47 protein-coding genes and 7 tRNA genes (1 of these 54 running past the window's edge) are annotated in these 57,671 nt (G+C 47.3%); 34 read left to right on the top strand and 20 right to left on the bottom strand.

Translation table 11 applies throughout. The features are described 5' to 3' along the window. Positions 1 to 20, top strand: the final stretch of a protein-coding gene (gene tldD / locus FCU94_RS11770) for a metalloprotease TldD (protein ID WP_176288727.1). 1,426 nt of this gene lie to the left of the window's left edge; the window shows 20 of its 1,446 coding nt (coding positions 1,427-1,446); its start codon lies off the left edge, out of view; it ends in the stop codon at positions 18 to 20. A gap of 268 nt (positions 21 to 288) precedes the next feature. Here the strand turns inward: tldD and arcA are convergent, their stop codons facing one another. After that, complete coding sequence (gene arcA, locus FCU94_RS11765) at positions 289 to 1,509, bottom strand: arginine deiminase (protein WP_176288726.1); 1,221 nt, start codon at positions 1,507 to 1,509, stop codon at positions 289 to 291. A gap of 565 nt (positions 1,510 to 2,074) precedes the next feature. Between arcA and rraB the strand changes: the two genes are divergently transcribed. Both rraB and FCU94_RS11755 read left to right on the top strand, forming a co-directional pair. Further along, on the top strand, positions 2,075 to 2,488 hold the full coding sequence (gene rraB / locus FCU94_RS11760; RefSeq protein WP_176288725.1) for a ribonuclease E inhibitor RraB: 414 nt from the start codon (positions 2,075 to 2,077) through the stop codon (positions 2,486 to 2,488). Positions 2,489 to 2,624: 136 nt separating this feature from the next. Continuing rightward, entirely contained in the window at positions 2,625 to 3,425 is an 801-nt protein-coding gene (locus FCU94_RS11755) for a glycosyl hydrolase 2 galactose-binding domain-containing protein (protein ID WP_176288724.1), read from the top strand. On the opposite strand, the gene FCU94_RS11750 is transcribed toward FCU94_RS11755, so the two are convergent. The 5 genes from FCU94_RS11750 to argR all read right to left on the bottom strand — a co-directional run bounded on the left by FCU94_RS11750 (position 3,413) and on the right by argR (position 9,056). After that, positions 3,413 to 3,814, bottom strand: a complete 402-nt coding sequence (locus FCU94_RS11750) for a DUF2061 domain-containing protein (protein WP_176288723.1) — start codon at positions 3,812 to 3,814, stop codon at positions 3,413 to 3,415. The two genes, FCU94_RS11755 and FCU94_RS11750, sit on opposite strands and share 13 nt — an antisense overlap. Positions 3,815 to 3,958: 144 nt before the next feature. After that, positions 3,959 to 4,396 carry a universal stress protein gene (locus tag FCU94_RS11745; protein WP_176288822.1) on the bottom strand — a complete coding sequence of 146 codons (438 nt, stop codon included), beginning with the start codon at positions 4,394 to 4,396 and terminating at the stop codon, positions 3,959 to 3,961. Between the two features lie 99 nt (positions 4,397 to 4,495). Beyond that, positions 4,496 to 7,075, bottom strand: a complete 2,580-nt coding sequence (locus FCU94_RS11740; protein ID WP_176288722.1) for a TRAP transporter permease — start codon at positions 7,073 to 7,075, stop codon at positions 4,496 to 4,498. A gap of 211 nt (positions 7,076 to 7,286) precedes the next feature. After that, complete coding sequence (locus FCU94_RS11735; RefSeq protein WP_176288721.1) at positions 7,287 to 8,255, bottom strand: TAXI family TRAP transporter solute-binding subunit; 969 nt, start codon at positions 8,253 to 8,255, stop codon at positions 7,287 to 7,289. A gap of 330 nt (positions 8,256 to 8,585) precedes the next feature. Further along, entirely contained in the window at positions 8,586 to 9,056 is a 471-nt protein-coding gene (argR, locus tag FCU94_RS11730) for a transcriptional regulator ArgR (protein ID WP_176288821.1), read from the bottom strand. A 333-nt stretch (positions 9,057 to 9,389) separates the two neighbouring features. Here argR and mdh point away from each other — a divergent pair, with 333 nt between their 5' ends. Together mdh and FCU94_RS11720 are read left to right on the top strand one after the other, a co-directional pair. Next, positions 9,390 to 10,325 carry a malate dehydrogenase gene (gene mdh, locus FCU94_RS11725; protein WP_176288720.1) on the top strand — a complete coding sequence of 312 codons (936 nt, stop codon included), beginning with the start codon at positions 9,390 to 9,392 and terminating at the stop codon, positions 10,323 to 10,325. A 96-nt stretch (positions 10,326 to 10,421) separates the two neighbouring features. After that, positions 10,422 to 10,613, top strand: coding sequence for a hypothetical protein (locus FCU94_RS11720; protein WP_176288719.1), 192 nt, complete (start codon positions 10,422 to 10,424; stop codon positions 10,611 to 10,613). A gap of 63 nt (positions 10,614 to 10,676) precedes the next feature. Here FCU94_RS11720 and FCU94_RS11715 read toward each other — a convergent pair whose 3' ends face one another. From FCU94_RS11715 to FCU94_RS11695, 5 genes are all read right to left on the bottom strand, one after another. Continuing rightward, a complete protein-coding gene (locus tag FCU94_RS11715) occupies positions 10,677 to 11,066 on the bottom strand; it encodes a RidA family protein (RefSeq protein WP_176288718.1) in 390 nt (129 codons plus the stop codon). 119 nt (positions 11,067 to 11,185) lie between these two features. Next, on the bottom strand, positions 11,186 to 11,647 hold the full coding sequence (pyrI, locus tag FCU94_RS11710) for an aspartate carbamoyltransferase regulatory subunit (protein ID WP_176288717.1): 462 nt from the start codon (positions 11,645 to 11,647) through the stop codon (positions 11,186 to 11,188). A 15-nt stretch (positions 11,648 to 11,662) separates the two neighbouring features. Next, positions 11,663 to 12,592: an aspartate carbamoyltransferase gene (gene pyrB, locus FCU94_RS11705; protein WP_176288716.1), complete on the bottom strand. Its 930-nt coding sequence runs from the start codon at positions 12,590 to 12,592 to the stop codon at positions 11,663 to 11,665. A 251-nt stretch (positions 12,593 to 12,843) separates the two neighbouring features. Continuing rightward, on the bottom strand, positions 12,844 to 13,848 hold the full coding sequence (gene argF, locus FCU94_RS11700) for an ornithine carbamoyltransferase (protein ID WP_176288715.1): 1,005 nt from the start codon (positions 13,846 to 13,848) through the stop codon (positions 12,844 to 12,846). Positions 13,849 to 13,966: 118 nt separating this feature from the next. Beyond that, on the bottom strand, positions 13,967 to 15,343 hold the full coding sequence (locus tag FCU94_RS11695; RefSeq protein WP_176288714.1) for a PhoH family protein: 1,377 nt from the start codon (positions 15,341 to 15,343) through the stop codon (positions 13,967 to 13,969). Positions 15,344 to 15,806: 463 nt separating this feature from the next. Here FCU94_RS11695 and rapA point away from each other — a divergent pair, with 463 nt between their 5' ends. From rapA to FCU94_RS11680, 3 genes are read left to right on the top strand one after another with little or no spacing between them, the layout of a single operon-like run. Further along, positions 15,807 to 18,713 (top strand): RNA polymerase-associated protein RapA, encoded by a 2,907-nt coding sequence (gene rapA, locus FCU94_RS11690; RefSeq protein ID WP_176288713.1) that lies wholly within the window; start codon positions 15,807 to 15,809, stop codon positions 18,711 to 18,713. Between the two features lie 60 nt (positions 18,714 to 18,773). Then, positions 18,774 to 19,511, top strand: coding sequence for a bifunctional tRNA pseudouridine(32) synthase/23S rRNA pseudouridine(746) synthase RluA (rluA, locus tag FCU94_RS11685; RefSeq protein ID WP_176288712.1), 738 nt, complete (start codon positions 18,774 to 18,776; stop codon positions 19,509 to 19,511). Between the two features lie 31 nt (positions 19,512 to 19,542). After that, positions 19,543 to 20,505, top strand: a complete 963-nt coding sequence (locus tag FCU94_RS11680) for a D-2-hydroxyacid dehydrogenase (protein WP_176288711.1) — start codon at positions 19,543 to 19,545, stop codon at positions 20,503 to 20,505. A gap of 18 nt (positions 20,506 to 20,523) precedes the next feature. Here the strand turns inward: FCU94_RS11680 and FCU94_RS11675 are convergent, their stop codons facing one another. The 4 genes from FCU94_RS11675 to pepA form a co-directional block, all read right to left on the bottom strand. Continuing rightward, on the bottom strand, positions 20,524 to 21,249 hold the full coding sequence (locus FCU94_RS11675; protein WP_176288710.1) for a substrate-binding periplasmic protein: 726 nt from the start codon (positions 21,247 to 21,249) through the stop codon (positions 20,524 to 20,526). Positions 21,250 to 21,381: 132 nt separating this feature from the next. Further along, entirely contained in the window at positions 21,382 to 24,240 is a 2,859-nt protein-coding gene (locus tag FCU94_RS11670; RefSeq protein WP_176288709.1) for a valine--tRNA ligase, read from the bottom strand. Positions 24,241 to 24,476: 236 nt separating this feature from the next. Then, the gene (locus FCU94_RS11665; protein WP_176288708.1) at positions 24,477 to 24,926 is read right to left on the bottom strand and encodes a DNA polymerase III subunit chi; all 450 of its coding nucleotides are present in this window, start codon (positions 24,924 to 24,926) and stop codon (positions 24,477 to 24,479) included. 56 nt (positions 24,927 to 24,982) lie between these two features. Further along, complete coding sequence (gene pepA / locus FCU94_RS11660) at positions 24,983 to 26,491, bottom strand: leucyl aminopeptidase (RefSeq protein WP_176288707.1); 1,509 nt, start codon at positions 26,489 to 26,491, stop codon at positions 24,983 to 24,985. Between the two features lie 190 nt (positions 26,492 to 26,681). On the opposite strand from pepA, the gene lptF reads away from it, so the two are divergent. Together lptF and lptG are read left to right on the top strand one after the other, a co-directional pair. Next, positions 26,682 to 27,785 carry an LPS export ABC transporter permease LptF gene (gene lptF, locus FCU94_RS11655; protein ID WP_176288706.1) on the top strand — a complete coding sequence of 368 codons (1,104 nt, stop codon included), beginning with the start codon at positions 26,682 to 26,684 and terminating at the stop codon, positions 27,783 to 27,785. A gap of 3 nt (positions 27,786 to 27,788) precedes the next feature. Continuing rightward, entirely contained in the window at positions 27,789 to 28,859 is a 1,071-nt protein-coding gene (gene lptG, locus FCU94_RS11650) for an LPS export ABC transporter permease LptG (RefSeq protein ID WP_176288705.1), read from the top strand. A gap of 48 nt (positions 28,860 to 28,907) precedes the next feature. On the opposite strand, the gene mutS is transcribed toward lptG, so the two are convergent. Both mutS and FCU94_RS11640 read right to left on the bottom strand, forming a co-directional pair. Further along, the gene (gene mutS, locus FCU94_RS11645) at positions 28,908 to 31,469 is read right to left on the bottom strand and encodes a DNA mismatch repair protein MutS (RefSeq protein ID WP_176288704.1); all 2,562 of its coding nucleotides are present in this window, start codon (positions 31,467 to 31,469) and stop codon (positions 28,908 to 28,910) included. A gap of 94 nt (positions 31,470 to 31,563) precedes the next feature. Continuing rightward, entirely contained in the window at positions 31,564 to 33,090 is a 1,527-nt protein-coding gene (locus FCU94_RS11640) for a sensor domain-containing diguanylate cyclase (protein ID WP_176288703.1), read from the bottom strand. A 145-nt stretch (positions 33,091 to 33,235) separates the two neighbouring features. On the opposite strand from FCU94_RS11640, the gene FCU94_RS11635 reads away from it, so the two are divergent. The 20 genes from FCU94_RS11635 to luxS all read left to right on the top strand — a co-directional run bounded on the left by FCU94_RS11635 (position 33,236) and on the right by luxS (position 51,243). Continuing rightward, positions 33,236 to 33,709: a CinA family protein gene (locus FCU94_RS11635; protein ID WP_176288702.1), complete on the top strand. Its 474-nt coding sequence runs from the start codon at positions 33,236 to 33,238 to the stop codon at positions 33,707 to 33,709. Positions 33,710 to 33,904: 195 nt separating this feature from the next. Continuing rightward, entirely contained in the window at positions 33,905 to 34,951 is a 1,047-nt protein-coding gene (recA, locus tag FCU94_RS11630) for a recombinase RecA (RefSeq protein ID WP_038209499.1), read from the top strand. Between the two features lie 69 nt (positions 34,952 to 35,020). After that, a complete protein-coding gene (gene recX / locus FCU94_RS11625) occupies positions 35,021 to 35,485 on the top strand; it encodes a recombination regulator RecX (RefSeq protein ID WP_176288701.1) in 465 nt (154 codons plus the stop codon). A 141-nt stretch (positions 35,486 to 35,626) separates the two neighbouring features. Then, complete coding sequence (alaS, locus tag FCU94_RS11620; RefSeq protein ID WP_176288700.1) at positions 35,627 to 38,209, top strand: alanine--tRNA ligase; 2,583 nt, start codon at positions 35,627 to 35,629, stop codon at positions 38,207 to 38,209. 192 nt (positions 38,210 to 38,401) lie between these two features. After that, a complete protein-coding gene (locus FCU94_RS11615; RefSeq protein ID WP_176288699.1) occupies positions 38,402 to 39,589 on the top strand; it encodes an aspartate kinase in 1,188 nt (395 codons plus the stop codon). Between the two features lie 92 nt (positions 39,590 to 39,681). Continuing rightward, on the top strand, positions 39,682 to 39,879 hold the full coding sequence (gene csrA, locus FCU94_RS11610) for a carbon storage regulator CsrA (RefSeq protein WP_086585621.1): 198 nt from the start codon (positions 39,682 to 39,684) through the stop codon (positions 39,877 to 39,879). A gap of 183 nt (positions 39,880 to 40,062) precedes the next feature. Then, positions 40,063 to 40,155 (top strand) — tRNA-Ser (locus tag FCU94_RS11605). A gap of 73 nt (positions 40,156 to 40,228) precedes the next feature. After that, positions 40,229 to 40,305: transfer RNA gene (locus FCU94_RS11600), tRNA-Arg, on the top strand. Positions 40,306 to 40,329: 24 nt separating this feature from the next. Further along, a tRNA-Ser gene (locus tag FCU94_RS11595) sits at positions 40,330 to 40,422 on the top strand. Positions 40,423 to 40,495: 73 nt separating this feature from the next. Beyond that, positions 40,496 to 40,572 (top strand) — tRNA-Arg (locus FCU94_RS11590). 24 nt (positions 40,573 to 40,596) lie between these two features. Next, a tRNA-Ser gene (locus FCU94_RS11585) sits at positions 40,597 to 40,689 on the top strand. A gap of 96 nt (positions 40,690 to 40,785) precedes the next feature. Beyond that, positions 40,786 to 40,862, top strand: a tRNA-Arg gene (locus FCU94_RS11580). Positions 40,863 to 41,309: 447 nt separating this feature from the next. After that, positions 41,310 to 41,567 (top strand): oxaloacetate decarboxylase subunit gamma, encoded by a 258-nt coding sequence (locus tag FCU94_RS11575; RefSeq protein ID WP_176288698.1) that lies wholly within the window; start codon positions 41,310 to 41,312, stop codon positions 41,565 to 41,567. Positions 41,568 to 41,598: 31 nt separating this feature from the next. After that, on the top strand, positions 41,599 to 43,383 hold the full coding sequence (oadA, locus tag FCU94_RS11570; protein ID WP_176288697.1) for a sodium-extruding oxaloacetate decarboxylase subunit alpha: 1,785 nt from the start codon (positions 41,599 to 41,601) through the stop codon (positions 43,381 to 43,383). Between the two features lie 9 nt (positions 43,384 to 43,392). Then, positions 43,393 to 44,523, top strand: a complete 1,131-nt coding sequence (locus FCU94_RS11565; protein ID WP_176288696.1) for a sodium ion-translocating decarboxylase subunit beta — start codon at positions 43,393 to 43,395, stop codon at positions 44,521 to 44,523. A gap of 122 nt (positions 44,524 to 44,645) precedes the next feature. Beyond that, positions 44,646 to 45,596: an NADP-dependent oxidoreductase gene (locus tag FCU94_RS11560; RefSeq protein ID WP_176288695.1), complete on the top strand. Its 951-nt coding sequence runs from the start codon at positions 44,646 to 44,648 to the stop codon at positions 45,594 to 45,596. Continuing rightward, positions 45,590 to 46,051: a YqaA family protein gene (locus tag FCU94_RS11555; RefSeq protein ID WP_176288694.1), complete on the top strand. Its 462-nt coding sequence runs from the start codon at positions 45,590 to 45,592 to the stop codon at positions 46,049 to 46,051. The genes FCU94_RS11560 and FCU94_RS11555 overlap by 7 nt, the downstream gene beginning before the upstream one ends. Before the next feature lie 9 nt (positions 46,052 to 46,060). Next, on the top strand, positions 46,061 to 48,919 hold the full coding sequence (locus FCU94_RS11550) for a M16 family metallopeptidase (RefSeq protein ID WP_176288693.1): 2,859 nt from the start codon (positions 46,061 to 46,063) through the stop codon (positions 48,917 to 48,919). A 108-nt stretch (positions 48,920 to 49,027) separates the two neighbouring features. Further along, on the top strand, positions 49,028 to 50,596 hold the full coding sequence (gene gshA, locus FCU94_RS11545) for a glutamate--cysteine ligase (RefSeq protein WP_176288692.1): 1,569 nt from the start codon (positions 49,028 to 49,030) through the stop codon (positions 50,594 to 50,596). Between the two features lie 128 nt (positions 50,597 to 50,724). Beyond that, entirely contained in the window at positions 50,725 to 51,243 is a 519-nt protein-coding gene (luxS, locus tag FCU94_RS11540) for an S-ribosylhomocysteine lyase (protein ID WP_176288691.1), read from the top strand. A gap of 45 nt (positions 51,244 to 51,288) precedes the next feature. Here the strand turns inward: luxS and FCU94_RS11535 are convergent, their stop codons facing one another. After that, positions 51,289 to 51,765, bottom strand: a complete 477-nt coding sequence (locus tag FCU94_RS11535) for an RDD family protein (protein WP_176288690.1) — start codon at positions 51,763 to 51,765, stop codon at positions 51,289 to 51,291. 192 nt (positions 51,766 to 51,957) lie between these two features. Between FCU94_RS11535 and FCU94_RS11530 the strand changes: the two genes are divergently transcribed. Continuing rightward, a tRNA-Leu gene (locus FCU94_RS11530) sits at positions 51,958 to 52,042 on the top strand. A gap of 213 nt (positions 52,043 to 52,255) precedes the next feature. Further along, positions 52,256 to 52,951, top strand: a complete 696-nt coding sequence (locus FCU94_RS11525) for a VC0807 family protein (RefSeq protein WP_176288689.1) — start codon at positions 52,256 to 52,258, stop codon at positions 52,949 to 52,951. 44 nt (positions 52,952 to 52,995) lie between these two features. Here the strand turns inward: FCU94_RS11525 and ahpF are convergent, their stop codons facing one another. Next, positions 52,996 to 54,564 carry an alkyl hydroperoxide reductase subunit F gene (ahpF, locus tag FCU94_RS11520; RefSeq protein ID WP_176288688.1) on the bottom strand — a complete coding sequence of 523 codons (1,569 nt, stop codon included), beginning with the start codon at positions 54,562 to 54,564 and terminating at the stop codon, positions 52,996 to 52,998. Positions 54,565 to 54,710: 146 nt separating this feature from the next. Continuing rightward, positions 54,711 to 55,268 carry an alkyl hydroperoxide reductase subunit C gene (gene ahpC / locus FCU94_RS11515; protein WP_176288687.1) on the bottom strand — a complete coding sequence of 186 codons (558 nt, stop codon included), beginning with the start codon at positions 55,266 to 55,268 and terminating at the stop codon, positions 54,711 to 54,713. A gap of 227 nt (positions 55,269 to 55,495) precedes the next feature. On the opposite strand from ahpC, the gene FCU94_RS11510 reads away from it, so the two are divergent. Next, complete coding sequence (locus FCU94_RS11510; RefSeq protein WP_176288686.1) at positions 55,496 to 55,903, top strand: VOC family protein; 408 nt, start codon at positions 55,496 to 55,498, stop codon at positions 55,901 to 55,903. Positions 55,904 to 56,024: 121 nt separating this feature from the next. Beyond that, positions 56,025 to 57,287: an HD-GYP domain-containing protein gene (locus FCU94_RS11505; RefSeq protein ID WP_176288685.1), complete on the top strand. Its 1,263-nt coding sequence runs from the start codon at positions 56,025 to 56,027 to the stop codon at positions 57,285 to 57,287. Positions 57,288 to 57,671 lie beyond the last annotated feature (384 nt).

The raw sequence follows: 57,671 nt of genomic DNA, 5'->3' as shown, positions 1-57,671 counted from the left end.
CTGTCGGTGGTACGGAGTAAGCGAACAAGGCTTTGTTTCGAGAAGGATTTCGTCTTTCGAGCTTTTAGAAAGCTACGCTTCTAGAACCGAGAGCGGACTTCCTTCTTCGAGAGGAGGTCAAGTTGTCATTCCATAGAGTGACGAAGGAGCGAGTAGGAATCTGAAAAAGTTATCTACTCGCTAGAAGAGATCCCCAACTCGGCCGTACCTTCCTCTCGGGGATGACAGTGTAATTTCTTGAAAAAAAGGGTTAACAGTTCATGTTAACCCTTCCCATGTTTTCTCGCTTTATATTCCGTCGCGCTCAATCGGGCAACTCATACAGCGGGCACCGCCACGACCGCGGCCAAGTTCGTTGCCAGGGATGGTCAAAACTTCAATCCCGGCCTTGTCATATTTCTCATTGGTATAAACGTTGCGCTCGTAACCGATGACCACACCAGGTTTGACCGTGAGTACGTTGTTAGCATCATTCCACTGTTCGCGCTCTGCTTCGTAGCTATCGCCACCTGTGGTGATGATCTTTAAGTAATCCAGTTCAAGGGCTTGCTCGATGGAGTGGATAAAGCTAGGCACTTTTTCTACCTTCATCTCACCATCTTGTTTCGGAGTTAGTCGCCAAGTATTAAGATCTTTGCGCATAATTTCTGGATAGACAGAGAAGGTATCGACATCCATATGGGTCATGACGGTATCTAAGTGCATACAAGAGCGGTGTTTAGGTAGCTCAATCGCAATCACTTGTTTTGCCTGACCGTGTTTAAACAGTTTTGCGGCGAGGTTTTCCACACCTTGCGCCGTAGTGCGTTCAGACATGCCAATTAACACCGCCCCTTTACCGATCACCAGAACATCGCCCCCTTCAATATTGGCGTTATCGTAGTGAAGATCTTCGTCGCCGAAGTACTTGATAAAGTCTTGGCCTGCAAAGACTGGGTGCCAACGGTAGATCGCACGTAAGTGGTTGGTCTCGCGTTGACGCGCCGCTTTCATCATCGGATTGAGTGATACGCCACCATAAACCCAACAAGACGTATCACGGGTAAATAGGTGATTAGGTAAGGGTTCAATAACAAAATCGAGAGGACGATGCATATGTGGCAGCATCGACGCTGACTGTATGGGCAGCTCAGAGTAAGCCAATCCGCCGAGCAATACCGTCGCAAGGTGTTCGTTATCCATCTCGGCTAAGTAGTGACGCAAGTCTCTAGCAAATGTTGGCCCAAAGCGGAAGTCAGAAATTTGGGTTTCAAGTAGCCAAGTTTTGGCTTCCGCGACTGCTAACGTTTCGACTAGCAAGTCATGAAGTAGCAGAACCTCGACGCCTTGGTTGGTTAAAGTTTGGGCAAACTTATCGTGTTCTTCACCCGCTGCCTCTACGGCTAATACATCATCAAACAGTAGCTCGTGACAGTTAGAGGGAGTGAGGTGAGTGAGGGCGCGCTCCGGGCGGTTTAATAATACACGTCTTAACTGACCTACTTCTGAGCCTACATACAACTTACTCATTTTGTATCCTTACTTGTTTTTCCTGAGCGTATTTATGACAAGGTTGTTATAAAGATGCAAGTTCACTTTCTAGTTCTATGGTTTGCAATAATGACCAATAATGGTTAAAGATTTTGTAAATTGTCTTAATTTTGAATTAAGATGCTATTTTTGACTGCTTTCAAATCAGAGCTAATCTGCGTTGCTATTCGTCTCTCGAGAGGAGAGTGAATGCACGTTGCCGCGACAATCCAGCATAGCTATGCAGATAATGGCGACCAATAGTAAAATAGTGCACGTTTTATTCAGTTGGTTTGAAATCTCGGATATGCATGCTAACCAGATAAAAACGCATAAACAGTAGTGGTTAGCAGCAAGTAAACAATAGAGAGAATGTTCTGAAATCCGGCTTTGATAAAAAAATGTTAAATTTTATTGTTGTGAACTCGATCTCGCGAGAGACTGAGGTGTCGGGGCGATAAAGATCGGGTTCGGATCCTTTTTCAGGTAGTAATTTTGCTGGATCCATGCGATATTTCACCGCTGTTAGTTACGATCAATTTTGTCATTATCTGGAGCACGGCATATGTCTCAACAAGATGAATATCTATCGGTTGAAGAGTTAATTGAAGTTCAAAAAGAAGATACTCGCGATATCATTCAAGCTTTATTAGAAGATGGCAGTGATCCTGACGCTCTATATGACATTGAACATCACCTGTTTGCTGAAGATTTTAATACGTTAGAAAAAGCCGTTGTTGAAGCATTCAAGATGGGGTTCGAAGTACTCGAAGCTGAAGAAACAGAAGACGAAGATGGCAACAAACTGCTCTGTTGCGATGCGACTATGGAATCAAAACTTAACGCTGAAGCTATCGATGAGCAAGTAGAAAAATTAGTCCACCTGGCTGAAAAATATGACATTATTTATGATGGCTGGGGAACATACTACGAGGGTGAAGATGCACTTTATCCTGAAGAAGAGGATGACGAAGAGTAATTTTTGACTCCGTCTACCTGTCTTATAATACCAGCCATTTGGCTGGTATTTTTGTTTTGTTGCATTGCTTTACTATCTTTTAAACCGCGTCTGGCTTTATAATCGGCAAACTTTGATCTAGGACAAGTTTGATACTATGCAGCTCCCTCTTGCAGGCTTATGGCAACTCTCTCCACTGACGGATTTATCGATTCCTCAAGACGATATCACCTTTCCTGCGCCGTTGAGTCATGTGCTACCCGACACGCTGTCGGAGTCAGAAATTGCTCAGCAAGAGTGGCACTTGATGCATGATATTGAAGTTGACGAAGCGATGTTGGCGTTTGCTGCGGTTGACCTGATCATATCTGGCATCGACTATTACGCTGAAGTTAGGGTTAATGGGGTCGCGGTGTTTGATTGCGATCAGTCCCAGTCAGTATACAAAAAAGATATTCGCCCTTATTTACAGCTTGGAAGAAACCGCTTTGAAATCCTGTTTCTTGAACAAGACCAGGACTGCCTTCTTGAGGAGCAAGATGTCGCACTTTGTCCGCTGGATCAGAGCCCCTATCACCCCAGTGACTCTCGCATAGGAGTGTGGCAAGCCCCTTATCTGCAATTCATTCGCCATGTGCGACTAGAGCATGTGGCGACTGAGCAAATTTGGCATCATGGTGGTGGCTGTGAGTTTTTGGTTGATTTGCATTACACGACCTACGCGGCTGGATTGGTGTCGGCAGCGGTAAAATTCAACGGTATGACCTACCATTTACCCATCGATGTACGCGATAACCACGTGAGTGCGCTATTTCAAATTGAAGCGCCGATTTATGCAGATTGCCCTAATCCAAAAGCGGAAGATTTGTATTTGCTCGAAGTGACGCTCGACGATCAACGCCAACGATTCCACATTGGTCTCAGTAAAGATATGTGTGTTTCCCACTACCCACTGTAAGCGTGGCTGCACTGCCATTGATGCGTCGTGTCTTGCTTATGTAGCCATACTTTCTCATGGAAGTAGTAGGCAAAGGTATTAATGCTAGGTTCAATCGCTGCCATGATACCGCCTACAAACGCATCGCCAGTCATTAAGTAGACTACACCAAATGCAACACTAAAATGTACCACGGCGAAGCTGGTGGTTTTCGCCTTTGCTGAACGGGCCAAAGTTTGCAGAGCTTGGCTTTTTTGCCAGATACGTTCGTGAAAGTAAAAAGCGACGGTGTTCACTGAGGGTTCGATCATGGCGATCAAGCTACCAATGAGAAGATCACCCGTCAGTAGGTACGCCACGGTGAATGCAATCGTAAAATGGAGAGATGCGAATGTCAGTGTCTTTTTCATCTTGGTCGCTCATGTTGATTCTGATGAAAGACATTATTGATAATTATTCGCATTATATAAAATGAGTTGTACCGATTTGATTGATAGGTCGAGCCAATCAAAAAAGGCGCTCATTGAGCGCCTTACACAGTGAGACTCGCGTCGTTAGCCTTGGGGTTTCACCACCAGTACGTTGATAGGGGAATTATTGACGACTTTGCTGGCGACTGAACCGAGTACGACTTTATCTATCTTAGAACGCTTGTGACTTGGCATGACGATCAGGTCCGCCCCTAGCTTTTCTGCGTAGGTAAGAATGGTTGAGTAAGGTTTGCCTTCCGCAACGTGTACCTTGTAGACCACATCTTCGGCAATATGCTGCGCTGCAAACGCCTTCAACTGGCTTTCGACATCGGTTTTCATCTTCATCGCCGCATCTTTGGGGAAGTAAGTGGCGACCATCGACATATGAATACCGGGCAGAACATTAAGCAAATGCACTTCGGCATTGGAGTGCTTAGCGTGCCATACCGCCAACTCAACCGCTTTGTCTGAAAAGCCTTTGTCGTTTAAATCGACTGGAACGAGAATCTGTTTGTACATGGTCATATCTCTCTTCATCCGTCACCGTTTGTTCGGTCAACGGCGTGGATTGCATTCATAATATAAGTGTAGCCCTACCACGCGTGTAGGGCTGACTCTTTAAGCGCTCAGTTGTTCCTTACGAGCGCGTCGTTTCTGATTTAACGCTAATCCTATCAACAGCATCAGTGCTGGTAGGAATACCCACTCTTTCATTGGACGGTCAGCGTCGACAACCACAGAACGAATCTCCCAGTCGAAGTCGATACCAGATGACTCCGCAGGGCTGCCGAACTCGACCATGTCGACGATCATTCGTCCGTTGGCATTGTTGAGCATCAAGCCCATTGACGATATACGTTCATCCGCTGTTTCAGCTTGATCGTCAAACGGTAGACGGACGGTTTTAGAGATGTAATCGCCTTCTAGGTTTTCACCCGCGACGAGCAGCTCAATCTCTTCACCGACGTTTAGGCTTTCGGCAATTTGCGCGATCTCTGTGCCAGGGTGCTGAACTTTGGCCGGATAGATTTGATCCCACCAAAAGCCCGGACGGAAGAAGGTAAAGGTCAGAGCAAGCAGGAGTAACGTCTCCCACCATTTATTCTTAGTGAACCACCAACCTTGCGTTGCAGCGGAGAATATCAGCATTGCAATCACGGAAGATATGATCGTGAGCATTAAATGCCACCATGTGTCTATTCCCATCAACAATAATTGAGTGTTAAAAATAAACATGAATGGCAAAATGGCGGTTCGAATATCGTAAGTAAACCCTTGAATACCGGTGCGAATCGGGTCCGACTTCGCAATCGCTGCCGCGGCGAAGGCGGCTAAACCTACCGGGGGCGTGTCATCGGCAAGAATACCGAAGTAGAACACAAACAGGTGTACCGCGATCAATGGGATGATCAAACCACTTTGAGCGCCAAGAGTGACGATAACCGGAGCCATCAGAGTGGAGACAACAATGTAGTTCGCCGTGGTCGGTAACCCCATCCCCAAGATCAAGCTGATCACAGCCGTGAACAACAACATGAGAATGATATTACCGCCTGAAATGAACTCGACAAAGTCGGTCATCACAAGGCCAATGCCTGTTAATGTCACCACGCCAACAACCGTACCGGCTGCTGCCGTCGCTACACCAATACCGATCATGTTGCGCGCGCCCGAGACCAAGCTCTCTGCGAGATCCACAAAACCAGCTTTGGTGTGTTCTACCAGTGAGCCTTGCTTGGCAAGCAGAGCCATAAGTGGTCGCTGGGTAAGCAAGATAAAGATCATAAACACGGTTGCCCAAAAAGCAGACAAACCAGGAGAAAAACGCTCAACCGTCAGGCACCATACCAACACGACGATTGGCAATAAGTAGTGCAGGCCAGATTTGATCGTTGGACCTGGATCAGGCACTTCGGTCAACTCTGCATCAATTTCTATCGCGCCTTCTTTGGCGTATTTTGCCGAGATATTCACCAAGGCCACGTAAGTGAGTAGCAGAGCGACTGTGACGATCGGTGTTGCCGCTTCACCAAACACATCTTTGGTCCAGCCCACACCGTAGTACACTGCGCCACTGACCACGCATAAACCAAGGATCGTACCAGTGAACGAGAGTAAGCTCGCGATTAGGGTTGGATTGTGGCGGCGTGGCAAACCAGTCATGCCCGCTTTGCAGGCTTCAAGGTGAACGATGTAGATCAGAGCGATGTAAGAGATCAGCGCTGGTAAAATCGCCGCTTTAATCACCTCGACATATGAGATGCCGACATATTCAACCATTAAGAAAGCGGCCGCGCCCATAATCGGTGGTGTTAACTGGCCGTTGGTTGAGGCTGCCACTTCTACCGCTCCCGCTTTTGTGCCCGGGAAACCGACACGTTTCATCAATGGAATGGTAAAGGTACCAGTAGTCACTACGTTGGCGATGGATGAGCCAGACACTAAGCCTGATAGGCCAGAAGCAACCACAGCTGCTTTTGCTGGGCCACCACGCATGTGGCCAAGCAGTGAAAAGGCCACCTTAATAAAGTAAGCACCGGCTCCGGCGCGTTCTAACATAGCGCCAAATAGGACGAATAAGAATACAAAGGATGTCGACACTCCTAACGCAACCCCAAAGACCCCTTCGGTGGTCAGCCATAAGTGTGACATGGCTTTATTGATGCTTGCACCTTTATGCGCAATCACATCTGGCATGTACGGACCGCCGAATGTGTACAGTAGGAAGACGGCTGCTACTACCATCAGAGGTGGACCGAGCGCGCGGCGTGTTGCCTCGAGCAATAACACCATGCCGGTTACTGCGATCACGATATCCAATGACGTTGGCGCGCCTGAGCGTCCGGCAAGTTCAGTGTAGAAAATATAGATATAAGCCGCAGAGAAACTGCCCGCAAGCGCCAATAGCCAGTCAATCGCTGGGATATGGTCGCGAGGTGAGCTCTTCATCGCAGGATAAGCCGTAAACGCGAGGAATACTGCGAACATCAAGTGAATCGAGCGCGCTTCGGTGTCGTTAAGTACGCCAAAATTAAAAATAAACGGTAAAGGTGACGCGTACCAAAGTTGGAATAGTGACCAACATAGCGGCACAAACCACAAGATGCGACCTGCAAGCCCTGATGGGGCACGCGCACCTGTATCGGATTGAGCTACCATTTCTTGCACATCTTGAGACGGAGTTGTTGTCTTCGACATGTACTAAATCCTTATTATGAATGGTTCGTATACTTATGATTATTAGAACCTGTATTTAGCATCTTTCATTGTAGTGAAAAGATGAAATATTGCTCAGTTGTTTGCTATTAGAGATAAAGAGGTTGAGCTTTAAGAGGCAAAACTCAAAGTAGGGAATTGTTGTAAAAATTACCACCAAGGAGGGGGAGCCTCCTTGGTGACCAAAGAGTGGTTACTTAAGTAGACCAACCTCTTTGTAATATTTCTCTGCGCCAGGGTGCAAAGGAATCGATAGACCGGCTTTCACCATGTCTTCTTTCTTCAGGTTAGCGAACGCAGGGTGCAGACGTTTAAAGGTATCGAAGTTTTCGAATACCGACTTCGCTACGTTGTAAGCGACATTGTCTGACACGTTAGTCGTTGTCACCATAGTGGCTGCAACACCAAAGCTGTTTACGTCAGCGTCTGTACCGCGGTACATACCCGCTGGAACGGTGCTGTACGCGTAGTACGGGTTGTTTGCTACGATCTCGTCGATCTTAGCACCCGTTGCTGATACTAGCTTCGCATCACAAGATGTGGTTGCTTCTTTGATTGATCCATTTGGATGACCAACCACATAAACGAATGCGTCGATTTTGTTGTCACACAGAGCTTGAGAACGCTCAGAGCCTTTCAGTTCTGACGCAAGTTTAAAGTCGTCGTTGGTCCAGCCCATCGCTTCCATCACAACACCCATGGTTGCACGGTCACCTGAACCTGGGTTACCGATGTTGACGCGCTTGCCTTTTAAGTCGGCAACATTTTCGATACCCGCGTCACTGCGTGCGATGATGTTGAATGGTTCTGTGTGTAGAGAGAAGACTGCACGTAGTTCTTTGTACGGGCCTTGCTCAGCAAACTTACTTGTACCGTTGTAACCGTGGTACTGCCAATCGGACTGAACGATACCGAAATCTAACTCGCCAGCGCGGATTGTGTTGACGTTGTAGATTGAACCACCAGTAGATTCTACAGAACAACGGACATTGTGCTCTTTACGACCTTTGTTAACTAGCTTACAAATTGCACCACCAGTTGGGTAGTAAACACCTGTTACAGAACCGGTACCAATAGTGATGAACTCTTGAGCGTTAACTGCGCCAGCGCCCATAACGGCAGCTGCAATCGCACCAACTTTAATAAGTTTGTTCAATGCCATGAATTTCCCTTCCTTATTCATTATTAACCCTAAACAAGTGTAGTTGTTTGGGGAGTTTCCTCATGTTGGAAACGGCATCTTTTTCAATCCATATGTTGAAAAAGTGGCTGAATAATAGCAAAAAATTGGCACATAATTACACGGGTGTTAAAAAATATAGTCATTATGCCTAGATGAGATGGGAATGTGGCAGGATTGTTTTGATTGCAATTGCTATATTAATCAATTGCTTAGGTTTTATTTAGTTCGAAGGGGTGATTTTTTTAAGATGTGATCTGAATCACGCCGCTAAATTGACGGCGTGAATGTGAAGTTTTCACAGGGTGAGGCTCATCCTGTGTACTCGAAAAGGTCACACACCGAATCGAACAACTGCTCAGTGGTAATGGACAAAGTAGGGGTGATAAAGATGGTATCGTCACCCGCAACGACACCTAAGATGCCCTCTGCTTTACCGAGCGAATCGAGTAAGCGAGCAATTAACTGTGCAGCCCCTGGGCCGGTGTGGATCACCACCAATGCGTTGTTATGGTCGATATCAAGCACTAACTCACGCAGAGAACTCGACACTGTTGGTACGCCAAGCTCAGCAGGTAAGCAGTAGACCATCTCCATTTTGGCATTACGGGTACGAACCGCACCAAATTTGGTCAACATACGTGACACTTTGGACTGGTTGATATTTTCGAACCCTTCATTTTTAAGAGCTTCAACAATATCGCCTTGGGAACCAAAACGTTCCTCTTTTAATAAGGCTTTAAAAGCGCGAACGAGGTTATCTTGTTTTTCAGAATGGCGCATGGCTTCGTTTCTATGTTGGTGAGTATAAAAAGCAAGTGAATATTTTCGCATAGCTATGCATTTAGTGCCAATGCCAAGAGGCAAATCTGTCTAACGTATCACTGTAAACTGACACAAGATCACGGCAATAAAAATGACTTAACCCTTTGTCATTTAAGGTGAAGCCCAGCATAATGGCCGCCACTATCTAGCACGTTTTTATCGGATTGCGCAAGGTCGCAAAGCTGACGTTAATTGATTGTAATCAGCTTGTGATTGGTTTAGCTTGGGCTTAGCCGATTTTAAACCGCCCTACAAAACATATATAAGAGAATCTTCTCAAGGAGAACTACGATGAAAGTAGCTGTTATTGGTGCCGCTGGTGGCATCGGTCAAGCCCTAGCCCTTCTACTTAAAAACCGTCTTCCAGCGGGTTCAGATCTCGCTCTATACGACATTGCACCTGTGACTCCTGGTGTTGCCGCGGATCTTAGCCACATCCCAACCCCTGTTTCTATCAAAGGTTACGCCGGAGAAGATCCGACACCAGCTCTAGAAGGTGCAGATGTTGTATTGATTTCTGCAGGTGTCGCTCGCAAACCAGGTATGGATCGTGCGGATCTGTTCAACGTGAATGCGGGTATCGTGAAATCTCTTGCTCAACGCATCGCGGACGTTTGTCCTAAAGCAATGGTTGGCATCATTACTAACCCAGTAAACACGACAGTACCTATCGCCGCTGAAGTTCTTAAGCAGGCGGGTGTTTACGACAAGCGCCGTCTGTTCGGTGTGACTACGCTTGACGTTATTCGTTCTGAAACCTTCGTCGCAGGTCTAAAAGATAAAGATCCTGGTGAAGTGCGTGTACCTGTGATCGGTGGTCACTCTGGTGTGACTATTCTGCCTCTACTGTCTCAAGTTGAAGGTGTGGAGTTTACGGCTGAAGAAGTGGAAGCGCTCACTAAGCGTATCCAAAACGCGGGTACTGAAGTCGTTGAAGCCAAAGCGGGTGGCGGCAGTGCAACTCTGTCAATGGGTCAGGCGGCTTGTCGCTTTGGTCTTGCACTCGTCAAAGCGCTGCAAGGTGAAGAAGTGGTTGAGTACGCTTACGTTGAAGGTAACGGCGAGCACGCGCCATTCTTTGCCCAGCCAGTGAAGCTGGGTAAAGAGGGGGTAGAAGAAATCCTTAGCTACGGCGAACTGAGTGATTTCGAAAAATCAGCGCTAGATGGCATGCTTGAAACCCTGAATGGTGACATCCAGACGGGTGTTGACTTCGTAAACAAGTAAACCCTATTCAATGATTAAAAGCCGACTTTCGAGTCGGCTTTTTTGATCGCTTTTCATGCTTTCTCGTAATACTGATAGATGCAGAGGAGAGTGATAATGGACATCTGTCAGATCAAAAAGGGGATGCTGGTTGAGTGTCAGCAAGGGATTGGCAAAGTATTGGTGATCGATCGAACGACCAACTGCGTGTTGATCGAAGAGCAGTCTTCCCAACAGCAAATGGCGGTCGATGTACAAGATCTGGTAGACAACCCACAGCTCCATCAAGGCTGTGAGCAGTACGACTAATCTCAGTGGGAACAGACAAACAAAAAAGCGAGCCTCGGCTCGCTTTTCTCGATTAGCTAAGCACTATTTGCGAACCGCAATCGCTTCAATTTCGATGCCGACATCTTTTGGTAGACGTGCCACCTCAACACAAGATCGCGCAGGGTAGTTAGCCACTTGGTGCTCGTCAAAGAACTTGCCGTACACTTCATTCACCGTACCGAAATCATTCAGATCTTTGACGAATACGGTCATTTTCACGATATCAGAAACAGTAAGACCAGACGATTCCACAACGGCTTTGACGTTTTCTAGTGACTGGCGCGCTTGCTCTGCGATATCGGTAGATACTTCACCTGTAGCAGGGTTGACTGGGATTTGGCCTGAAGTCAGAACCATGTTGCCTAGGTCAACACCTTGTACATAGGGGCCAATTGCTGCTGGTGCAGACTCGGTATGCAGGACTTTAGTCATTGTTATGTTCCATTGTTTGGGTTTAGCTGAATTAAGATGTTTCAGTTTGCCGCGAATCATTTGGCGCGTAAAGTAAAAATCCCCGCCCAATCAGGCGGGGAGAGTCGCGGGCACAATGCTTAGCGCTCGGTAACGATTTCCCGTGAGAACACTTTTTCACAGTATTTACATTTAAGGCGAATATCTTGTTGCTTTTCAAATACCTTGAAGCTGGTTTCTACGGGTTCGTCGTGGCTGATGCAGTTGCTGTTAGGACACTCGAACACGTTGTTGATCTGCTCGGGTAACTCCAACGCCAGCTTTTTCACCACTTGGTAGTCTTCTATCTGATTGACCGTTGCATGTGGCGCATAAAGGGCGAGTTTGCTGGCTTGCTCTTCACTGATAAACACATTTTCAATTTTCAGTAGGTCTTTGTGGCCGAGCGCTGAAGAGGGGAGGTTTAGACCAACCGTGACGCGTTGCTGCGATTTATGCATCGAAAATAGCTTGAGCACTTTGATGCCAATTTGGGCTGGAATGTGGTCGATAACCGTGCCGTTTTTAATCGCTTCAACCTGCAATTGAGTTTCTTTTGTCATTGTTTTTTCTCCCTATTACAGTGTTTGATTAAGAACCAGTGCCAAAAGGGCTTCACGAGCGTACACGCCATTTTCTGCTTGCTGGAAATAGTAGGCATGCGGAGTGTTGTCGACGTCGACTGTAATTTCATCAACTCGTGGTAGTGGGTGAAGGACTTTCAGGTTCTCACGAGCGTCTTGTAGCAAGGCTCCGGTGAGAATGTAGGCCGATTTAATGTGGGCGTATTCTGATTCATCAAAGCGTTCTTTTTGTACTCGGGTCATGTATAGGATATCGAGTTCAGGGACCACGCTCTCCATATCGGTGTGTAGGCTGTATGCAATGCCAGCTTCATCGAGCTCTTCACAGATATAGTCAGGCATGGCTAGCGCTTCAGGCGCTATAAAGTAGAAGCGCACATTATTGAATTTGGCTAACGCTTGAGTCAGCGAGTGCACGGTACGGCCATATTTCAGATCGCCAACGAAGGCCACATTGAGGTTATCTAAGCGGCCCTGTGTTTCGGCGATAGAGAACAAGTCGAGTAACGTCTGGGTGGGGTGCTGGTTTGCCCCATCACCGGCATTGATCACAGGCACACCGTTTGAGAATTCAGACGCCAGACGAGCAGCGCCCTCTTGTGGATGACGCATTACGAATGCATCGACATAAGATGAGATGACTTGTACTGAATCGGCGAGCGTTTCCCCTTTCTTCGCTAAAGACGTGTTGCCACCATTATCAAAGCCGATCACGCTGCCGCCGATACGCTGAATCGCTGTTTCAAAAGAGAGGCGGGTGCGGGTTGATGGTTCAAAAAAACAGCTCGCAATCACCTTATTTTTGATCAGTTCAGGTCTTTGCTCTGCTTTCAGATCACCTGCCGTTTTGACAATCAACTCCAGCTCTGCGCGTGAGAGCTCCGGAATCGAGATAATGTGCTTGTTATAAAGCGTGTTTGTCATAATCATCTTCCCAGTCATGAATTTTAGGCAATAAAAAAGCCTCCCATTGAGGGAGGCTTTAAAAACAGGTGGAAACAGTGATATACCCAACCAGTAAGCGCATTGGCTTACCTAATGTAATACGCATTTTAGAGCACGAATTACGTGGCATCGAGTCACTACCTCCAGACAAATTGCCGAGCATTATACGCTGAAGTTTTGTTAACGCAAGCGATTACATCGAGCCTTTTTATGTCGACTGACGCGGCGTTTTAGCTACCCAGTGTGGCTACCATCACAGCTTTGATGGTGTGCATGCGATTCTCTGCTTGGTCAAACACGATCGATTGGTGTGACTCAAACACCTCGTCTGTCACTTCGAGGCCTTGCATGCCGTATTTTTCAGCCACTTGTTTACCAATGGTGGTGTCATCATTATGAAACGCTGGTAAGCAATGCATAAACTTGGCATGCGGGTTGGCGGTTTTGGCCATGACATCCATGTTGACCTGATACGGTGTCATCATGGCAACACGTTCATCCCATGCTTCAGGTGCTTCACCCATCGATACCCATACATCTGTGTAGAGGTAATCACAGCCTTTCACGCCTTCCTCGACATTCTCGGTTAGGGTGATGTTAGCGCCGGTCTGTTGCGCGATGGCTTGGCAGGTATCAACCAGCGCTTGCTGTGGCCAAAACGCTTTGGGCGCCACAAGGCGGATATCCATGCCCATTTTTGCTGCACCGACCATCAGTGAGTTGCCCATGTTATTGCGCGCATCGCCAAGGTAGGCGAACTTAATTTGGTGGAGCTGTTTGCCACGACCATGTTCAAGCATGGTCAGGAAATCAGCGAGAATTTGGGTTGGGTGAAACTCGTCAGTTAAGCCATTCCAAACCGGCACACCGGCATGCGCACCAAGCTCTTCAACGATCTCTTGCCCGAATCCACGGTACTCGATGCCATCATACATACGGCCCAGTACACGCGCGGTATCTTTCATCGACTCCTTGGCGCCAATTTGTGAGCCTGATGGCCCGATGTAAGAGACTTGAGCGCCTTGGTCAAAGGCGGCGACTTCAAATGCGCAACGCGTTCGGGTTGAGGCTTTCTCAAAGATCAAGGCGATGTTTTTACCGCTAAGTTTCTTTTGCTCACTGCCGGCATACTTGGCTTTTTTCAGATCCGCAGAGAGATCGAGCAAGAATTGAATCTCCTTGGGCGAGAAATCCAACAATTTGAGGAAGTTTCGGTTACGTAGATTAAAGGCCATACTCCAGTCCTTGAATGTTAATTCATCTTATGGAGTTAGTTAAACATATTCAACTGCTAATTGTGAATAGTTATTTTAAATAAGTGCCGAGATATGAATTATATCTCGGCAAAGGTGACTATAAATTCTCTTCCGCATATTCCGCTAGGCGGCTACGAACCACGCCGTTGAGGTGAATGTTGGCGCTGCCTTCGAAGTTTTTGAACCGCTCAACCATATAGGTTAAGCCCGATGTCACAGGGGTTAAGTAGTGCGAGTCAATCTGAGCTAAGTTACCAGAGCAGACGATCTTAGTGCCTTCACCACAGCGGGTTATGATGGTTTTGATCTGTGAAGCGGTGAGGTTTTGACACTCATCGAGCAGGACGAATGCGTTTTGGATCGAGCGACCGCGCATAAAGTTGATCGATTTGAATTGAATATTGGCTTTGTCGCAGATGTATTTGAGCGAGCCTTCCGTGCAGTGATCATTCTTATGTAGTGCTTCGAGGGTGTCGGTGACGGCGGCAAGCCAAGGCATCATTTTCTCTTCCTCGCTGCCGGGTAAGAAGCCAATAGCCTCGCCAATATCGGGCGTGTTTCGAGTGACAATGATCTTATCAAATATGCCTTTCTCGATGGTCTGCTCCAGCGCAGATGCGAGAGCAAGAAGAGTTTTACCACTACCGGCGGCGCCCGTTAAGATCACCAGATCGATATCGGGATCGAGTAGCGCATCTAGCGCCATACCTTGGTAAATATTTTTCGGCGTGATATCCCAAGCTCTTCGGTGCATCATGCGTTCTCTGCTGAGATCCTTGATGGTGATCTTGTCTTGTTCGATTTCCTCTACTCGGCCAGCAAAATCACTCTCTTCATCAATTACGTATTGATTAATGTAGGTAGGTTCGAATGGCTCGCGATCGAGAGTGTGATAAGTACGGCCTGCAAGGTTCTTGCTCTCCACTTGTTCGATATTACTCCAAAAATCCCCTTCAATTTGTTGGAAACCTTTTGTCAGGTATTGGACGTCATCGATCAATTGGTCTGTTCGGTAGTCTTCGACAAATCGAACTCCCGCACCTTTGGCCCGCAAACGCATGTTGATGTCTTTCGTCACCAAGATGACCTCACGAGGCGCTCGTTTGTTTTGCAAGTACAGGACGCCGTTGAGAATTCGGTTATCGCCTGCCTTGTCGGCAAAGGCTTTGACGGTCTCTTGCAGTTCAAAGTCGGCCAAGATGGCAATATGTCCAGTTGATTCGTGGTCTTTATTGATCGGGATGCCTTCTGAAATTTCATCAGGAGTGGCGTCTTTAAACATCGCCTCTAGGGCACGAATAGCGACACGTGCGTCGCGCGCGACATCGCGTTTACTGTCTTTGATTCGATCAAGCTCTTCCAGTACGGTCATTGGAATCACAACGTCGTGTTCTTTGAAAGAGTAGATGGCGAGGGGTTCGTGAAGAAGAATGTTGGTGTCGAGCACAAATAGCTTCCGGTCTGTATCACCCATAAGCGTCTCCTTGCCGCCTTGCGGCTTGCTTAGCCCCTCATACTCAAGTATGAAGTGGCTTGCTGCGGTCGCTTGCAATGATGTAGCCAGATCTCGGATGGTTTGACTACATAATGCAAACCTATGTTGATCGTCATCCTAGTGAATGCATCTCTTGTGCCAGCCAGAAAGTTGACACTCGATGAGGTCACTCACTCTAAAGTATAAGGTGGTTTCACCACGCTCTAGATTAGAAATGCCATTGATTTTTTACACTTTGATGTCATCTCCCACTCCGGTAAAAAAAAGTGGCTTTTTGCGGCCTTTGTACGTGACCAATATCACAGCTTCAAGTAAGATTAGCGGCCTTTTTTGACGCAACGACTGGCCCATATTTTCCGCGTCAGTTGCCTTTCAAGTTGCGTCAGAACAACTAAGATTTATAGACCCATTTTCGAATCAAAATAGATGAGGTAGTCGATTCATGACATTTGCTTTGGGCCAGCGCTGGATTAGCGATACAGAGAGTGACCTTGGTTTAGGAACCGTTGTGGCATTAGATGCTCGAACGGTAACACTCATGTTTGCCGCTTCTGAAGAGAACCGAGTTTACGCTCGCAACGATGCGCCGGTGACCCGTGTGACCTTTAACCTTGGTGATGTAATAGAGAGTCAAGAGGGTTGGTCGCTTTCCGTTGAGCAAGTGGTCGAAGATCAAGGGTTATACACCTATTTGGGCACCCGAGAAGACAACGGTGAAGAGGTTGCGCTACGGGAAATTATGCTCAGCAACCAGATCCGTTTTAACAAGCCCCAAGACAAGTTGTATGCGGGTCAGATCGACCGTATGGATAACTTTGTGCTCCGTTATCGTGCACTAATGAACCAATACGAACAACACAAAAGCCCAATGCGTGGCCTGTGTGGTATGCGTGCAGGTTTGATTCCTCATCAGCTGTACATCGCGCATGAGGTGGGGCGTCGTCACGCCCCTCGCGTACTTTTGGCTGATGAAGTTGGGCTAGGTAAAACCATTGAAGCAGGCATGATCATTCACCAACAGGTGTTGGCCGGTCGTGCGGAGCGGATCTTAATCGTTGTCCCAGAAACGCTGCAGCATCAATGGCTGGTGGAAATGATGCGTCGTTTCAATCTTCATTTCTCTATTTTTGACGAAGAGCGCTGCATCGAAGCGTTCGCCGATTCTGACAATCCGTTTGATACTCAGCAATATGTCCTCTGCTCTCTCGACTTCTTACGCAAGAGCCGCAAACGCTTTGAACAAGCGCTAGAAGGCGAGTGGGACTTACTGGTTGTTGATGAAGCGCATCACCTAGAGTGGAGCCCTGAAAAGCCAAGCCGTGAATACCAAGTGGTTGAAGGCTTAGCGGAGCGTACACCTGGCGTGTTGCTGCTTACTGCAACGCCAGAACAGCTGGGCCGTGAGAGTCACTTTGCCCGCCTACGTCTGCTCGATTCAGATCGTTTCTTTGATTACCAAGAGTTCGTTAAGGAAGAAGAGCAATATGCGCCCGTGGCCGATTCAGTCAGCGCACTATTCTCTGGTCAAAAGCTAGAGAACGATGCGAAAAACCAGATCACCGAACTGCTTTCTGAACAAGATGTTGAACCGTTATTTAGAATCATTGAGAGTGATTCAAGCGAGGAAGAGAAAGCGGCGGCGCGCCAGGAGCTGATCGACAACCTGATGGATCGTCACGGTACTGGGCGTGTTTTGTTCCGTAACACACGTGCCGCGATTAAGGGGTTCCCTAAACGCAATGTAAACTTACTACCGATGCCAATTCCTCAGCAGTACACCACATCAATGCGTGTCTCTGGCATGATCGGTGGCAAAATGAGTGCAGAAGCTCGCGCTGTGAAAAACTTATACCCGGAAGAAATCTTCCAAGAGTTTGAAGGTGAGGAGTCAAGCTGGTGGCAGTTTGATAGCCGAGTGAACTGGTTACTTGAGAAAATTACCGAAAAGCGTAGCGAGAAAATTTTGGTGATCGCTTCGCGCGCAAGTACCGCTTTGCAGCTTGAGCAAGCGTTGCGTGAGCGTGAAGGTATTCGTGCAACGGTATTTCATGAAGGGATGTCGATTCTTGAGCGCGATAAAGCAGCGGCTTACTTTGCGCAAGAAGAGGGCGGCGCTCAGGTGCTGATCTGTAGTGAGATTGGCTCTGAAGGTCGTAACTTCCAGTTTGCCAATCAACTGGTGATGTTCGATCTGCCGTTTAACCCAGACTTGCTCGAGCAACGTATTGGTCGTTTGGACCGAATTGGCCAAAATCGCGATATCGATATTCATGTTCCTTACCTGCAAGGCACTTCGCAGGCCATCCTAGCGCGTTGGTTCGATGAAGGTTTGAATGCGTTTGCTGAAACGTGTCCGACTGGTCGAACAGTGTACGACAAATACGCTGACCGCTTGATTGAAATGCTGGCTTCAGGCGATACAACAGAGCTTGATGAGGTGATTGCAGAATCTGCCGTGATGAACAAAGCGCTTAAAGCGCAGTTAGAGCAGGGTCGTGATCGCCTATTGGAAATGCATTCGAATGGCGGTGAAAAAGCGCAAGCGATAGTTGAGAACATCGCCTCAACGGATGGCGATACCAATCTAGTCACGTTTGCATTGAGCCTGTTTGATACGATTGGTTTAGATCAAGATGACAAAGGTGAGAATGCTCTGGTGGTAACGCCGTCTGAGCACATGTTGGTGCCAAGTTATCCAGGCTTGCCTTACGAAGGAGCTACGATCACCTTTGACCGAGAAACCGCATTATCTCGCGAAGATATGCACTTTATCAGTTGGGAGCACCCGATGATTCAAGGCGGGATTGATCTGCTTATGAGCGAGGGTGTGGGAACGGCTGCGGTATCTCTGTTGAAGAATAAGGCGTTGCCTGTGGGCACCATGTTGCTTGAGCTCGTCTATAAAGTGGATGCGCAGGCGCCGAAACGCAGCGGTATTGGTCGTTTTCTGCCGACCACGCCTATTCGTATCATGCTCGATGGTAAAGGGAATGACCTCTCTTCTCAGGTAGAGTTTGAAAGCTTCAACCGTCAGTTGAGCCCTGTTGGCCGCCATATTGCCACTAAGTTAGTGGCGTCGGTACAAACTCAGGTTCATCAATTGATTGAGGCGGGTGACAAGCTAGTGGTGGAGAAAGTCGATGCTATTCGCCAGCAAGCACAACAAGAGATGCAAGTAAGCTTAAACAGTGAACTCGAGCGTTTGCAATCGCTGAAGGCGGTGAACCCGAATATCCGTGACGAAGAGATTGAAGCCATTGACGCTCAAATCAAGCAGCTCACGGGTTATATTAGCCAAGCGCAATATCAATTGGATTCTTTACGTATGATCGTGGTTTCTCACAACTAACCGCTATCCGTTTGACAAGATGAAGCCCAGCATCACGCTGGGTTTTTATTAGGTAGTAGTATGGCTATGACAGAGTACAACCCTCCGAGAGAACCTTGGGTTGACATCATATTTGAAGATGAGCAGATCTTGGCGGTGAACAAACCATCTGGTTTGTTGTCGGTTCCGGGGCGCTTGGAGCAGCACTACGACAGTGTGTGGTCGCGACTGGTCGAAACCTATCCTGATATCCAAGTGGTACATCGACTCGATATGGATACGTCTGGTTTGATGGTTTTGGCGAAGAACAAAGAAGCGGAGCGTTCGCTCAAAAAGCAGTTTCAGTATCGTCTGACGCATAAGGTGTACTACGCGCGTGTTTGGGGACACCCAGAGCAAGCTGAAGGTGAAGTAGACTTACCCCTGATTGGTGACTGGCCAAACAGACCAAAACAAAAAGTCTGTTTTGAACATGGCAAGCCTTCCCAGACTCGTTATCAAGTGGTGAAGCGTGAAGCGAAGACATCAATCGTGCGCCTGCTGCCGATCACTGGGCGCTCGCACCAGCTTCGTGTTCATATGCAGGCCTTGGGCCATCCGATTGTAGGTGACGAATTCTATTCCACGGGGGAGGCGTTCAGTGTGTCATCACGACTGGCGCTGCACGCGACTGAACTGAGTTTCTATCATCCACAGTGTCAGACTTTACGTAGTCTGTTTGTTCCATGTGACTTCTATCTTGAAGCGAGTCCGATAGTCTTTAACTTTTTTTCCCCTATGCCAGAATTACCAGACTACAAAACACTGCCGCACCCATAATCGGATTATAAGGCGGCTACACGGAGGTTCTATGTCGCTGCCGACGATTGTTTTTCTTGATCGCGCTACCATTCCCACTCAAATCCAACTGCCACATCTGCCGTTTGAACATCAATGGCTTGAGTATGATTTCACCGCGCCAGGCGAGGTCGTCGATCGTCTCCAACCTGCGCAAATCGCGATCACCAATAAAGTCGTATTGGATCGCTCGATATTGATGCAACTGCCCAACCTTAAGATGATTGCGGTTGCCGCGACCGGGATCAACAACGTGGATATTGACGCTTGCGATGAGTTTGGTATTGCAGTGACAAACATCCGTGGCTATGCCACTCAGTCGGTTCCCGAGCATGTGCTAGCGATGATCTTCGCGCTTAAGCGAAACTTAAAAGGCTATCACAATGATATTGCCGCAGGTGAATGGCAGCGTCATAAACAGTTTTGTTTTTTTACCCATCCCATTCGTGATGTGGCGGGGGCGACGTTAGGTATTATTGGCAGCGGTGCCTTGGGGCAAGCGACCGCGCGTTTAGCTAAAGCGGTGGGGATGAATGTGTTGTTTGCCGAACGCAAAGGGGCGGCTCAGTGTCGCGACGGCTTTTTACCGTTTGAGCGCGTGCTGGCTTTGTCGGATGTCATTACCTTGCATTGCCCGCTTAACGATGAGACGCGTCACTTAATTGGTCGCCAAGAGCTCGCGAGCATGAAATCGAGCAGCGTTGTGATTAACACTGGCCGTGGCGGTTTAGTTGATGAAGAAGCGCTGGTCGATGCGCTCAAGCAGGGGGGAATTTGCGCAGCGGGAGTCGATGTCTTTACCGATGAACCAGCCGATGAATCCAATTCGTTGATCGCTAATATGCATCTGCCGAACTTGCTGTTGACACCACATGTCGCCTGGGGCAGCGACTCGGCTATCCAAAAACTAGCTGACATCCTGATCGAGAATATTGCCGCGTTTCTTGAAGGTAAAGAGCACAACCGGGTGGTATAGACGCTAGGTCAACAGACCCTATAGATTATCGCCAGCGTTTCGTTCAGCCAGCCCTTGGTTGAAAATTGCCATCAAGGCTTCGGCTTGCGGGTGCGCTTTGGAAAACAGTAAGTAGCTGTCGTTAGTCAAAAAAGGTTTTGGGTGGAAGGTGATCAATTGCTGTTGCTCGATCGGTAGCTTGCTCAGTGTGAACAAACCAATGTGCCTCTCTTCGGGGACGATATCGACCCGACGATATTTCAGCAATTGAAACGCTTTGGCAGGCGTCTCAACTCGGTTGATACTCACTTGATTGCTCTCCAATAACTGGTCGAGCTCAGCGCCATAACTATATCCAAGTCCACCACCCAGTAACTTGCCTTGAAGATCTAACAACGATTGCCATTCAAACGGATTATCTCGTCGGTGAAAAAAGACAAACTTTTCCTGAGCGACAGGGTCGCTGTAGTGGAAAAACTCTGTGCGCTCTTCGGCATACATCCACACTGCAGTTGCAACATATTCCCCTTCACTGGCTTTTTTATAGGCTCTTTTCCAAGGATAGAAGTGAAACTCGACCTGATAGCCTTGAGCAGCGAAAATCTCTTTAATGGTTTTGCCAACCTGACCAAATCCTTCAAGTTGCTCGCCAATAAATGGTGGCCAATTACCCGCTGCGATCTTAACGATTTTACTGTCATCGCTCGCAAAGGCAGAATTGGCGATCATAAGAAAAGAGCTCAATACTAGGATGCCAAATCGCATAACGTCTCCCTCGGTAATCTCTTACAATATTAGAAGATAACACCTAGCTACACGAGCTATTACAAATATATTTCAAGCAAATAAAAAGGCCAGTCTCAATGACTGGCCCTTGTTTCAAATCAACGTTTTGTTTTATAGCGCAGCAATCGTCGCTTTCTGCTCTTCAAGCTTCACTAGGGTCTCTTTGTAGCCTTCTAGCTTCTCACGCTCTTTGGCAACCACCGCTTCTGGTGCTTTCGCAACGAAGCCTTGGTTACCTAGCTTACCTTCGATACGCTTGATTTCACCGTGAGTCTTCTTGATTTCGCCATCGAGACGAGCAAGCTCAGCGTCTTTGTCGATAAGACCCGCCATAGGGATCATCAGCTCAGACTTAGCCACCAACGCCGTTGCACATGCTGGTGTTTCTTCACCTGCTTCCAGTACGCGTACAGACTCAAGCTTCGCTAGAGAAACAAGCACTTGCTTGTTCGCTTCAAGACGAGCAGCGTCTTCTTCGCTGGCCGCTTTTAGCATCACATCAAGTGGCTTACCTGGGTTGATGTCGTATTCAGCACGTAGGTTACGGATGCTAGTGATGAATGACTTCACCCATTCGATGTCATCAAGCGCTGCTTGGTTGAAGTTCGCTTCGTCGAATTGAGGTAGTGCTTGAAGCATGATTGTCTCACCTTCAACACCGTCAACCAATGGCTTAACGCTCTGCCAGATAGTTTCTGTGATGTATGGGATCACTGGGTGCGCTAGACGAAGTGTCTTTTCTAGAACGGTGATTAGCGTGCGACGCGTACCACGTTGCTGAGCTTCGTTACCTTTCCAAAGAACTGGCTTAGTCAGCTCTAGGTACCAGTCACAGAATTGGTTCCAGATGAACTCGTAGATTGTGTTTGCAGCCATATCCAGACGGAAGTTATCAATGTGACCATTGAACTCTTTCGCTGCTAGCTCAAACTGAGACTCGATCCACTTGTCTGCGAGTGAATATTCAATCTCACCACCGTTGAAGCCACAGTCTTGATCTTCTGTATTCATCAGTACGTAACGGCTTGCGTTCCATAGCTTGTTACAGAAGTTACGGTAACCTTCCAGACGCTTCATATCCCAGTTGATGTCACGGCCAGTAGAAGCCATAGCAGCAAGAGTGAAGCGTAGTGCGTCAGTACCGTATGGTTCGATACCGTTTTCAAATGTCTTGCGCGTGTTTTTCTCGATCTTCGCTGCAAGTTGAGGCTGCATCATGTTACCGGTGCGCTTTTCAACAAGAGACTCAAGATCGATGCCGTCAATCATGTCGATTGGGTCAAGAACGTTACCCTTAGACTTAGACATCTTGTCGCCGTTCTCGTCGCGGATTAGACCAGTAACGTATACCGTTTTAAATGGTACTTGTGGCTTACCGTTTTCATCTTTACAGAAGTGCATCGTCATCATGATCATGCGAGCAACCCAGAAGAAGATGATGTCGAAACCAGTCACAAGTACGTCTGAAGGGTGGAATGTCTTCAGATCGTCAGTGTTTTCTGGCCAGCCTTGAGTTCCGAAGGTCCATAGTGCAGAAGAGAACCAAGTATCCAGTACGTCGTCGTCTTGGCGTAGAACCACAACTGGCGCTAGGTTGTTGTTAGCACGAACTTCTTCTTCAGTGCGGCCTACGTAGACGTTACCGTCGTTGTCGTACCATGCTGGAATGCGGTGACCCCACCAAAGCTGACGAGAGATACACCAGTCTTGAATGTCGCGCATCCAAGAGAAGTACATGTTTTCGTACTGCTTAGGAACGAATTGAATTTCACCATCTTCAACCGCTTTGGTTGCCGTTTCTGCAAGAGGTGCAGTACGTACGTACCACTGGTCAGTTAGCATTGGCTCAATCACCACACCACCACGGTCACCATAAGGAACCGTCAGATCGTGATCTTTAACTTCTTCCAGAAGACCTAGTTCATCAAACTCAGCCACGATCGCTTTACGCGCAGCAAAACGCTCCATACCCTGGTATTTGGTTGGAATATCGGTTGAATAAGCGTCACTTGCTTCACCGTTGGTGGTGAATACTTCAGCGGCATCACGGATGTCTGCGTTGAAAGTCAGGATGTTGATCATTGGTAGCTGGTGGCGTTTACCCACTTCGTAGTCGTTGAAGTCGTGCGCAGGGGTAATTTTCACACAGCCAGTGCCTTTTTCCATATCGGCGTGCTCGTCGCCCACGATAGGGATACGGCGATCAACAACAGGAAGAATGATTTCTTTACCGATCAGATCTTTGTAGCGAGGATCTTCTGGGTTAACCGCAACACCAGTATCGCCCAGCATAGTTTCAGGACGAGTGGTTGCGACTACGATGTAGTCTTTGCCTTCCGCTGTTTTAACGCCGTCTGCTAGTGGGTAACGGAAGTGCCACATGTGGCCTTTTTTGTCTTTATTCTCTACTTCTAGATCCGAGATCGCTGTGTGCAGTTTTGGATCCCAGTTAACCAGACGCTTACCGCGGTAGATTAGGTCTTCTTCGTACAGACGTACAAACACTTCTTGAACCGCGTTCGATAGGCCGTCGTCCATTGTGAAACGCTCACGGTCCCAGTCTACCGATGCACCTAAACGACGAAGCTGTTTAGTGATAGTGCCACCAGACTCGCCTTTCCATTCCCAGATTTTGTCGATGAATGCATCACGACCGTAATCGTGCTTGGTTTTGCCTTCTTCAGCCGCGATCTTACGCTCAACAACCATTTGAGTTGCAATACCAGCGTGGTCTGTACCGACTTGCCAAAGGGTGTTTTTACCTTTCATACGCTCTGCGCGGATCAGAGTATCCATGATGGTATCTTGGAATGCGTGGCCCATGTGTAGGCTACCAGTGACGTTCGGTGGTGGGATCATGATTGAGTATGATTCTTTGGTCGTGTCACCGTGTGGCTTGAAGTAGCCTTTCTCTTCCCAAGCTTGATATAAAGCTTGTTCAATTGAAGTTGGGTTATATGTCTTTTCCATAGCGCTCGTACTTCCTCGTCATATTTGGGCTGATAGCTGCGTTAACTGCATTCGCAAACCCTAATCAAATACTACTTGTATATTCATAGGGATTTGCTCATTTGTTGCCTTGCTCTAAACCCAAATATTTAGAGGATTGGTTCTGGTTGAAATTAATCTCTGTCAATCTTTATAAGTGAGGGATCTCTGACAAGATCGCCTTAACTATAAGGATTGACCGGTTGTGTTTGTTGCTGTTAGCTGTGTTCGATCTCGATCGTTTGTAGCTGATAGCCCGCTTGACGGTAGATTTTATATCTTTCTCGCGCCAGTTGCTTGGCTTTTTCTTCGCAAGGGACGAAGTCTACCACCTCAGCAAACTTGTTCGCAAAGGTTGTCTCATTTTCCGCCAAATTTATTACTAACTGTCGATTCCAAGAGGGTTTCACTCCCTGATGACCGATTTCGATATTGGTGCCATATTTGGGCCCTTCGCCAACCAAATTATGGGCAATAAACTGACTGGCATCGACTTGCCAGAAAACTTCGGCAATCTGTTCAGCGTGCCCTTTATCATTGCAGTTGAGATAGACCTTAGCCCCTTGTTTAGCAAAATGCTGAGCAAGAAACAGTACGTAGTGAGCAAACCCAAGTCTGTTCGCTTGCGCTGAGTCGGGTTGAACAATGTAAAAGGTTGCCTTGGTCATTCATTTTCCTATGCCGACAAAAAAGGGCCTTGCGGCCCTTTTTAAGATTGTGAGGATTATTCCTCTGTCTCTTGGCCACTGCGGTTAAGCAGGAATTGGACAAGCATAGAGACAGGACGGCCTGTAGAGCCTTTGGCTGCGCCTGATTTCCAAGCGGTACCGGCAATGTCGACGTGCGCCCAGTGGTACTTCTTGGCGAACTTAGATAGGAAACAGCCAGCGGTAATTGTACCGCCTGGGCGGCCACCGATGTTTGCCATATCCGCAAATGGGCTCTTCAGTTGCTCGTGGTACTCGTCTGCCATAGGTAGACGCCATGCACGGTCACTTGCTTGCTCAGAAGCATTCACTAGCTCGTGAGAAAGCGGGTTGTGGTTCGAGATTACACCACTGATATGATGGCCTAGTGCGATAACACACGCACCCGTTAGCGTTGCTACGTCAACCACACACTCAGGCTCGTAGCGCTCAACATAAGTTAATGCATCACACAGTACTAGACGGCCTTCAGCGTCAGTATTGAGCACTTCTACCGTTTGACCAGACATAGTGGTGAGGATGTCACCTGGGCGGTACGCATTGCTGCCTGGCATGTTTTCACAACCAGCCAGAACCGCAACCACATTAATTGGAAGGTTTAGTTTTGCCAGTGCTTTCATGGTACCGAATACTGATGCAGCACCACACATGTCGTATTTCATCTCATCCATGCCTTCGCCTGGCTTAAGTGAAATACCGCCTGAATCGAAGGTTAGACCTTTACCGACAAGAACGATTGGTTTTGCTTCTGGATCTGGGTTGCCCTTGTACTCCATGATAGACATCATAGATTCATTTTTAGAGCCACGACCGACCGCTAGGTATGAGGTCATGCCCAATTTTTCCATCTCTTGCTCACCGATGATCTTCGTGGTGATGGTTTCGTAATCATCTGCGAGACGGCGCGCTTGAGAAGCAAGGTAAGCCGGGTTTGCTACATTTGGTGGCATGTTGCCTAAGTCTTTCGACGCTTTCACACCCGATGCGATAGCCAAACCGTGAGCAATGGCTTTTTCACCTAAGTTCAGCTCGCGACGAGTTGGCACGTTGAATACCAGTTTGCGTAGTGGGCGGCGAGTTTCAGGTTTAACCGTTTTAAACTGGTCAAAGGTGTACAGACCATCTTTGGTTGCTTCAACGGCTTGACGCACTTTCCAGTAAGTATCGCGGCCCTTCACGTGCAGCTCTGTGAGGAAGCAGACGGCTTCCATAGAGCCTGTTTCGTTAAGGGTATTGATGGTTTTTTGAATGATTTCTTTATACTGACGCTCACCCAGCTCGCGCTCTTTACCACAACCGACCAGCAACACGCGCTCAGATAACACACCTGGTACTTGATGAAGTAGGAGCATTTGCCCCGGTTTTCCTTCTAGATCACCGCGACGAAGCAGTGAACTGATATAGCCATCGCTGATTTTGTCGAGCTGCTCAGCAACCGGAGAAAGGCGACGTGGCTCGAACACGCCGACAACGATACATGCGCTGCGCTGCTTCTCTGGACTGCCACTTTTTACACTGAACTCCATGCGTACTCCTACATCCTGAAGACAAATAGAACTAAATGTTAGATAATGTCGTCTTACTTGTTGATTCCTTACTCGGAACTATCCTTAAATAAGCGCATTAACAGTTAGCCAAAAATTTAAAAATAAAAGGTTCAACGGGAAATTATAGTGATTCAATTAAAAAAACAAGTTTTGTATAGGTAATTTCAGCGTGATTATTGTTAGATATTTGATCCGCGAGACACTCAAAAGCCAATTGGCGATATTTTTTATCCTATTTTTGGTGTTCTTAAGCCAAAAGTTGATCAAAGTATTGGCCGATGCATCGGATGGCGATATTCCCGCAAGTTTGGTGATGCATTATGTCGCTTTAAGCATGCCATCGATGGGCTTACTCATGCTGCCATTGAGTCTATTTTTAGGCATCTTGCTGACTTTCGGTCGTCTGTACGCAGAAAGTGAAATTACAGTCATGAACGCGACTGGGATTGGCAACAAATTCCTGATTCGCGCTGCGCTCTACCTTGCGGTGATCACCGGTGCTATCGCGGGGTTCAACTCATTTGTCTTTTCCCCGTACAGCCAAGATATGCTGGTTCAACTGCAAGAAGAAGTCGAAGCAGAAAACAGTGTCGATCTGCTTAAGAAGGGTCACTTCCAAGGCACGCCTGACGGCTCTTCGGTAGTCTTTATTGATGACATCGACGGCAAACAGCTCAAGCATGTGTTTGTTGCCCAAATGCGCCCGCGTGATTCGATTTTGCCTAGTGTGTCCTTCTCTCAATCGGGGGAAGTCAAAGAGCTGAGTGATGGGCGTCAGGTGATTCGTATGTATGATGGAACGCGTTACGAGGGCGTTCCGACTCGGGTTGACTATATGATCACCGAGTTTGATCAGTACGAAGGGCTGATTGGTCAACGCGATGTCAAACCCAAAGGACGCGACTGGGAAGCGATTCCGACCCTAGAGTTGGTTAAAAACCCAGACCCACGCGCCCAAGCTGAACTGCAATGGCGTATCTCTCTGGTGGTGTGTATTCCGCTACTGACTATGCTGGTTGTGCCGCTTTCTGCGGTGAACCCGCGTCAAGGTCGGTTTGCGAAAATGGGGCCAGCTATTTTGATCTACTTGGCGTACTTTTTATCGATCAGTGCGACTAAGTCTGCGTTAGAAGATGGCTCTATACCCGCTGTGATTGGTATGTGGCCAATTAATGCTGCCTTGCTACTAACCGCAATTGGCATCAACTCGATGGACAGCATTCCTGTTCGCCGCTTTAAAGATAAACTTAGACAAAAAAGAAAGGCAGCGTAAGTCGTGTTTAAAATTCTCGATCTCTATATCGGCAAAACCATCATCGCCACGACTTCGTTAGTGCTCGCCACTTTTGTCGGTCTATCTGCGATCATCAAGTATGTCGAGCAGTTGCGTAAAGTGGGGCAGGGCACGTACGACCTAATTCAGGCGCTGATGTACGTATTGCTGAGCATTCCGCGTGATATCGAAATGTTTTTCCCTATGGCCGCGCTATTGGGAGCCTTGATTGGTCTCGGTATGCTCGCTTCCAGTTCGGAGCTGGTGGTGATGCAAGCAGCGGGCTTCTCCAAGCTGAATATCGGCATGTCGGTGCTCAAAACGGCGGTTCCACTTATGGTACTTGTTACTTTGTTGGGTCAGTGGGGCGCACCACAAGCACAGAAAATGGCGCGTGACTTACGTGCATTTGCCACTTCTGGTGGCGCAATCTTATCAGTGCGTACTGGGGTGTGGGCGCGCGACGCCAACGATTTTATTTTTATCGGTAAAGTTGAAGATGACAAAATCTACGCCATGAACATGTGGCGTTTTGACCAAGATAAGCAACTTGAGAGTATCATCCACGCGGCTAAAGTGGAGTATGAATCCGATAACACTTGGATCATGAAAGATGTCCAAGTGACTGAAATGGTCGATGAAGTGGAGATTCGCAAACAAACTCTGCCCGAGTACCGCTGGACGACGTCTTTAGCACCAGACAAACTGGCGGTTGTGACGGTAAAACCGGAAGAGCTCTCTCTGGGCGGCCTATATGATTACGTCAGTTACTTAAAGGCATCTGAGCAAGATCCCTCCCGGTATGAGTTGGCGTTTTGGCGCAAAGTGACTCAGCCGTTCTCTATTGCAGTGATGATGTTGATGGCGCTGTCGTTTATTTTCGGTCCACTGCGTAGCGTGACGATGGGAGCACGAATTTTATCGGGCGTCATTGCTGGTTTTACCTTCTATATTTCAAGCGAGTTTTTTGGCCCGCTGAGTCTGGTTTATAGTATCCCTCCGGTGTTTGGTGCCGTGATGCCGAGCCTGGTTTTCCTATCAGTCGCGCTGATGTTACTGAGAAGAAAACTCTAACCTCATTCGAACCAATTAAAAACGGCAGCCATTTGGCTGCCGTTTTATTTAGAGGAGTTTTCTCAATCGATAAAGCTCGTCAAGCGCTTGTCTTGGCGTAAGATCGTCTGGGTCGATATTGGCTAGGGCCTGCTCGACTTCACTTGCTTCAGGAATCAAGCTTAACTGATTGGCGATATCGACCGCAGTGCCTCGCGGGGCGCTGTCTGCGATTTGGCCAATGTGTTCTAGCTGGGTTAGTTTCGCGCGCGCATTCTTGATTACGCTCTTAGGAACACCAGCGAGCCCCGCAACCGCAAGGCCGTATGATTTACTAGCCGCCCCTTCTTGCACCGCATGCATAAAGGCGATGCTGTCGCCATGTTCAACCGCATCGAGGTGCACGTTAGCCAACCCAGGAAGCAGATGAGGCAGTTCGGTTAGTTCAAAATAGTGGGTCGCAAACAGTGTCATCGCACCAATCTGCTTGGCGAGCCACTCAGCGCTAGCCCAGGCAAGAGACAAACCGTCGTAGGTACTGGTACCGCGCCCAATTTCATCCATTAACACTAAACTATTGGCGGTGGCGTTATGCAAAATATTGGCGGTTTCGGTCATTTCGACCATAAAGGTTGAGCGTCCTGATGCTAAATCATCAGAGGCCCCAATACGGGTGAAAATGCGGTCCACCGAGCCTATTTGTGCCGATTCTGCAGGAACGTAAGAACCTATGTGTGCCATCAATGCGATCAAGGCTGTTTGACGCATATAAGTCGATTTACCGCCCATATTAGGGCCTGTAATAATCAGCATCTTGCGCTGTGGGCCTAACTCTATCGGGTTGGCGATAAATGGCTCGTCTAGTACTTGTTCCACCACTGGGTGACGGCCATTTTGAATCTGGATTCCCACTTCTTTGGTCAACACTGGGCGGCAGTAATCTAGGCTATCGGCGCGCTCTGCAAGGTTTTGTAATACATCGATTTGTGACAAAGCGGAAGCGAGGTTTTGCATCTGCTCTAAATGAGGCAGCAAGAGATCAAACAACTGTTCCCACAATTGCTTCTCAAGCGCGAGTGCTTTTGACTTTGAGTTGAGAACTTTATCCTCATGCTCTTTAAGCTCGGGAATAATGTAACGTTCGGCGTTTTTTAGCGTTTGACGGCGCACGTAGTGAGGCGGCACTAAGTGACTCTGCCCACGACTGACCTGAATAAAGAAGCCGTGCACATTGTTGTAGCCAACTTTAAGGCTATCGATGCCGTGACGCTCTCGCTCATCTTGTTCAAGTTTCTCGAGATACTCCGTCGCGCCGTCTGCTAACTTACGCCATTCATCAAGCTCGGCGTTATAACCTTCGGCAATGACACCTCCATCGCGAATCACGACCGGTGGATTCTCTTTGATCGCACGCTCAAGTAGCTCATAGACCTCATCCATAGGTGCCGCGTATTGGGCTAGCTTGGTCAAGTAGGGATGACTTAACGAGCGCATCGATTCGGCCAGCTCAGGCAGTTGCTGCATGGCAAAACGCAGTCGAGCCATATCTCGTGGTCTGGCGCTGCGCAGAGCCAAGCGCGCCAAAATACGCTCAATATCGCCCACTTGTTTTAGCACAGGGTGTAGCTCGGCAAACTGGCCGGTTTCTTTGATCTCTGTGATGGCATCAAGTCGGTGATTGAGCGTATCAATATCGCGCATCGGCTGGTGTAACCAGCGCTTGAGCATACGGCTACCCATCGCGGTGGCGGTATGGTCGAGTACTCCTGCCAAGGTATTGTCTGTGCCGCCTGCCAGGTTATGGGTGATCTCTAAGTTACGACGCGTGGCGGCGTCCAAAATCACGGAATGATCTTGGCGGTCAAAAGTGAGAGAGCGGATATGGGGCAGAGCGGTGCGTTGGGTGTCTTTGACATACTGGATCAAACAGCCCGCCGCACATAAGCCTAACTTGGCTTGTTCGACGCCGAAACCGACGAGATCTTTCGTACCGAACTGTTGGTTGAGCTGCTGTTTCGCTGTATCAAGTTCAAACTCCCAGACCGGGCGACGGCGATTGCCATTGCGACCATTCATTAAATGAACCGGTTCAAAGTCTTCTGGAAATAAGAGCTCACGTGGTGCAGTGCGTTGCAGCTCTGCCGCCATCGCTTCTTCTGTTGCCGGTTCCATCAGTTGGAAACGGCCAGATGTCACATCGAGAGTCGCATAACCAAACTGACCATTGTGATAATAAATGGCGGCAATGAGGTTATCTAAACGCTCTGAAAGCAGAGCTTCATCGGTTACGGTTCCAGGCGTCACAATGCGGACAACTTTACGTTCAACCGGGCCTTTACTGGTGGCGGGGTCGCCAATCTGCTCACAAATTGCTACGGACTCACCGAGTTGAACCAGTTTTGCTAAATAGCCTTCAACCGCATGAAAAGGCACGCCAGCCATCGGGATAGGTTCACCCGCTGATGCGCCTCGTTTGGTTAGAGAAATATCCAATAGCTGAGAGGCGCGTTTAGCATCATCGTAAAATAGCTCATAAAAATCGCCCATGCGGTAGAACAGCAAAATATCGGGGTTCTCAGCTTTAAGCTTGAGGTATTGCTGCATCATAGGCGTGTGTTTTTGCTCTTTCATACCAGTCGTTAGCAAACAGTTCAAATTACCCCGCAGGGTACCAAAACAGCAGCAGTAAGAGCAATCAGAGTGGAGAGAATAACCGTGAGTAAGGTTATTTTTCTAACTCTAGGTCTTTGATATGGGTGGCCTGCGCTTTGCCTCTCTGTTTGGAGGTGTAGAGCGCCTGATCAGCATGTTCAAACAAGGTGTTCAAATCATACGGGCAATCAGGGGTGTGAGTCGCCACGCCGATACTTAAACTCAGTTGACCGTTACCAATCGGCGAAGCTCGAAATGACTCGATCAGCCGAGTGGCGTAATTGAGTGCATCTTGTTGATGTAGCTCTGGAGAAATGAGAACAAACTCGTCTCCGCCCCAACGCCCAATGGAATCATAGGTACGAGTATTTTCACGCAAGAAGTTCGCCACTTGTGTCAGTATTTCGTCTCCTTCAGCGTGACCAAGTTCATCGTTAACTTGTTTGAAGTTATCGAGATCAATCAAGAGTAAAGAGACTGGCGCTTGATTGCGTTCTGAACGAGCTAACTCTTTAAATAACAGTTGGTCAATGCTACGACGGTTGTGAAGGTGGGTTAAATAATCTAGTTCTGCGACTTGTTTCAACGCATTTTGTTCACTCATATCACGAATCACGCAGATAGTGCGTGGTTCGTTACCAATGGTGGTTGAGGAAATGGCAATTTGCACTTCAACATGATCGCCATACTTTGTCAGCCCCATGATTTTCTGACGCGTATCTGTCATTAGACGTGACTGTTGTTTGGTTTGAAACTGGTCACGATATTGACGATGTTTGTCTTTCAGTGCTGGATCAAGGAGATCTTCAACCGAGAGCTGCTTCATTTCTTGGTTGCTGTACTGAAACAGCTGACAAGCCATTTTATTCGCTCCGAGAATGTGCCCTTGGTGGTCAATGTAGAGAATGCCGTCCGGAGAAACATCAAAGATCTCTCCAAGTTCTTGTAGTAGGAAATGAGAGCGCTTAATTGCGCGTAAAATGAACCAGGTTGTGACAATAATGAGCGGGAACAGAAGCAGGTTGAATAACCACATATAAAGGTTAATCTGTTCCAGTTTGTCTTTGGATGAGTTAAGTATCTCATCCACTTTGGGTAACACACTGTTTTGCATTGCGGTTAGCGCGATTAAGGCTGGAGTATCATCAACTTTAACGATGTTATCGAGCTCGGTGACCGACTTCTCTAACCCTATTTGCCGCGCTTTAAGCAGTTTTTGGTAATACTCTTCGAGTGTGGCATTGAGCTGGTCGACATTGGCCTTAAGCTGTGTGTCTGTAATTAAGGTTTGCAGCAAGTAGATGTTGCTTTTTAGAAGCAAATATTTATCTCGGGCACGTTCGAAATAGCGTAGGTCACGCCGAATAACGAAGTTCTTAAAGTGGTGAATAAAGCCTACATAACCGAGGTCTCGTTCGATGTTAGAGATGGTTTGGCTGATAGTGATTTGCGCGACATATTGTTGGTTTAGCTGATCGCGCAACGTCTTAAGTGATTGGGTTTTTTTGTAGATGTACGTCGCTAACATCAAGTTGGCGAGAATCGCGATAAAAACAATGTAGAGATAAGTACGTTGGGAGCTCTGCAGTTGCTTGTACATAAATACCATTCCAAATGGATATAATAAAGTGAGTTCTGTTGCATATGAGCGTTAAGTTTAGACGACAAGTGGCGTGTTTTCATAAAATTAGCGGTTAATGATAGAGTGTTAGCTTCGATCTACTTGGCAATGGTAAGGACTCTCGATGGGCTGGGCAGAAAAATTAGGTAAGTTATTAAAGCAGCACAACCACCTTTTTGTGACCGCAGAGTCATGCACTGGCGGTGGTGTTTCAGCGGCGGTTACCGATGTCGCTGGGAGCTCACAGTGGTTCGACCGGGCTTTCGTCACATACAGCAACCAAGCGAAAGTTGAGATGTTGGGTGTGACACCGCAGACGCTAGATCAGCACGGAGCCGTGAGTGAAGAGACGGCGCAAGAAATGGTGTTGGGTGCACTGCAGCACTCGTCAGCCAGCATTGGTGTATCAATAAGTGGGATTGCAGGTCCTGGTGGAGGCAGCGAGGAGAAACCAGTCGGGACGGTATGTTTCGCGTGGGCAGATAAAAATGGCTGGTTAGAAAGTCGTACTTTCCATTTAGATGGCGACCGCCAGCAAGTACGCCAACAGGCTGTTGAGTTAGCCATGCAAGTACTGTGTGAAAAGCTGGATAAATAGAAAAAGGAACAGGACTAACAGCAAAAAGTAATATAAAACATACAGATAATTATAGTTTTCAAAAAAAATAGCCCAAACTATGGACACTGTATGAATCAACAGTATAATGGCTTGCGTTGACGGTTTAGCCTTCGAGCTAAAACTAAGAATTAAAGATAAAGTCATCAGCACTAGATGAATTATTTGGAGAAAGTGATGGACGAGAACAAACAGAAAGCGCTCGCCGCTGCGCTAGGTCAGATTGAAAAGCAATTCGGTAAAGGTTCAATCATGCGCCTTGGTGACAACCGCGCAATGGATGTAGAAACAATCTCTACAGGTTCACTTTCTTTGGATATCGCGCTAGGTGCTGGTGGTCTACCTATGGGGCGTATCGTCGAGATTTACGGTCCAGAATCTTCAGGTAAAACAACGTTAACTCTAGAGTGTATTGCTGCAGCGCAAAAACAAGGTAAGACTTGTGCATTTATCGATGCTGAGCACGCACTTGATCCCGTTTACGCTAAGAAGTTAGGTGTTGATATCGATGCACTGCTTGTTTCTCAGCCAGATACGGGTGAACAAGCGCTAGAGATCTGTGATGCACTAGCTCGCTCGGGCGCTATCGACGTTATGGTTGTTGACTCAGTAGCTGCACTAACACCTAAAGCTGAAATCGAAGGTGAAATGGGCGATAGCCACATGGGTCTGCAAGCACGTATGCTTTCTCAAGCAATGCGTAAGCTAACGGGTAACCTTAAGCAGTCTAACTGTATGTGTATCTTCATCAACCAAATCCGTATGAAGATTGGTGTTATGTTCGGTAACCCAGAAACAACTACAGGTGGTAACGCACTTAAGTTCTACGCATCTGTCCGTCTTGATATTCGCCGTACTGGTTCTATCAAAGAGGGCGACGAAGTCGTGGGTAACGAAACTCGTATCAAGGTTGTTAAGAACAAGATTGCTGCTCCATTCAAACAAGCTGAAACGCAAATCATGTATGGCCAAGGTTTCAACCGTGAAGGCGAACTTATCGACTTGGGTGTTAAGCACAAGCTCATCGAAAAAGCAGGCGCTTGGTACAGCTACAACGGTGATAAGATCGGTCAAGGTAAAGCAAACGCAGGTAAGTTCCTACGTGAGAACCCAGATGCTGCACAAGCTATCGATGCGAAATTGCGCGAGATGCTACTGTCACCAGCTGAAATTCAGCCGGATGATGCTGAGCTAGGCCAAATGCCAGAGCAAGAAGAGCTATAATCTAACTTCTCTTTTTTCTTAAAGCCCTGCAATTGCGGGGCTTTGTTATATCTATCCTAGATTGAGATTATGTTTCAACGTAAACCGCCGACACTTTCCAGCAAAGAAGCCGCTATCCAACTGCTTAGCCGCAGGGATCATGGTGAGTATGAACTCTACCAAAAGCTCACTTTGAAGGGCTACGATGAAGAAGCGATTCAAGACGCCGTTAACTTCTGCTTAGACCACAACTACTTAGATGATCTGCGCTATGCCAAAAGCCAGATTCGCCAACATGTTTACAAAGGACACGGTGAGCGTCGTATCAGGCAAGAACTGAACCAAAAGCGCGTGGCAGAGTCGGTCATTGAAGCGGCAATGAGTGAAGAGCCACAAGACTGGTTTGAGTTAGCAAAACAGGCCGCGGAGAAGAAATTTAAAGGCAGCCGGGCTAAAGACCAAAAAGAGTACGCCAAACAAGTCCGTTTTCTGCAATATCGCGGCTATAGCTTTGAGCAAATCAGCTATGCTTTGAACCTTGATGAGCAAGGTTAACCCTCAATAACTCGTCTATTTAACGATTTAATCCCTAATCTACCTTCAATCAGCTCTTTTCTGCGAGAAAACTAGTCGTAGCCTTTGCCATGATCTACAATAGCGCAAAATTCTAACTCGACTATTTTCAGGAAGAGCTGCATGTACATGAGCACTGATGAGGTTCGTAACGCGTTCCTTAAGTTCTTTGAAAGCAAAGGACACCAAATCGTAGACAGTTCATCGTTGGTTCCACATAACGATCCAACCCTGCTATTTACTAACGCAGGTATGAACCAATTTAAAGATTGCTTCTTAGGCGCTGAAAAGCGTGCCTACACACGAGCAACTACGGCTCAGCGTTGTGTACGTGCGGGTGGTAAACATAACGACCTTGAAAACGTTGGCTTTACCGCTCGTCACCATACTTTCTTTGAAATGCTAGGTAACTTCAGCTTCGGTGATTACTTTAAAGAAGACGCAATCGCGTTTGCTTGGGAATTCCTAACTGAAACGCTACAGCTTCCCAAAGATCGTCTACTGGTAACGGTATACGAGACAGATGACGAAGCATTCGATATCTGGAACAAAAAAGTAGGCGTACCTGCTGATCGTATCGTGCGTATCGGCGACAAAGAAGGCGGTAAGCAGTTCGAGTCAGATAACTTCTGGACAATGGGTGACACAGGCCCTTGTGGTCCATGTACTGAAATTTTCTACGATCATGGTGAACACATCTGGGGTGGTCGCCCTGGTACACCTGAAGAAGACGGTGACCGTTTCATCGAGATCTGGAACAACGTATTTATGCAGTTCAACCGTCATGCAGATGGCACGATGGAACCACTGCCTAAGCCTGCTGTTGATACAGGTATGGGTATTGAACGTATCTCTGCCATCATGCAGGGTGTGCATTCAAACTATGAAATCGATGTTTTCCAAAAGCTAATCAAAGCTGCTGCAGAGGTTGTTGGTTGCGAAGATCTATCCAACCAATCGCTGCGCGTGATTGCCGACCACATCCGCTCTTGTGCGTACCTAATCGCAGATGGCGTGATGCCTTCAAACGAAGGGCGTGGCTACGTGTTGCGCCGCATTATCCGCCGCGCCGTTCGTCACGGTAACAAGCTAGGTGCACAAGGCGTATTCTTCCATAAACTTGTCGCTGTATTGATTGAAGTGATGGGCAGTGCTGCTGACGAGCTTAAGAAGCAGCAAGAGCTGGTTGAAAAAGTGCTTCGTATCGAAGAGGAAAACTTTGGTCGCACACTGGAGCGCGGCATGATTATCCTCAACGAAGCACTGGATGCTCTTGAAGGTAAAGAGCTCGATGGTGATACGGTATTTAAGCTGTACGACACCTACGGCTTCCCTGCTGACTTAACTAACGACGTGGCTCGCGAGCGTAATTTCACTATCGACGAAGCGGGTTTCGAGAAAGCGATGGAAGAGCAGCGTCAGCGCGCGCGTGAAGCCGGCCAATTTGGTACGGACTACAACGCAACCATCAAGACTGACGTTGACACTGAGTTTTGCGGTTACACAGGCACGCAAGGTAACAGCCATATCGCGGAAATTTTCGTTGAAGGTGAAGTGGCACAATCCCTATCGGCCGGTGATAAAGCGATCATCATCCTTGGTGAAACGCCATTCTATGCAGAATCTGGTGGTCAGTGTGGTGATGCTGGAGTGCTGAAAACGCAATCAGGCCTATTCAATGTCGAAGACACGCAAAAGCTGGGCAATGCTATCGCACATCACGGCGTTTTGGCTGAGGGTGTTCTGGCTAAAGGTGATGAAGTTGAAGCGGTGGTCGATGCGCAGCGTCGCGCGGCGATCTCTCTAAACCATTCTGCTACTCACTTACTTCATGCAGCACTACGCCAAGTGCTTGGTGAGCACGTAGCGCAGAAAGGCTCGTTAGTGAAACCTGAAAACCTGCGTTTCGACTTCTCACACTTAGAAGCGGTCACACCCGCTGAACTAAAAGAAGTTGAGCGCTTGGTTAACGCGCAGATTCGTCGTAACCACATAATTGAAACCAACATCATGGATATCGAGTCAGCGAAACAAAAAGGTGCGATGGCTCTATTCGGAGAGAAGTACGATGATGAAGTGCGCGTACTCTCTATGGGTGAGTTCTCGACTGAGTTGTGTGGTGGTATTCACGCAGCAAACACCGGTGATATCGGTCTGTTCAAGATAACATCAGAAGGTGGTATCGCAGCGGGTATTCGTCGTATTGAAGCGGTAACGGCTGAAGCCGCGTTAGACGCAATCGAAGCGCAAACTGCGCAGTACGAAGAGAAGCTTGTTGAGTCAGCTCAAAAAGCCAAAGCGCTTGAGAAAGAGGTGCAAAAGCTGAAAGACAAGATGGCTGCCGCAGAAAGTGCCAACATCATGGGTAAAGCGCAAGAAATCAACGGCGTAAAAGTGTTGGTTGCTGCTCTTGATGGTGCAGATAGCAAAAACCTGCGCACTATGGTAGACGACATCAAGAACCAAATGGGTAGCGGTGTTGTCCTGCTTGCTAACGTGACCGGTGAGAAAGTGGGCCTTATCGCAGGTGTGACGAAAGATCTGACGGGTAAAGTAAAAGCTGGTGATCTTGTAAAAATGGTTGCAGAGCAAGTGGGCGGTAAAGGTGGTGGTCGTCCAGATATGGCTCAGGCCGGTGGTACTGATGTGGCCGCGTTACCTGAAGCGATCAAAACCGTTCAGCCTTGGCTCGAAGAACGTTTGTAAAATCGCATAATCTATTACTACGCTCACTCTTTTTTGATTGAGCGTAACTCTTTTTATTGAACCAAGTGGTTTAATTGAGTGCGCTGAGCGGCTCGGTTAAGTCACTTGGTTTTTGTTATAACAACTGCACCCAATATTCAATCTATTGAGTGCAGTGCTAATGAGACTTTGGTCTTGGGAAGGTGAAGACTGGTGAACAAGCCCCTTATCGTGCAAAAGTTTGGTGGAACTTCTGTGGGTTCAATAGAAAGAATCCATAAGGTTGCTGAACACATCATAAAGGCGAAAAATGATGGTAATCAAGTTGTCGTAGTCGTGTCGGCAATGTCTGGTGAAACAAACAGATTGATGGACTTGGCGCAACAGGTGGACAGTGTGCCTACCGCTCGAGAACTTGATGTTTTGCTCTCAGCTGGTGAGCAAGTGTCGATGGCACTTCTGGCGATGACTCTGAACAAAATGGGTCATTCTGCGAGCTCATTAACTGGGGCACAAGCAAGAATTGTGACTGATAACCAGCACAATGATGCAACGATTAAAGATATTGATACCTCGACGATTGAAACGTTATTGGCGCAAGACCAAGTGGTGATTGTCGCTGGGTTCCAAGGTGTCAATGAGAAAGGGGATATTACCACCTTAGGGCGTGGTGGCTCGGATACCAGTGCGGTGACGTTAGCGGGAGCGCTGAGCGCCGATGAGTGTCAGATCTTCACTGACGTAGACGGTATCTACACTTGCGATCCTAGGGTAGTGAAATCAGCGAAGAAATTGGCCGTGATCGATTTTCCTTCGATGGAAGAGATGGCACGTAAAGGCGCTAAAGTCCTTCATCTCCCTTCGGTACAATACGCATGGCTGCACAATGTTCCTCTTCGAGTTCTGTCGACGTTTGAGACCAATCAAGGTAGTCTCGTCAAAGGTGAAGAGTGTCAATCCGATGTCTGCGGTGTAGCGATTCAGCGCGATATGTGTTTGATCAAAATTGAAAAAGAGGCGTTAACGAGTCTACAAAAACAGTGTCAAATGTTGGGGATCACTATCTGGAATGTGATCGAACATGCAGAATGGACAGGTGTTGTGATAAAAGACGAGGCTTGTGCAAAACTGAAACTGGTTTTTGAAGATAAAATCCGCAATAGTGAAACGGTAAGCTTGTTAACCGCCGTTGGTCTTCAAGTCGAAGGATTGGTAGAAAGATCGTATGCCTTGCTCGCGGAGCAGGGGATCAGTGTTGAACATCATGCGCTTAACGTACAATCGTTGATGTTAGTGCTGTCGCCTGAATATGTCGACAAAGCGGCTAACATACTGCATGATGCTTACATTACTTCTGCGCAGGCGATCGAAACCCAGCAAAAACAAGCGTTTTTGGGCTAAATCCGGGCCACAATTGAGTTTACGAAAATATCACTTTTGTTGGATAATAGCCTAGTAGCAAGATAAATCAGAGATTACTCAAGGAGCACAGAATGCTAATTTTAACTCGCCGTGTTGGTGAAACTCTTATGATCGGTGATGAAGTCACAGTAACTGTACTTGGTGTTAAAGGTAACCAAGTGCGTATCGGCGTCAATGCTCCGAAAGAAGTGTCTGTTCACCGTGAAGAAATCTACATGCGCATTCAGGCAGAAAAAGGTAATGGTAACGCTGCTTCAGGCAACTACTAATTACACGAAGAGGCTGGCAAATTGTCAGCCTTTTTTGTGCGTGAAAAAGCGTTATTTATAACAAAAAGAGCGAATTAGCATCGCTTTGATTAAATAGCCAACGGTTAAAAGACTTTTTGGCGTTTTTGCCAAGAAAATGTTTGACATATTTTTGGTAAATCGTAATATGTGCCTCCGCAAGACGGTGAGGTGGCCGAGAGGCTGAAGGCGCTCCCCTGCTAAGGGAGTATACGGTTTGTAGCCGTATCGAGGGTTCGAATCCCTCCCTCACCGCCATTCTTGCTTCTTCTTCGGAAGAACGTTCTTCGGAACAGCTTTAAAACAACTTTCTTTAGCAAGAAAGCATAGCGCGTCCTTAGCTCAGCTGGATAGAGTACCTGGCTACGAACCAGGCGGTCGGAGGTTCGAATCCTCCAGGACGCGCCATATTTCCTTACCAGGGAATAAAACGGTGAGGTGGCCGAGAGGCTGAAGGCGCTCCCCTGCTAAGGGAGTATACGGTTTGTAGCCGTATCGAGGGTTCGAATCCCTCCCTCACCGCCATTCTTGCTTCTTCTTCGGAAGAACGTTCTTCGGAACAGCTTTAAAACAACTTTCTTTAGCAAGAAAGCATAGCGCGTCCTTAGCTCAGCTGGATAGAGTACCTGGCTACGAACCAGGCGGTCGGAGGTTCGAATCCTCCAGGACGCGCCATATTTCCTTACCAGGGAATAAAACGGTGAGGTGGCCGAGAGGCTGAAGGCGCTCCCCTGCTAAGGGAGTATACGGTTTGTAGCCGTATCGAGGGTTCGAATCCCTCCCTCACCGCCATTAATTGGCTTATGGCCAATTTTTTTGTTTTAAAGCCCTGTTGTTCCAAAGAGACAGTGTGATATACTTCACAATTCTCGTTTTCGAGAACATAGCGCGTCCTTAGCTCAGCTGGATAGAGTACCTGGCTACGAACCAGGCGGTCGGAGGTTCGAATCCTCCAGGACGCGCCACTTATTTAAAAGCCCTGCTAGAAATAGCGGGGCTTTTTTGTAACTATCACTTAACATTTTTGAAACTTTGGTTTTACAAGTAATTGTTTTTAAACTTAATTTCTAGATTCTTTTAAGCCAATCGCAGTATTAATTCGTTTTATCGCTTAACGTCAGAAAAGACACAGTTATTTGTGCTTGTTTGGCGCGATATTGCAGATTTATGTGATTTGTGTGACGAATAACTCCCTAGATTTGTGCATTATCCTCAATAGCACCTTAAACAAAATTGACAAAGTTTAATCAATCGAGATAATCCTAGACCTCTTGTCAGGATTTTACGGTGAGTCCTGCAAATCAGAAAGCCAGCCGATGTCTGGTCAAAAGTTAAGTTGAGCTGCCATAGAACACGAAGTTCTTAGCCATACACTTAGCACTGTTGTCAGGATGACAAAGAAAGGATGCAAAATGGATAATATTGGAAGCCTGCTAGTAGATGCTGCCACCCTGATGATCACTGGGATGTCGGTAGTATTTATTTTCCTCACTATTCTTGTTTACCTCGTTCGGTTGATGTCAAAACTGCTTCCCGAAGAAGTGCCAGAGCCGATCGCGACACCCAATCAAAATAACAAAATTCAAACACCATCTTCTGCTGTTAGCCCGAAAGTAGTTGCGGCCATTTCCGCAGCGGTACACCAGTACCGTACCTCTACCGCTAAGTAGCATTTGATAGGATTAAAAGGAGTTAATGAGCATGTCTAAACCACTAGCTTTAACGGACGTGGTCCTTCGTGACGCCCATCAGTCGCTGTTTGCGACGCGTATGCGCTTGGAGGATATGTTACCTATCGCAGAGGAACTGGATAAAGTCGGTTACTGGTCTCTAGAGACTTGGGGCGGGGCAACATTTGATGCCTGTATCCGCTTTTTGGGTGAAGACCCATGGGAGCGCTTACGTGCTTTGAAGAAAGCGATGCCGAATACGCCAATGCAAATGCTACTGCGCGGTCAGAACCTTTTAGGTTATCGCCACTATGCTGATGACGTAGTCGAGAAATTTGTTGAGCGCGCGCACGCGAATGGGATGGATGTATTCCGTATCTTTGACGCGATGAACGATGTGCGAAACTTTGAAAAAGCGGTCAAAGCGGCTGTTGATGTAGGAGCTCACGCTCAAGGGACACTCTCTTACACCACTAGTCCGGTACACAATACCGAGACTTGGGTCGATTTGGCAAAACGCCTAGAAGATTTGGGCTGCCATTCACTGTGTATTAAAGACATGTCAGGTTTGCTTAAACCTTACGAAGCAGAAGAGCTGATTTCACGTATTAAAGCGTCATGTGATGTGCCGCTGGCACTACACTGTCATGCCACCACAGGCCTCTCTACTGCAACGGCCGTAAAAGCCGTGGAAGCGGGCGTTGATATTCTTGATACCGCAATCTCCTCGATGAGCTGTACGTACGGTCACACACCAACCGAGACAGTCGTGGCGATGCTGCAAGGCACAGAACGTGACACCAACCTTAAGCTTGACCAAATTGAACCTATTGCTGCTTACTTCCGTGATGTTCGTAAGAAGTACGCTAAGTTCGAAGGCCAGCTAAAAGGTGTCGATTCTCGCATCCTTATCGCTCAAGTGCCTGGTGGCATGTTGACCAACATGGAAGGTCAGCTAAAAGAGCAAGGTGCGGCTGATAAGTTGGACGAAGTACTCGAAGAGATCCCACGCGTACGTAAAGATCTTGGTTACATCCCTCTTGTAACGCCAACGTCTCAGATCGTCGGCACACAGGCAGTCATCAACGTTCTTACTGGTGAACGCTATAAGAGCATCACCAAAGAAACCGCGGGCGTATTGAAAGGTGAATACGGCGCGGCGCCAGCAGAAGTCAACGCAGAGCTACAGGCGAAAGTGCTCGATGGCGCGGAAGCGATTACTTGTCGCCCTGCTGATTTGCTTGCAGCGGAAATGGATAGTTTGACCGAAGAGCTACTGACAAAAGCGAAACAAGAAGGCATTTCACTGGCGGAAGATACCGTTGATGACGTACTGACTTACGCATTGTTCCCTCAAGTTGGTTTGAAGTTCCTCAAGAACCGTCACAACTCTGATGCCTTTGAGCCTGCGCCATGGCTAGAAGAAGCGCCTGTGGCTCCTCAAGCGCAACCTGCTCAAGGTGGTATTGAGACCTACAGCGTTAAGGTTGATGGTCAGGTTTACGATGTAGAAGTTGGTCCTCAAGGACAGCTAACCTCAGTCGCACCTGCTGCAAATGCCCAACCTGCGGCAGCACCTGTTGCATCAGCCCCGGCTGGCAACAGTGAGACGGTTCCTGCGCCTTTGGCTGGGAACATCTTTAAAGTCAATGTACAAAGTGGCGCCCAGGTTGAAGAGGGGGATGTACTGTTGATTCTTGAAGCGATGAAGATGGAAACCGAAGTACGTGCGGCACGTGGCGGCGTCGTTCAAGACCTTCATGTCAAAGAAGGTGATGCCGTGACGGTAGGGGCTCCTCTACTGAGTTTGGCGTAAGGGAGCATCATGGAAGGATTAAAGATCTTATGGTCTGAAACAGGGATTGCGCATTTTGAGTTTGATCAACTATGCATGATCTTAGTGGGTTGTTTGCTGCTGTTTTTGGCCATTCGCAAAGGCTTTGAGCCATTGCTACTTTTGCCGATTGGTTTTGGTGCTATTTTAGCGAATATTCCTAATGCGGGCTTTACCGAAGAAGGTGGATTGCTTTACTACGTCTACTATGTGGGGATTGAATCAGGGATCTTTCCGCTTCTAATCTTCATGGGTGTAGGAGCCATGACGGACTTTGGAGCGCTGATCGCTAACCCTAAAACTCTATGGTTAGGCGCCGCGGCACAGTTCGGTATCTTTGCGACTCTGTTTGGCGCGATTTTACTTAACTATGTGCCGGGGATGGAGTTTAGTATGCCAGACGCCGCCTCTATCGCGATTATTGGGGGAGCCGATGGCCCAACCGCTATTTTCCTAGCGAGTCAACTTTCACCAGACCTGTTAGGGGCCATTGCGGTCGCTGCCTACAGTTACATGGCGCTAGTTCCAATCATTCAGCCACCGATCATGAAGGCATTGACCAGCCCAGAAGAGCGTAAAGTTCAGATGGCGCAGCTTCGTCATGTAGGCAAAGCTGAGAAAATTCTGTTCCCACTGGCGGTGTTACTGATGACGATTCTGTTCTTACCTGCGGCCACGCCATTGGTGGGGATGTTCTGTCTCGGAAACCTAATGCGCGAAGCAGGTGTGGTCGAACGTTTGTCGAAGACGGCCCAAAACGAGTTGATCAATATAGTGACTATTTTCCTTGGACTCGGTGTGGGGTCAAAACTGCAAGCGGAAGAGTTTCTCAATGTGGAAACTTTAGGTATTTTGGCTTTGGGCGCTGTTGCTTTCAGTATTGGTACCGCAGGCGGTGTCTTGATGGCCAAGTTACTCAATAAGTTCTCTAAGGAAGACATTAATCCGTTGATTGGGGCGGCTGGCGTATCGGCGGTTCCAATGGCAGCGCGCGTCGTCAACAAAGTTGGCCTCGAAGCGAATCCGCAGAACTTCCTATTGATGCATGCAATGGGACCGAACGTGGCGGGGGTATTGGGCTCTGCAGTTGCGGCGGGTATTCTGCTGGCGTTGGTTGGCTAAAATAGGGTTAATGTGAGCCAGAGGTTAATTTGCGCACAAGTGGTCAACACTGCGTAATAAATGGTATATATTCAAAGGGATGCTTTCGCATCCCTTTTTTATATCGATAGGGAAATGAAAAAATGGAAAACAGACAAATCGCAATCTCTCAATTTGGTGCCCCTAGTGTCCTGGTGACTCAAGTCGCCCCAGTGCCTGAACCACAGGCAGGCGAAGTGCTGGTCAAAGTACACTTTGCTGGTGTGAACCCTATCGATGCAAAAACTCGCGCAGGCCTAGGTTGGGCGGCTTCAGAAAATAAAGACAAACTGCCATGGGTTCCGGGCTACGATATTGCCGGTGAAATCATTTCGCTGGGAGCGCAAGCGGAGCGCTTTAATGTGGCAGACAAAGTGGCTGGTTTTATTGGTTTTCCGCTACAAGGCGGTGGTTACAGTCAGTATGTAGCAGTACCCGAGAGCGCATTGAGTAAAGTACCTGATTCCGTGACATTAGAAGCTGCGGCAGCACTACCTCTGGCTGGCCAAACCGCAGTACAAGCGCTCGATAAAGCTGGGGTAAAAGAGGGTCAGCGAGTGTTGATCCTTGCAGGGGCCGGTGGCGTCGGGCATATTGCGATTCAAGTGGCTGTGGCGGCGAAAGCCGAGGTGTTTACCACGTGCAGCGAAGCTAACCTTGACTACATGGCAACGCTCGGCGCACATGCCGTAAACTACAAGTTTGCCCCCGTTTCTGAACGTGTTGAAGAGGCTGATGTACTGATCGATCTGATTGGTGGCGATGCGGCGTTAGATGCGCTCAACTGTCTTAAAGACGGTGGAACTGTGGTGACGGTGCCGACGTTGAGCGCGGAAATGATTTGTGAGAAAGCGAAACTGCTTGGCTTTGAAGCCACTGGAATGTTGGTCGACCCAAATCCAGAGCAGCTAGATGCGTTGTTATATATGGTGAGTGTCGGACTCGTCAAAACTGAAATCCAACAGATCTATCCGCTAGAGCAAGCAATCGAAGCGCACCAACAAATTGAAACGGGTCATACGCGAGGCAAGGTGTTGCTTGATATGCAATGCTAGAAGCGTTTAACAGCGCTTTTGCCTCGTTTGCTCTTTGGTTTTCTGATTCGGCACTGTGGGTTCTCTTTTTTAGTGGATTTCTCAGTGCCACTCTTTTGCCCGGTGGCTCTGAAGCTGGGTTGATCGCCACCCTTTCCCTCAATCAATACTCAACGCTCGTTATCCTTGCTGTGGCTACCATCGGCAATACGTTAGGTGGTTTGACCAACTATTGGCTCGGCTTGTGGTTACCCAATCGAACTCAAGATGAAAAGCATGGTCATAAAGCATTGTTGTGGTTGAATAGATACGGTTATTGGTCTCTGCTGTTAAGTTGGTTACCGATTATTGGTGATCCATTGTGTTTGGCTGCTGGATGGCTAAGAATGCATTTTTGGCCTTGTTTGTGGTTGATTTTAATCGGTAAAGCGCTGCGCTATAGCCTACTCGCAGCGGTGTATTTTGGATTGTTTTAAGGGGATGTCATGAGAAAGTTCTGGCTTGGTGCGGTTTCCCTTCTCGCACTATATGGCTGTTCTAGTAACACGCTCACTTCGGTACCATTTTTTTCTTCCTTGCCGCCAGGCGTCACTCTGATTGAAGAGGTCGACGCTCAACCTGGTAAGGCGATGATTCCATACTCAAAATATCAACTCGATAATGGTCTCACGGTCATTCTCTCCCCAGATAGCTCTGACCCTTTGGTTCATGTTGATGTGACTTACCATGTAGGATCTGCACGTGAGGAAGTTGGAAAGTCAGGCTTTGCACACTTCTTTGAACATATGATGTTTCAAGGCAGTGAGAACGTTGGCGATCAGCAGCATTTCAAAATTATTACTGAGGCCGGCGGTTCACTTAACGGCACCACCAATCGTGACCGCACTAACTATTTTGAAACCGTTCCAGCCAATCAGCTAGAAAAAATGTTGTGGCTGGAGTCTGACCGCATGGGCTTTCTACTCGACGCGGTGTCGCAGCGTAAGTTCGAGATTCAGCGTGAAACGGTCAAAAACGAACGGGCGCAAAATTATGACAATCGTCCATATGGGTTAATGTGGGAAAAAATGGCCGAAGCCATGTACCCTGAAGGCCATCCATATTCTTGGCAAACTATTGGTTATGTAGAAGATTTAGACCGAGTGGATGTCAATGACCTTAAAGCGTTCTTCCTGCGATGGTATGGGCCGAATAACGCGGTTCTGACCATAGGTGGCGATATCGATATCGATCAGACATTAGCTTGGGTAAACCAGTATTTCGGTTCGATCCCACGAGGGCCGCACGTTGAAAAAGCGCCTAAGCAGCCCGCCACCTTGAATGAAGACCGTTATGTGACTTTGGAAGATCGCATTCAACAGCCAATGCTATTAATAGGTTGGCCGACCCAATACAAGGGGGCCGAGCAGCAGGCATCGCTTGATGCGTTAGCCAAAGTGCTTGGGGATGGTGCTAATAGTTTGCTCTATCAAAAATTGGTCAAAACTCAACGAGCTGTCGATGCTGGCGCGTTCCAAGATTGTGCTGAACTGGCGTGTACTTTTTATGTATACGCGATGGCGCCTTCTGGTGACAAAGCTGCGCTGTCTCCTTTATATCAAGAAATGATGCAGACCCTAGCAGAGTTTGAAGCTCAAGGTGTCGATGAGGCACGACTAGAACAAATTAGCGGTATGGCTGAAGCTAACGCAGTTTTTGCGTTGCAAAGCGTGCGTGGCAAGGTCTCTCAGCTGGCCTCAAATCAAACGTTTTTTGGTCAACCTGACCGGATTCAATCTCAGTTGGAACAAATTCGAGCTGTTACGCCAGAGTCGGTGATGGCAGCCTACAAGCAGTATCTCAATGGTCATCACAAAGTGGCGTTGAGTGTGGTGCCAAGAGGGAAATCAGAATTGGCGGCCAAGCCTGCCACTTTTGTCACCCCAGAACGTCGCTTACCAGAGCATCAAACTCTTACCGAAGATCAGCTCATTTACCGTAAAGCAGTGGATGACTTTGATCGTTCAGTTATGCCTGAGGTCGCGGAAGCGGTTAAAGCTGAGATGCCAGATCTGTATCGCTTATACTTTGAGAATGGCGCCGAAGTGCTTGGTACGGTCAGTTCAGAAACTCCAACAGTCCAGTTAGAAATCAGCTTTCCTGCTGGGGAGCGTTATGTGGCACCCGGCCAGGAGGGGCTGGCCAAATTGACAGCGGCCATGATGCAAGAAGCGACGTTAGACTCTAGCCTAGAGGAGATTCAAGCGCGTCTCGATAAGCTCGGCAGTACCTTATCCGTCAGCGCGGGTAACTACACCACGACGCTATCCGTATCGAGTTTGGAAAAAAACTTAACCGAGACGCTAGTAATCGCCCAAGAGGTGTTGTTTAAGCCAGCATTTCGTCAACAAGACTTCGAACGCATACAGAAACAGATGCTCGAAGGCTTGGTTTATCAACATCAAAGACCGAGTTGGTTGGCGTCTCAAGCGACCAGGCAAGTGCTGTTTGCTGATACTATTTATCAGAGACCCAATGATGGTACTGAGTCTTCGGTGGCAGCACTTACCCTTGCCGATGTGAAACAGTTCTATCAGCGCCATTACACGCCGCAAGGTGCACAGATAATCGTTGTAGGCGATATGACTAAGCGTCAAGTCAAGCAGCAGCTTGGTTTTATCGCTCAGTGGCAGGGGAAAATCCCCCCGTTACTGAGAGCGCAGTCAGTCAATCCGTTAACAGAGCCCAGAATCTATTTGGTTGATAAACCTGGAGCACCGCAAAGCATCGTGAGAATGGTGCGCCAAGGGTTGCCGTTTGATGCTACAGGGGAAGTCTTCCTGACTCAGTTGGCTAACTTTAATTTAGCGGGTAACTTCAACAGCCGAGTTAACCAGAACTTGCGTGAAGACAAAGGGTACACATATGGCGCCAGCGGTTATCTGGCTTCCAATCGAGAAGTGGGGGCGATTGTCTTCTCGGCACAAGTTCGCGCCGATGCGACCTTGGCGTCATTGATTGAGATGCAAAAAGAACTCACCAAGTATAGTCAAGACGGAATGACAGATGAGGAAATGAAATTTTTACGCTTGGCGGTCGGTCAACAAGATGCGCTAAAGTATGAAACGCCTTCACAGAAAGCCGGACTGCTTGGTAGTATTCTTGCCTATAGTTTGGATGAAGATTACCTCAAGCAGCGTAACGAGATTGTCGAGACGGTTGATAAACGCACCCTAAACCAACTGGCGAGCAAGTGGTTTAGCCCACAGGATTATCAAATCATAGTGGTGGGTGACGCGCAGAGCTTAAAAGCTCAGCTAGAAAGTTTACAGATTCCGATAGAAGAGCTTGAAATCATCCGTTAGAGTACACATAACATAGTGCATAACTAAAGGGTGACTTTGGTCACCCTTTATAAATTGTTTAGCCAGTTTGGTAGCAATACTGAACCTCTGATATAAGCGAACCTCATTTTGACTGAATTTGCTGCGCGACTAGAGCGAGTTGCACAAAACCCAGATGTATTTAAGAGTTTTGGCCGGGGCGTAGAACGCGAAACCTTGCGCTATCACCAAGATGGCCACTTAGCGACTACACCGCACCCCAGCGCTCTGGGCTCTGCTTATGCCAATAGCTGGATCACCACCGACTTCTCCGAGTCGCTATTAGAGTTTATCACTCCGGTCTCCCATGACATTTCAGTGCTGACCTCGCAACTTGAAGATATTCATCACTTTACCCAAACCAAATTGGGCGAAGAGAAAATGTGGCCGTTGTCGATGCCTTGTTACGTTGGCAGTGAAGACGATATCAAGCTGGCGCAGTATGGCAGTTCCAATTCTGGAAAAATGAAGACGCTCTACCGCGAAGGGTTAAAGCGGCGCTATGGGAGCCTAATGCAGATCATCTCTGGGGTGCATTTTAATTTCTCTTTCCCAGAGTCTTTCTGGCAACAACTTTTTGGTGAACAAAACCAAGAACAGCGCCAAGAGAGTAAGTCACAAGCGTATTTTGGCCTGATTCGTAATTACTACCGTTTTGGTTGGTTGATCCCATACTTTTTTGGCGCTTCACCAGCGCTGTGCGCTTCATTTATTCAAGGGCGAGAAACTAAGCTACCTTTTAAAAGTGTTGGTGGGACGCTTTACCTTCCTTACGCAACGTCATTGAGAATGAGCGATTTAGGTTATACCAATAGTGCACAGAGTTCGCTTAAGATTGGTTTTAATAGCCTAGCTGAGTACCTTGATGGCTTGAATACTGCGATTCGTACCCCGTCTGAACAGTTTGCTGAAATTGGCGTTAAAGTGGATGGTGAATACCGTCAGCTCAATAGTAACGTACTACAAATAGAGAACGAACTGTACGCACCAATTCGGCCTAAACGAGTCGCAAATGCGGGAGAGAAACCTTCAGAGGCCCTAGCTCGTGGTGGAGTAGAGTACATTGAAGTCCGTTCTCTTGATGTTAATCCATATAGCCCCGTCGGCATTACCGAAGAGCAAATACGTTTTCTTGATCTGTTCTTGGCTTGGGCGGCGTTAAGTGATTCTGAACCGATGGATTACTGTGAGCAAGCGTGTTGGCGCGAAAACTGGAATAAGGTGATCGTCGAAGGTCGCAAGCCTGGTCTTGAACTGCAGATTGGCTGCAAAGGTGAAGTGCTAACATTGCAAACTTGGGCCAAACGCGTCTTTGCCGAGCTGACGCAGATTGCAGAGCGGATGGATGCAGTGGTAGGTGGTCACGCTTATCAAGCGGTATGTGAAAAACTCGTTAGTTGGATTGATAATCCACAAATGACAATTTCAGGACAGCTGCTAGAAGATACTAAGCGTCTTGGCGGGCTAGGCAAGGTCGGGTGTACGTTTGGAAAGCAGTACCGTGAACAACATCTAAATCACCAATACCGTATTTATACTGCCGAACTGATGGAGCAAGAAGTGGTGCGATCTCAGTCGGCGCAAGCGGAAATCGAAGCGTCAGATGATATCGCTTTTGATGATTTCTTAGCTCAGTATTTCACGTATTTGAAGGCATGACGCATTCGCGCCTAATTTAGGGCGAGAAAGCACAACAACATGGAACAATGAGGGGGAGGATAACTTCCTCCCCGCTATATATCTGACAGTGAATAGCCCATTGCGGGTTATACAAATGGAGAAGGACAATGCCGTTACTCGATAGTTTTACCGTTGATCATACACGAATGAATGCGCCAGCCGTGCGCGTCGCTAAAACGATGACCACCCCGAAAGGCGACACGATTACTGTGTTTGATTTACGCTTTACTGCCCCTAACAAGGATATTCTGTCTGAAAAAGGCATTCACACTTTAGAGCACCTCTATGCAGGTTTTATGCGTAATCACCTTAACGGTGACAGTGTAGAAATCATTGATATCTCACCGATGGGATGCCGTACCGGTTTTTACATGAGCCTGATTGGGACGCCACAAGAGCAGCAAGTTGCCGATGCATGGTTAGCTGCGATGAACGATGTGCTGAAAGTAGAGAGCCAGAATAAGATTCCAGAACTGAACGAATACCAATGTGGAACAGCGGCAATGCACTCGCTCGATGAAGCAAAGCAGATTGCTCAGGCCATCATTGATTCGGGGATTTCAGTGAATAAGAACGATGATTTAGCACTTCCAGAAGCCATGCTAAAAGAGCTCAAAGTCGACTAGAAATCTCAACTATAAAAAAAGGAAAGCTGAGCTTTCCTTTTTTTATCAATTCGCTTTTGGCAAAACCACAACTTGAGTGTTTGCCCAGATATCGTGGAAGCCGCGCTTTTTCGGGTCTAATGGCACCAGTAAGTTAGCCAAGCCAAACCCTGATGTCGCAATACGAATCAGACATTGCGTAACTGAAACGGCTTGACCATTGGCACTGCGTAAGTGCAGCTTCCAAGCTCGCATTCCGAGTGTTTGTCCAGCGCGTGTCCAAAAATAGACAAAGAAGTACACCCACACAAACGCAAGATAAGCGGTGTAAATAGGGCTCCACACGGGATGGTTGGTGAGGAAGTCACTGACATCAGCGTAACTGCCAACGTGAAAAATCCCCAAAGCCATCAATGCATGCAGAATCGCAATCACGATACCCGCCGCCATCATTTCGACAGCGATAATGATCAATCCATCATAAATTAGAGCCCCCAAGCGGCGAAACAACCCAGCTGGTGGTAAAGAGTCAGTATTAGACATAAACGTGGCTTACCTAAACTTAAATAAGGCGCAAGAATATAGCCTCACTCTCCATCTGAAAAGAGACCTTGCGCACAGCTTATCGATTTGTGGCGATTTTATCAGCAAACGACAATTAATTCAGTCTTTTGCACTTGCACGAACGCCTACCATACGTATAATGCCAATCATCAAAGGGCAAAGCCCCAAGATGCCGGTGTGGTGAAATTGGTATACACGACGGATTCAAAATCCGTTGCCTTCGGGCGTGGCGGTTCAAGTCCGCCCACCGGTACCATATTTAAACGATAAAGCCTCGACGAAAGTCGGGGCTTTGTTGTATCTAGTGTTTGGTAATTCAATTTCATCGTGTCGGGTTGGGTGTGAGCCCAGTTTTGTGCGCTGTCACAAGTCGTTACACAGGGTGAGGGCCAAGCGCTTTACATCTGTAGTGAAGCAGGGAACAATTCCGCTTCGAGCTGCACAATGTAGCTATAAGTGATGGAAGATTATGAGTAGTACTGAAGCAAGAAAACCCAATCCACTGTTTGAGATCGTGATTAACGTTCTTTTACCTTCACTGATTCTAATGAAGCTTAGTGGTGATGAGTACTTGGGCACGGCAATGGCGTTGATCGTCGCGTTGGCTTTTCCAGCGGTGTATGGCGCGATGGAGCTGATTCGCCATAAAAAATTCAATTTTATTGCAGCACTTGGTTTTGTCAGTGTGCTTCTGACCGGAGGTATAGGGCTACTTGAGCTCGATACTAAATGGCTTGCATTGAAAGAGGCGTTGATCCCCGGTTTGATTGGTATGGTAGTGTTTGGTTCTAGCTTTACTCGTTATCCAGTAGTGAAGAAGCTGATTTTTAACGACACTCTGCTTAATCTTGAAGTGATCAAACAGAAGCTAGAGCAAACTGGTAACCACGCCGCATTTGAACGCTGTTTGTCGACGTCAAACTATCTTTTCGCCAGTACCTTTATTTTCTCTTCAGCAATGAACTATTTTCTCGCTACTTGGATTGTGACGAGCCCAGCAGGCACCGCTGAATTTAATGAGCAGCTCGGCAAAATGACACTGTATAGCTACCCGATGATTGCAATTCCGAGCATGTTGATGATGATTGGCATTTTTTATTATGTTTGGCGTCAGGTACGCAAAATGACTGGGCTAGAGACAGAACAAATATTCCATCTGAAATGATAATGAATCACCCGCGATTGAGCGGGTGATTTTGTTTCCAATGACTAGTCTTGTTTGCGAATAAGATAGTCAAACGCCCCTAAGCTCGCTTTTGCGCCTTCTCCCATCGCAATGATGATCTGTTTGTAAGGAACGGTTGTGGCATCACCCGCTGCGAACACACCCTCTAGGCTCGTTTCACCGTGTTGGCCAACCTCAATTTCTCCGCGTTCTGATAGCGTCACTTGTGAATCCTTTAGCCACTCTGTGTTTGGCACTAGGCCAATTTGAACAAAGATCCCCGATAGTTCAATCTCTTTGGTTTCATCTGTGTTGCGGTCTTTATACTTCAAGCTAGTGACACGAGTACCGTCACCCACAACTTCGGTGGTTTGCGCCATCGTGATGATATCCACGTTTGGTAGTGAGTTCGCTTTGTCGATAAGCACTTGGTCTGCGCGAAGTACGTCGGCGAATTCAAGAACCGTTACGTGTTCTACGATACCAGCAAGGTCGATAGCTGCTTCGATACCTGAGTTACCGCCACCAATAACCGCGGTTTTCTTACCTTTGAATAGGGGACCGTCACAGTGTGGGCAGTACGCGACACCTTTGTTGCGGTACTCTTGCTCACCCGGAACGTTCATTTCACGCCAGCGTGCACCAGGGCTTAGGATTACACTCTTACTCTTCAGCGTTGCGCCGCTTTCAAGTTGGATGTGAATCAAACCATCTTCTGTGTGCGCTGCGCCCATTAGCTTCTCAGCTTGTTGCTCAGTTACCACGTCTACATCGTACTCTTTTAGGTGCTCTGCTAGGTCCGTTGCCAGTTTTGGACCTTCAGTACGTTTTACCGAAATGAAGTTCTCAATTGCCATGGTGTCCATAACCTGACCACCAAAACGCTTAGCAACCACGCCAGTACGAATACCTTTACGAGCAGCGTATAGAGCCGCTGCGCTACCACCAGGACCACCGCCGACAACAAGAACGTCGTATGGGTCTTTTTTGTTCAGTGCTTTCGCCGCTTTCTCGCTCGCGCCGTCATCCACTTTGTTGAGGATTTCAGTCAGAGACATACGACCTTGACCGAATAGCTCACCGTTCACGAATACACTTGGTACAGCCATGATGTCGCGTTGTTTCACTTCATCTTGGAACAAACCACCATCTATCATAGTGGCTTTTACTCTCGGGTTGATCGCCGCCATCATGTTGAACGCTTGAACCACGTCCGGACAGTTTTGGCACGACAGTGAAATAAAGATTTCGACCTCGAGATCTTTGTCTAGTGCCGCGATTTGCTCAATCACTTCTGGTTCTAGTTTGATTGGGTGACCACCAGAATGAAGCAGCGCCAAGACTAGAGAGGTAAATTCGTGACCCATTGGCAAGCCCGCAAAGCGCATTGCTGTGCCTTTTGCTGGGTTTGTTACCGCCATCACGGGTTTACGTGCGCTTGCGTTGTCGTCACGTTCAACGGTGATGAAGTCGCTCATTTCAGCGATTTGATTGGCTAGAGAGAAAATATCGTTTGATGCTTTGCTTTCATCTAGGCTAACCACTAAACGTACTTCTTGTTTTACATTAGCCAGATATTGTTTGAGTTGCTGTTGGATCGCTTGGTCTAACATAGGTAATCATGCCTTACTTAAATGGTTATTCTGGATAAAAACAAAAGGGAGAGCGGACCAGGCCGAAGGTCGTCAGGTATCAAACCTGGAACGCTCTCAAACTTATCGATAATTAGAGATGTTCAGAGGCGAACGCTTAACCCCAATTAGATTTTGCCTACTAGGTCTAATGATGGCGCTAGTGTCTCTTCACCTTCTTTCCATTTAGCTGGGCAAACTTCGCCTGGGTGCGCTGCTACGTATTGAGCGGCTTTCACTTTGCGTAGTAGATCTTCTGCGTCACGACCGATACCTTCAGCAGTGATTTCCATTGCTTGAATAGTACCTTCTGGGTCGATTAGGAACGTTGCACGGTCAGCAAGACCTTGACCTTCACGCATCACACCGAAGTTGTTTGTGATGTTGCCTGTTTGGTCGCCAAGCATGTAGTACTGAATCTTACCGATTGTGTCTGAGCTGTCGTGCCATGCTTTGTGAGTGAAGTGTGTGTCAGTTGATACTGAGTATACTTCTACGCCACGTTTTTGTAGTTCTTCGTAGTGGTCTGCAAGATCACCAAGCTCTGTTGGGCACACGAAGGTAAAGTCTGCAGGGTAGAAGAAGAACACGGCCCATTTACCAAGAACATCTTGCTCAGTAACTTCAACGAATTCGCCGTTTTTAAATGCAGTCGCGCTAAATGGCTTGATCTTAGTGTTAATCATATCTTTACTTTCCTTTCAGTTTATTGGGATGAGCAATGTTTGTTGCTTTCGGAAAGTATATTCACACGTAGAGTAAGTTAAATAAAATTGCTTGTATCAATCCTATTAATAGTTAACACCTATTGATCTGTTCTGGGAAACGGTGGTTGGTTTGTTTTTTTATTTATTTTTCCGCGGGTTACAAAGTTATCGTCTATCTTTATAAAAAATAGTAAAGGACGACATCTATGTATCAAGTAACACCGTATCTCTTTTTTTCTGGACGATGTGAAGAAGCGCTTAGCTTTTATCAGCACTGTTTTGGTGGTGTAGTACTGTCAAAACAGTACTTCAAAGATTCGCCTCAGCATATTGAGGGGGCGGACCCGAATTGGGTTATGCACGCTGAACTTGAAGCGTTCGGTATGAAGTTGATGTTGTCAGATGGTGTTGTGGCGCGAGAGTTGAGAGGTAACAATATTGCTTTGTCTGTGGTACTGGATGATCTCGATGAGCAAGCGCGCCTGTATGACAAACTAGCAACAGAAGGGCGCGTTATGATGCCTTTAGCCGACACATTTTGGGGGGCAAGGTTCGGTAAAGTTGAAGATAAATTCGGTGTTCGTTGGATGTTGCACTGCGAGCTTGTGAAGTAAGGAAGTAAAACTATCACTACAGGTTATTGAATTATCAATAGTACACATGGATGGTGAATTAAAACTCGCCTTCATCTAAAATCAATCCATTGGTTCAATTAGAAAAAGTTGTATTAAGGTCGTGGCGAGTATCAAAATTACAGTAGACAGGTTGCAACCTGGATTACACATTCGGCTTCCAGTTAAATGGAATGAACATCCGTTTTTGTTTAATAGCTTCAAAATTAAAGACCAAGAGCAGATCCATATGATCCGTCACTTGGGTATTAAGCACGTGTTCATTAATCCAGCGCAAAGCGATACTCAGCCCTTACCGCCAGCAGAAGAGTCGGCTGAAACCGCTCAAGATCAAGCTCAAGAAGAGCAAATCGATCTCGAAGCGCAAAAGCTATGGAGAGAAAAAGAAGATCGGATAGAAAAACTGAACGCATATCGTCGACGAGTGATCAGCTGTGAGAAAGAGTTTGAGCGTTCGTTATCACGGATGCGAGCGGTAATGAATAAAATTCGTAGTCGCCCGGAGCAAGCGGTCGACGAAGCCACTCTTCTGGTTAACGATATCGTGGATAAGTTGCTTAGTGACGATAATGTCACGCTACATCTAATGAATGGTAAAAGTGAGTTTGAAGACATTTACTTTCACTCACTTAATGTCTCTGTTGTTGCCATGATGGTGGCGAAAGCGAAAAAACTAAGTGCTGATAGAATCAAAGAAGTCGCCTTTGCTGCTCTGTTCCATGACATGGGGAAAGTGAAAATACCCACCGCTATTTTACGCAAGCAAACACCACTGACTGAACCAGAAACCAATTATTTAAAACTGCATACTAAATATGGCCTTGATATCGCCGCCAATATGGAGAGTTTTCCTGAAAGTGCCAGAACGGTTATTGCGCAGCATCATGAACACAACGATGGATCCGGCTATCCTGAAGGGCTGAAAGAAGATCAAATCGATGAGTTAACGCAGATTATCTCAGTCGCGAATGCCTACGACAATTTGTGCCACAGTAACATCCCCGCTGAGCAAAAAATTCCTTATGTCGCATTATCCCATTTGTATAAGAACTGCAAACACCTCTATAACCATGAAAACTTAAGCTTGTTAATTAAGTTTATGGGCATCTATCCACCAGGAACTGTGGTTCAGTTGTCTAATGACATGGTTGGTTTAGTGATTTCGGTAAATGCGAAAAACATCTTGTTTCCTAATGTGCTTATTTATGATCCATCGGTACCACGTACTCAAGCGCCGATCATCGATTTAGCAGAAAAAGAGATAAAGATAGTGAATGCGATTCTGCCCAATAAGTTGCCCGATAAAGTGCGAGAGTACCTTAACCCTCGTTCGCGAATCTCTTATTTCTTTGACTCAGATGAGTAGTTATCCACAACTTTCTGTGAGTAAGTTCTGATTAAATTGAGTATAAATTAGAGTCTGATTGATTAATGGTCAGTCGGGCTTTTTTTTATGGAAAATAGAATGATTTCACTTGCCTTCCAGATCCAACCGTCTATAATGCGCTCCCACTGACACGGCAGATGCTACAAGGCTTCAGCAATTGTCAGCGAGGTGAAAAACTACTAAAAAATAAATTTGAAAAAGTGTTTGACTCTTCAAATTAACTCGCTAGAATTCACCTCCGCTTTGAGAGAAAAGCTTCTCGAAAAGCAATGTTCTTTAACAATATAAACCTATCAATCTGTGTGGGCACTCGTTGATGATAATCCAAATAGTTTCTTCGGAAACAATTTAGGTTTCAATGAA

The organism is Vibrio sp. JPW-9-11-11 (assembly GCF_013369335.1).
Lineage (GTDB): Bacteria > Pseudomonadota > Gammaproteobacteria > Enterobacterales > Vibrionaceae > Vibrio.
The sequence above is the reverse complement of the archived record's forward strand: the minus strand, read 5'-3'. Positions and strand labels throughout refer to the sequence as shown.

Coding starts and splice junctions, on each gene's coding strand:
- FCU94_RS11555 (WP_176288694.1), top strand. CDS start 45,590: ATGCTAGAAGCGTTTAACAGCGCTTTTGCCTCGTTTGCTCTTTGGTTT.
- ahpF (WP_176288688.1), bottom strand. CDS start 54,564: ATGTTAGACCAAGCGATCCAACAGCAACTCAAACAATATCTGGCTAAT.
- FCU94_RS11565 (WP_176288696.1), top strand. CDS start 43,393: ATGGAAGGATTAAAGATCTTATGGTCTGAAACAGGGATTGCGCATTTT.
- FCU94_RS11635 (WP_176288702.1), top strand. CDS start 33,236: ATGGGCTGGGCAGAAAAATTAGGTAAGTTATTAAAGCAGCACAACCAC.
- recA (WP_038209499.1), top strand. CDS start 33,905: ATGGACGAGAACAAACAGAAAGCGCTCGCCGCTGCGCTAGGTCAGATT.
- rraB (WP_176288725.1), top strand. CDS start 2,075: ATGTCTCAACAAGATGAATATCTATCGGTTGAAGAGTTAATTGAAGTT.
- FCU94_RS11755 (WP_176288724.1), top strand. CDS start 2,625: ATGCAGCTCCCTCTTGCAGGCTTATGGCAACTCTCTCCACTGACGGAT.
- FCU94_RS11695 (WP_176288714.1), bottom strand. CDS start 15,343: ATGGGTGATACAGACCGGAAGCTATTTGTGCTCGACACCAACATTCTT.
- FCU94_RS11740 (WP_176288722.1), bottom strand. CDS start 7,075: ATGTCGAAGACAACAACTCCGTCTCAAGATGTGCAAGAAATGGTAGCT.
- FCU94_RS11510 (WP_176288686.1), top strand. CDS start 55,496: ATGTATCAAGTAACACCGTATCTCTTTTTTTCTGGACGATGTGAAGAA.
- FCU94_RS11720 (WP_176288719.1), top strand. CDS start 10,422: ATGGACATCTGTCAGATCAAAAAGGGGATGCTGGTTGAGTGTCAGCAA.
- mutS (WP_176288704.1), bottom strand. CDS start 31,469: ATGAAAGAGCAAAAACACACGCCTATGATGCAGCAATACCTCAAGCTT.
- FCU94_RS11665 (WP_176288708.1), bottom strand. CDS start 24,926: ATGACCAAGGCAACCTTTTACATTGTTCAACCCGACTCAGCGCAAGCG.
- FCU94_RS11525 (WP_176288689.1), top strand. CDS start 52,256: ATGAGTAGTACTGAAGCAAGAAAACCCAATCCACTGTTTGAGATCGTG.
- ahpC (WP_176288687.1), bottom strand. CDS start 55,268: ATGATTAACACTAAGATCAAGCCATTTAGCGCGACTGCATTTAAAAAC.
- oadA (WP_176288697.1), top strand. CDS start 41,599: ATGTCTAAACCACTAGCTTTAACGGACGTGGTCCTTCGTGACGCCCAT.
- pepA (WP_176288707.1), bottom strand. CDS start 26,491: ATGGAGTTCAGTGTAAAAAGTGGCAGTCCAGAGAAGCAGCGCAGCGCA.
- FCU94_RS11745 (WP_176288822.1), bottom strand. CDS start 4,396: ATGTACAAACAGATTCTCGTTCCAGTCGATTTAAACGACAAAGGCTTT.
- FCU94_RS11560 (WP_176288695.1), top strand. CDS start 44,646: ATGGAAAACAGACAAATCGCAATCTCTCAATTTGGTGCCCCTAGTGTC.
- luxS (WP_176288691.1), top strand. CDS start 50,725: ATGCCGTTACTCGATAGTTTTACCGTTGATCATACACGAATGAATGCG.
- rapA (WP_176288713.1), top strand. CDS start 15,807: ATGACATTTGCTTTGGGCCAGCGCTGGATTAGCGATACAGAGAGTGAC.
- mdh (WP_176288720.1), top strand. CDS start 9,390: ATGAAAGTAGCTGTTATTGGTGCCGCTGGTGGCATCGGTCAAGCCCTA.
- recX (WP_176288701.1), top strand. CDS start 35,021: ATGTTTCAACGTAAACCGCCGACACTTTCCAGCAAAGAAGCCGCTATC.
- FCU94_RS11575 (WP_176288698.1), top strand. CDS start 41,310: ATGGATAATATTGGAAGCCTGCTAGTAGATGCTGCCACCCTGATGATC.
- arcA (WP_176288726.1), bottom strand. CDS start 1,509: ATGAGTAAGTTGTATGTAGGCTCAGAAGTAGGTCAGTTAAGACGTGTA.
- rluA (WP_176288712.1), top strand. CDS start 18,774: ATGGCTATGACAGAGTACAACCCTCCGAGAGAACCTTGGGTTGACATC.
- FCU94_RS11750 (WP_176288723.1), bottom strand. CDS start 3,814: ATGAAAAAGACACTGACATTCGCATCTCTCCATTTTACGATTGCATTC.
- FCU94_RS11715 (WP_176288718.1), bottom strand. CDS start 11,066: ATGACTAAAGTCCTGCATACCGAGTCTGCACCAGCAGCAATTGGCCCC.
- FCU94_RS11550 (WP_176288693.1), top strand. CDS start 46,061: ATGAGAAAGTTCTGGCTTGGTGCGGTTTCCCTTCTCGCACTATATGGC.
- FCU94_RS11680 (WP_176288711.1), top strand. CDS start 19,543: ATGTCGCTGCCGACGATTGTTTTTCTTGATCGCGCTACCATTCCCACT.
- argF (WP_176288715.1), bottom strand. CDS start 13,848: ATGGCCTTTAATCTACGTAACCGAAACTTCCTCAAATTGTTGGATTTC.
- FCU94_RS11670 (WP_176288709.1), bottom strand. CDS start 24,240: ATGGAAAAGACATATAACCCAACTTCAATTGAACAAGCTTTATATCAA.
- pyrI (WP_176288717.1), bottom strand. CDS start 11,647: ATGACAAAAGAAACTCAATTGCAGGTTGAAGCGATTAAAAACGGCACG.
- argR (WP_176288821.1), bottom strand. CDS start 9,056: ATGCGCCATTCTGAAAAACAAGATAACCTCGTTCGCGCTTTTAAAGCC.
- FCU94_RS11735 (WP_176288721.1), bottom strand. CDS start 8,255: ATGGCATTGAACAAACTTATTAAAGTTGGTGCGATTGCAGCTGCCGTT.
- csrA (WP_086585621.1), top strand. CDS start 39,682: ATGCTAATTTTAACTCGCCGTGTTGGTGAAACTCTTATGATCGGTGAT.
- FCU94_RS11675 (WP_176288710.1), bottom strand. CDS start 21,249: ATGCGATTTGGCATCCTAGTATTGAGCTCTTTTCTTATGATCGCCAAT.
- alaS (WP_176288700.1), top strand. CDS start 35,627: ATGTACATGAGCACTGATGAGGTTCGTAACGCGTTCCTTAAGTTCTTT.
- FCU94_RS11535 (WP_176288690.1), bottom strand. CDS start 51,765: ATGTCTAATACTGACTCTTTACCACCAGCTGGGTTGTTTCGCCGCTTG.
- pyrB (WP_176288716.1), bottom strand. CDS start 12,592: ATGACAAACACGCTTTATAACAAGCACATTATCTCGATTCCGGAGCTC.
- FCU94_RS11640 (WP_176288703.1), bottom strand. CDS start 33,090: ATGTACAAGCAACTGCAGAGCTCCCAACGTACTTATCTCTACATTGTT.